Raw genomic sequence first — 42,660 nt, forward strand, 5'->3', positions numbered from 1 at the left:
CTTATGAGTGACGATAAAAATCAATTTGGCTGGAATTTCGATAACACTTATGCGCGATTGTCTGACGTCTTTTTTGAAAGAGTGAATCCGACGCCCGCTCGTACTCCTGTGATGGTGATGTTTAACGAGGCTCTAGCTCAAGATCTTGGCTTAAACGTTTCAGAACTAGCAAAGCAGGGTCAGAATTTTTTTGCGGGTAACAATCTTTTTAAAGGCTCAGAAGCCATCGCCCAAGCCTATGCTGGTCATCAATTCGGACACATCAATATGTTGGGTGACGGGCGTGCGAATCTTTTAGGTGAACATGTGACTCCCAAAGGCGAGCGTTTTGATATTCAGCTTAAAGGGGCGGGCCGAACGCGTTTTTCTCGACGTGGTGATGGTCTTGCCGCTTTAGGCCCGATGCTTCGCGAGTATATTATCAGCGAAGCGATGTTCGCCTTAGGCATTCCCACGACGCGAAGTCTTGCGGTGGTAACAACCGGAGAACAAGTCATCAGAGAAACACCCTTACCGGGGGCGGTGCTAACCCGGGTTGCTAGCAGCCACCTGCGTGTTGGAACATTCGAATATGCAGCGGGTTTTGATCAAGGTAAAAACTTAAGCGAACTCGCAGATTACACTCTTCGTCGTCACTATCCTGATTTGGTGTCGCATCCTGAACCTTACGTCGCTCTTTTGAAGGCGGTCATCGAACGTCAGGCGTCGTTGATCGTTAAATGGATGCAAGTAGGTTTTGTCCACGGCGTGATGAACACGGACAACATGACTATTTCTGGTGAGACGATCGACTACGGTCCTTGTGCATTCATGGATCGCTTTTCACTTTCTACGGTTTTTAGTTCCATCGATGTTCAAGGAAGATATTCCTATGGACAACAGCCCTCGATCGGGCAATGGAATTTAGCGCGCTTCGCAGAAACCTTGCTTCCACTCTTTAGCGCTTCTCAAGAGGAGGCGATTGCGAAAGCCGAAGAAGCCCTCGACACTTACGCCGAGCACTTGCAGCGTCACTGGGTGACGGGCATGCGCGGTAAACTAGGAATCGTGCAAGCAGGAGAGGACGATATGCCTCTCTTTAATTCGCTTTTAGAACTTATGGAGAAGAATCAGGCCGACTACACGAATACTTTCCGGGCTCTCGCGAACGGGAAGATGTTGGATGAACCGCTCTTTAAAAGTTCCGAATTCTTAGAGTGGCACAAAGCTTGGCAAGCGCGAAATCCTGACTTGGACTTAATGCTTAAGCATAATCCAGCAGTCATCCCTCGTAATCATATGGTCGAGAAAGCTCTAGCGGCCGCCGTCGAAAAAAATGACTACTCCGTTGTGAACCGTTTGCTCGAGGTTGTTCGAAATCCTTTCGTCGAACCTAAGGATGGTGCAGAGTTTTTGAGTCCCGCTGATGATGAAGATTATCAAACTTTTTGCGGGACTTAATTGTGTCTTTCAATGATGTTTTAGGCTGGGTGGCCTCGCTTGTTCTGATCGCTACGATTGTGAATCAGATACGCAAACAGATCCGTGATCGGACTTCGGAAGGAGTTTCGATTTATCTTTTTGCAGGGCAGATTTTCTCAAGCCTGGGTCTGACTGTTTATTCTTATAATTTGGGGAATTGGGTTTTTACGGTTTTGAATTTCGTTTTGCTCTTAACAAATATCACCGGATTTTATTTTACTAAGAAGTTTAAGGATGAGGAGAAGGGGTAGTTTCTTCTTTTTTTCATTTCGATATTTTTTCTGAAGACTGATGAGTTTGGCTTGTTTCTCGCTTCGCTTGAAACTCGCTTTTGATTTTGGCTTCTTGTTCGCTTTGCTCACAAGTCGCATCTTGGTGCTTCGATCGTGGAGGGGATTGGGCTCGGGCCATCGTGGCCCTCGGTCCTTTGGACCGCCTTCGGCGCCTTCGAGGACGCATCCTGCGTCGTCGATGAACCCCTGTGGTCGGCGCGCGCTGCTTGCCGCGAGCTTTGGTGATCTTTTTTTTGCGCCAACCTTTTGAGTTCAAAGCCCCTTGGGAGAACCAAGACTGTGAGTAAAAATAAAAAACCCGAATCTTTCGATTCGGGTTTTTTATTTTTAGTTACAAAATTTGGCGTTCCCAATGGGAACGCCAAAGGGCCCCGTCGCGAAGCGATGGGTCTAACATAACTTTTCGAGTTCAGGCGAAATATAAATGAAGCAAGAGTAGTGAGAAAAGTTGGCGTGGGAACCCGAATTGGAAACGACCATGGTTTCCTCCGCCCAACGCAGTAGAGCTAGTGAATATCATTGAGTTTCCATTCGTGCAATCGCACCGCTCTGAGAGCTTCCTGCGGCAAAAGTACCTAAATGAACGCCTATCTCCAGCTGAAATCGGAGCTCAATGTTTTTCCTCCAAGCGCACGATCTTAGCTTGGCTTGAGCATTATAAAATTCCAGTTCGTCCTGAGGATATGCCCGAGAGAAGAGGATTGCGATTCGGAGAAAGACGAGAAAAAGGACGGATTATCAGAGATGAAAGAGAGCAAAGAGTGATCGCAAAAATGCACAAATTGCGATCTCGAGGATACAGCTATCCCCAAATAGTCGAGGTTCTGAACTCGATGGGGGTCAGGCCCAAATCAGGGAAAAAGTGGTACCTGAAGATAGTTTTTGAGGTCATAAATTCAAAAATCTCAAAATTATCCAAAATTTAAATTCCAACGATTACGAATACTTAACTAAATAAGCAGTGAGGAATTGAGAATGTGCATCAAAAAAGAGTTTGATTTTGCCGAAATACACGCTATCCTAAGGGTAAGTTGAAAACGAATGCACATTATCAACTACTCACTCAAGAAAGGAGGCAAATGAGAGCAGAGTTAGAAATTGTAGCTACGGTTACCAGTCTTGGCCGACATCAATAACCGCAGCCGCATAAATCCCCCAAAGAGGATTCACAAATAAATGTAACACAGCTTTGAGAGTTTGGCCAGTGTTCTGTCCAAACCCTTCTTTGGAGATAAATGAAACCAGTTTTAACAATCTTTAAAGAAGGAGATTTTTTTATGAGACAGATTTACGAGGTTCCCAAAGAGGAAATCTCAAAGGTTCTAAGCGCAATTGGAAGATCTCAGATGGCACATCGACTTGCGATTTATAAAGCAGTCGGTGGAAAGCTAAAACCGTCATTTAATTATGTGATGGATCATCTAGAAAAAATGGGAGCAATCATTGAAGTCGAGCGTGACTTTTATGCGCTCCATCCGGTCTTCCGTGAAATGGATGATGAGGCAGGATTAAAAGCCTGCTTTCCGATGAAGGTGAAAAAATTAAAGTCAGACAAGGCGGAGGCTGTATGGATCAGAAGTCATTGATCGCATCGCTTTCGATCCCTTGCCCTGAGTGCGGCTACTTGCTGCATACAGAGGATGCCGTTCGAAAACACATTCAAAGCGAACTCGAAAAATCCTCTAAGGACCTGCAAGTGAAAATGCAAACTCAGGAGAAGCTATTTAAGGAGAAGCAAGCCGAACTTGATAAACAAAAGGCTGATATTGATTCCTTAGTAGAAAAGCAACTGAAGGCTAAGCTTCAGTTAGTCCAGCAAACGGCATCTAAAGAAGCAAAAGAAAAGATCAGTCTTGAGCTTGAGGATCTGAAAAATCAGATCAATGAAAAGCAAGAGGCGCTTCAGAAGGCTCAGGCATCAGAGCTTGAGTTGCGAAAGGCTGCTCGTGAAGTTCAGGAGAAGGAGAAGAATCTTGAACTTGAAGTGCAGCGCCGAGTGCAAGACCAAGTTGATTCAGAAAAGCAGGCAATGCATGAATCGATGGGTCAGGAATTTCAGCTTAAGCTTCTTGAAAAAGAAAAGCAGATCCGAGATATGCAGGTGAAGCTGGAAGAGGCTAAGCGTGCTTCTCTTCAGGGCTCTCAGCAAAACCAAGGGGAAGCTGTTGAAGATGATATCGAAAGCCAGCTGAAGGCTCGATACCCTACGGACACCTTCGATCCAGTTCCGAAGGGAGCAGAAGGTGCAGACCTCGTTCATTCAGTGCGCAACTCCTCGGGCCAAGTGGTTGGCACGACAGTTATCGAGCTGAAAAATACGAGAACCTTTCCTGGGGACTGTATTCAGAAGCTTGCGCGTGACCAGCGTGTACTTGGTGCTGACGCGGCAATCCTGATTACGAAAACTCTACCAAAAGATGCGCCTCCAATTAGTATCATCGATGGCGTTTTCGTTGTTTCGCTATCATTAGCGGTTCCATTCATTTCGATCATCAGAAAGTCGATTGAAGAATTGTCGTACGCTCGTGCGACGACTCAGGGGCAAGACGAGAAAATGAAGTTGATCTACTCGTATCTTACGGGTCCGGCTTTTAAGCAAAAGATCACTTCGATCGTGAATGCTTTTGAGACCTTGATGGAGCAACATGAAGGCGAAAAGAAGTACTTCAAGAAAATGTGGGCTTCTCGCGAAAAGATGTTGGAGCAAGTAATTGATTCGGCAACTGGGATGTACGGCGACATCGAAGGTATCGCTGGGCGTATTTTGCCTGAGGTAAAAGCTCTTGCTCTGCCAGAGGTGAAAGAAGTTGAAACAGTTTTGATTGATGGGAGGGGCGATCAGTGATCGCCTTCCAGGTGGTATATGAGATTTAATAATTGTGAGTACGTTAAAATAAACAAAATCGCCGACCTCAGAGCTGGATATCAACTGCGAGACCGCGTTGACCCAGATCCAAAGGGAAAGATTAAGTTTATTCAAGTTGGAGATGCGAATCGCGAGACACATCAAATTGATCTTGCGAAGAGCGATCTTATTACCATCGACAAGGCCATCGAATACGGAAAATACGAACTGCACGGACATGAAGTACTTTTCTTATCGAAAGGTAGTAAGCCAGGGGCATTTACTGTCCCTGGCGTTTCGGACTGGGTTAGTCGAAGTTGTCATGTGATTCCGATGTCGCATTTCTTGATTTTAGAATCTGACAAATCACGAACCTACCCGCCGTACCTTGTGTGGGCTCTGAACCAAAAGTTCATGGAGCCAGCAATCAAGGCAAGCATGAAAGGTTCGGGAATTCCGTTTATCGCTAAGAGTGACTTTATGGATATTAAAATACCGATCCCAAGCATTGAGGTGCAAAAGAAAATCGCCGAATTGAGTGCCCTTCGTACAAACGAGTTAATCCTGGCTAAGAAGCGCGATGGTTTAATGAATCAGCTTCTCGAAGCTCTTCTTTTTGGGCAGCTCGAAGGCGACGCGGCCGACGCGGCCGACGCCAGCGTCGCGAAGCAAAAGTTATTGGATGAATACGAAAAATATAAAGACATTTCCCCTGAGGATTTTCAAAAAGAATTGAGGAAGCTATGAGCAATACAAAATCATTAGACCAAGACGCCGAATTGAAGAAAAAACTTTGGTCGGCATGTGACACGTTCAGAAACGTGATGGATTCAAATCAATATAAGGACTACATCCTCGCATTTCTTTTCATCAAGTATATTTCTGACATATACGAAGAAAAAGTCACTGAACTTCGAAAGAAGTTTAAGAACGATGAGGATATGGTCAAGCGTCGTCTTGAGCGTGAAAGGTTTGTTCTCCATGACAAAGCTACATTCGCGTGGATTTTCGAGAACCGAAATAAAGATAATATTGGCGCTATTATTAATTCGGTACTTCATGAAATCGAAGAACTGAATAAAGTTAAACTGAACAATGTTTTTCGTGGAATAGATTTTAACAGCGAGCAAAATCTTGGTAAGCCAAAGGACAAATTGGATCGCTTACGCCATCTGATTAATGACTTTAAAGACCTCGATCTGAAACCCTATCTGCACAACGCTGATGTTATTGGTAATGCATACGAGTATTTGATTGAAAAATTCGCGGCTGATGCCGGGAAAAAGGGTGGAGAATTTTATACTCCTCCGGAAGTCGCTACTCTTCTTGCAAAGCTTGTAGAGGCGAAACCTGGAAACACGATTTACGATCCCACCTGCGGTTCAGGATCGTTGTTGATTAAAGCGGCTAAGGAAGTTGGGAGCAACGACTTCTTCATTTATGGTCAAGAAGTGAACGGAGCTACTTGGTCCTTAGCTCGAATGAATATGTTTCTACACGGAATTGAGCAGTCTGATATTCAGTGGGGCGATACCATAAAATCACCAGCATTTATCGAAAAGGATTCGATAAAAAAGTTTGATATCGTTATTGCAAATCCACCTTTCAGTAAAGACAAGTGGTGGGGCGCGCCGACAGAAAAGGGTAAGGAAACAGAGAAGAAAGCCGAAAACGATGACTACAAACGTTTTTGGCGTGGTGTTCCGCCCACCTCAAGGGGCGACTGGGCGTTTATAAGTCATATGATTGAAAGTCTTTTGCCAGGTGGTACTTGTGGAGTGGTTGTGCCGCATGGGGTTCTATTTCGAGGTGATGCCGAGGGAAGAATACGTAAAGCCGTAATCGAGGAAAATCTTATTCATGCCGTTGTTGGCCTGCCGCCAAACTTATTTTATGGCGCGGGAATTTCGGCAGCCCTGTTAATTTTCAAAAAAAATCGCAAGCAAAAAGACATTCTCTTCATTGACTCCAGTAAGCATTTTCTTGAGGGGAAAAAGCAGAATAAGCTTCGTGACGAAGATATCGGACGAATTTTTGAGACATTTAAAAAGCGAAAAACAATTGATAAATTCTCTTACCTCGCCTCGCTCGACGAAGTTCAGAAGAATGATTTCAATTTAAACATTGGCCTCTATATTGATGGGTCAGAGGAAATCGCCAGCATAGATATTCGCGCTGTACAGAATGATATTGAGGCAATCGAGTCTGAGCTCAGCCAAGTACGTGCAAAGATGAAAAAATATCTTAAGGAACTTGAGATATGAAAATGCAAACGCAAATGAAACGTTTAGATGAACTGGCTACTGTTGAAAGAGGTAAATTTTCAGCTCGCCCTAGGAATGATCCAAAATACTATGGGGGGGACATTCCTTTTGTTCAAACTGGAGATATCGTTACTAGTGGCGGGATATTAAAATCATACACTCAGACATTGAATGCTGAGGGACTTAAGGTAAGTAAAATATTTCCCAAGGGATCTATTTTGGTCACAATTGCAGCAAACATAGGGAATTCGGCGCTTACAACGTTTGATACGGCTTGCCCTGACAGTGTTGTCGGGCTTCGGCCAAAAGCGGGAATCGATTCAAAGTGGTTAAACTATGCAATTCAATCACGACGAGAAGAGCTAGACGCAAAAGCAACAAAAGGCGCGCAAAAAAATATCAACTTGGAAGTTCTAAGGCCTTTGCTTATCCCAACCCCCAATGCTGAAGAACAGAAGTATATCGGTGAATGTCTGTTCAGCTGGGACAAGTCAATTGAACTCGAAACAGCTCTTTTGGAACAATATAAATTGGAGTTGGACGGGTTTATTGAGAATCTTATTGGAACTGAAAACATGACAAGCTTGAAGGAGATATGCCAAGAGATACGAGACGGCACGCATGCTTCACACATCGATGTCGCTCAAGGCATTCCACTTCTAAGCGCAAAGGATATCGTTGATCGAAAGATCATGATTCCGACTGACGCTCGAAAAATCAATTCGGCAGATTTCGATCAAATTCATAAGAAATTTGTTCTTTCCAATGGCGATTTGTTACTTACGATTGTTGGAACAATTGGTCGCGTAGCTGTCGTATCGAATTATGATCGGAGTTATACATTTCAACGAAGCGTGGCATATTTGAGATTTAAGAAAGACTTCTCATCCGAGTTTTACTCCTATGTATTCGAGTCTCGATATTTTCAGAAAGAGTTGAAGCGTAGGGCAACTCAGTCAGCGCAGCCAGGAGTGTATTTGGGTAGTCTGTCTGAAATCTTGGTGCCTTCGCCAAGCAAAGAGAACCAGGAAAGGATTACGAGATTTCTTAGCACTCTTGATCAGTCCATCCGTCTCACCCGAGAAAAGATCCGATTGCTAAAGCTTCAAAAGCAGGGACTAATGCAGAAGCTTTTTGGAGACCTTCAATGACAACTAGACGAGCCATTTTCCGCGAAGACGAAAGCTCGCAATTGCCAGCGCTTCAACTCCTACAAAATATGGGTTGGATTTATTTAACTCCGGAAGAGGCATTGGCGGAGAGGAAAGGAAATCCTAGAAGCGTCATTTTAGAGGGAATCTTAGAAGAAAGACTTAGAAGTCGTGAATTGAATACTATTCTAGTAAGTGGAGAAGAGTATGAGTTTGGCGACGCAAATATAGCAAATGCGATTCACGAAATTAAACGTGTGCCTTTCGAAGGCTTACAGACCACGGCCGAGAAAATTTTCGATCTAATTACTCTAGGAAAAAGCTGTACTGTAACGATTAATAATGATCGTAAGAGTTACGATCTGAAATATATTGATTGGTCGAACGTGGCGAACAACGTTTACCATGTTACGGAAGAATTCATTGTCGAATCTCACACTGGAAATGGCACTAAAAAGATTCCTGATCTTGTACTCTTTATTAATGGCATTCCTATTGTAATTATCGAATGTAAAAGGAGTGATTATAAAGATCCCGTAGAGGAAGCAGTTTCACAACATATCCGCAATCAAGAAACTTCCAACATTCCAAATCTTTACGTCTATTCACAACTCTTACTTGCAGTTAGCCCATTTAACGTTCGCGAGAAAAATCGATTTTGCCTGTATGCTACTACAGGTACACCTCGGGTTTATTGGTACCCATGGATCGAAGATGAATCTAAGTTGCTGGCAAAGGAACTTGAAATTCTAGTACATAAGCCATTGTCGACCAAAGAAAAGGATCGATTATTTGGAGATCGCTTCAGAAACATCCGCGCCTACTTTGACGATTTGGAGAAGCACCCTCGCCAGGTAACAGATCAAGATAAAATGATTTTTAGTCTCTGTCGGAAGCAAAGAGTGCTCGAACTAGTTAAAAAGTTCATCTTATTCGACGGCGGCGTCAAAAAGATAGCCCGATACCAACAGTATTTTCTTGTTAATCAATCGGCAGAGAGAATTTGTAGCGTGAAGCCAGGAGAAAAGCGGCCCAACGGAGTTGGCTGGCATACACAAGGCAGCGGTAAGTCTCTCTCTATGGTGATGCTTGCAAAGACGCTTGCGATGGATGATCGAATCAAGGAACCGAAGATTGTATTAATCACGGATCGAATTGACCTTGATGACCAGATTTTCAGAACATTCCAAAATTGTGGAGTCGAAGTTCGACAAGCTTCAAGTGGACAGGACTTGATTGACTCGCTTAAAGATTCTAAGGCCGGTATCATTGCGACAACAATCTTCAAGTTCGATTCCGTAATTAATGCCAAAACTGATCCTTTTGAATCAACCGATATTATTCTGCTAGTGGACGAAGCCCATCGATCCCAATATGGAGAATCCAACTCGAAGGTTCACAAGGTTTTCCCAAATGCTTGCTTTATCGGTTATACCGGGACTCCATTAACAGAAAAAGAACGTCATACGATGGAGAAGTTTGGTCCGATAATTGGACGCCCTTACACCAACAGAGATGCTCTTCGGGATAACGCTGTTGTTCCTCTTCTCTATGAAGGAAGAATGGTCCCTCAGTCTGTTAATCAGGATCTCATTGACCGCTGGTTTGAAAGACTAACTAGTGGCTTGTCAGAGGCTGAAAAGGCAGATCTTAAGAAAAAATATAACCGACGTGATCAGCTTGCGAAGACTGACCAACGAATCTTTATGATAGCTGCTGACGTCTCGGAACATTTCTATAGGAACTGGAAAAACACCGATGGTGGACTTGGATTCAAGGGTCTCCTAGCTGTCGACTCGATTGCCTCGGCTATGAAATATCGAGACTACTTCAGAGAAATTGGTGAGGTTGAGGTTGAAGTCGTAATTTCTAAAACGAATGATCGCCGTGGTCATAGTGAAGTTGGTGAAGAGCAAACAGCATTGCAGAAATACGAAGAGTACATCAAGAAAAACTGGGGCGATCACAAAAAATTTGAACGAGACATAAAAAAGCGATTCGACAGTGATCAAGGACCTGACATCTTAATCGTCGTCTGGAAGTTACTTACGGGGTTCGACGTTCAAAGATCTACCGTTTTATACGTTGATAAAAATCTATCAGAACACACACTACTTCAGGCAACGGCTCGGGTAAATAGAACTTTTCCAAAGAAAGATTTTGGATACATTGTTGATTACCACGGGAACCTCGATAACTTCATAGATGCAATCAAACAATACGATGACCTTGCAGCTAAACTCACAGCAACAGAGGGTCCTACTGAAGAGGCTGAACTTAAGAGCGCAATTCATGATATTCAAGAGCGAATAAAACTACTTCCGCAACATTACGCCGACTTGATAGATTTGTTTGGCGGGGTGAAAAACAAAAGAGATGTCAAAGAGTATGAAAATGCTCTTTGGGAACCAGAAAAGAGAGAAGAGTTTTACGAAAAGCTTGGAACTTTCGGTCGAACGCTACATTTAGCGCTATCGTCGTTCGACTATTATTCTAAAGCTCCAATATCAGAAGTTGATAAATACAAAGAAGAACTCCGCTTCTTCAATTCTTTGAAGTTCGACCTAAAAATGATTTTTCAGGAACGAATCGATTACAGAGATTATGAGCCTAAGATTGAAAAGATATTGAACGATCATGTTATGGCTAAAGGAGTTGAAACAATTGTTGAGCCAGTTGCTATCTATGATTTGGAATTCGGTAAACAGTTCGAAGGCAAAGATGCAACAACGCAAGCTCTGACAATCCTGAACTCGACAAATAGATACATTTCCGAAAATCTCGAACGCGATAAAGCATTTTACGAGAGATTCTCTGCGCTGATTGAAGAAACTCTTGAGGACTACCGTAAGGGTCGCCTTTTAGAGAAGCAACTACTTGAGAAAGCGACTGACATCAAAGAAAAGGTTCTCACGCGAACAGGAGATGATACTCCCGAAGTTTTGAGGGGAAATGAATCTGCTATGGCTTTCTTTGGAATCTTGAAGTCGAACATGGGTGCAGACAAAGTAGAAGTCGACGTTTTGGCTAAGTGGGCTTCAGAGATTGATTCGATAGTTTCGAAAAATGTCGTCGTGGATTGGGTTCGTAACACGCATATCCAAAACAAGATAAAGAATCTTGTCGAAGACTATATTCTTGATGTTAAATCAAAACATAAATTATCTATTGATTTCGAGAAGATAGATAAAATTTTGGAGGAAGTGGTTAGGTCTGCGAAGTTAAATAGGAAAAAATGAAGCAACAGGAAGTTTACAGCATCAAGGATGGACAACACGAGATTTCTTTTGAGTTGAAGTTTTCGACTCGGAAGACGTTAGGGATTTGTGTAACTCCAAAATCAGAAATCCAAGTAACCGCACCGGAAGGACTCTCGGTAGAACGGGTTTTGCACTCTGTGAAACGCCGTATGCCATGGATAATTAAACAGCTTAAGGGTCTAGAGAAAGTCCGATTCGTGGATTCAGTTCCGGAATACGAATCCGGTCAAACAATTCGTTTTCTCGGCAGAGACTACATGTTGAAGGTCCTACAGGTAGAAGCTTTCGAAGAAGAAGGCGTTTCACTCGAGCATTCAATACTCAAACTTACCATTCACAATCGAACTCAGAAAGATCGAATCAACTTGATGGTCGAAGAATGGTATCGGAATGAAGCCTTACTATACCTAGGTAACAAGTTTGAAGCGCTATCACAGAAAGTCATAAAGTATGGACTGCCCAAGCCACAATACTACCTACGAAAAATGGAAAAGAGATGGGGAAGCTGTACACCTAATGGAGTCATCTACCTGAATCCAGAACTTATAAAGCTTCCGTCGCATTGTATCGAGTACGTAATCATGCACGAGCTTTGCCATTTAAAATATCCGGATCATTCCGCCGAGTATTACCACTTTCTAGAAACAGTCATGCCTGACTGGAAAATTCGTGAAAAGGATCTAAATTTATGATCGAGAAAAAAGTAAAAGAGTCGGAGGTTGGCTTCAGCGCTTGGGAATTAGTAATCGTCGTAGCGATCATCGGTGTTCTTTTAATGATTGCTGGTCCCAATTTTGTGAAGTTCCAAAGATCATTGAAGATGTCCGAAGAAAAAACACAGCTAGCGGCTGCCTATACTGCAATGCAAATTCAGAAGCTTGAAAAGGACCCAACGAAGGCCAATGAGATATTGAACCAGATGAGTTCCAAATATCCAGATTTCCGGGTGCCTGCAATCTTACCCGATGCCGATCCAAAACAATCAGCGTCGGACGTAAAAATTGGTATCTTAGAATATCGAATCGGTAAATTGGAAGAGACGATAAAAGATGCGTCAAGTAGCCAGCCGTCTTGGTGGATACTTCTCCTAGTAATTCCGGGGATTAGTGCGATGATGGGGAGACTTCTGAACCCATTGTTTGATTATCTTGGCGCCCACCTAAAATCCAAAGCGCAGGAAACCCTGGAGAAAAAGTAGTTTTTCCGTTTTTGGGCGTCGCTCGCGACGCCAGCGTCGCCTGCTTTCGGAAAACCTTTCCGACGTACGGAAAGGTACTTTCCTTGTGTGTTCTTCGCAGATTCGGCAACTGGGTAGCCAGGGCTCACCAGAAAGCTTTCGGCGTTTTCCTGTGAGACCCATAATTGTGTCGAAATGTAATGGCGTGTTTTAATGGAAAAATGAGATCCCTCGTTTTACCTATTTTAAACCCTGCTGTTGCAAATCAGCCATTTTCTGAATGGGCAGCTCCACCTATTGAGCAGTTCCTTAACTCTCTAGACGCCTCCGAACTTACAAAGTCCCACTATGCATCTCGCCTTCAACACAAAGAGGCGATTTTTTTCACCGATCCAAATGGTGATGCGTACGCGAGAGTGAACCTATCGGGCCAAAAGGAGGTTTGGCCCACTAACTCTGAAGAATTCCGGACTTGGTTAGGGTCACGATCTAACAAGGAGTTGGGTAAGTTTCCTACTGAGAGTGTAATGCGAGAGGTAGTTGCGCACGCGACCGGTAGAGCAAAGACTGACGGAATCCGAGAACTAGTTTTCAATCGAGTCGCTGGTCACGGGCGGAATATCTACATTGATATGGCAGATAAGCTTGGCCGTTTCATTGAAATAACTCCAAGTGGTTATGCCATGACTACCAGTTTGCCAAATGGAATCTGGTTCACGCGTTCTTCCAGTATGTTGCCTCTTCCTGCTCCTACACCGGGTGGAAGCATTAATGATCTTAGAAAGTATGTGAATCTGAAGGACGAAAAATCTTGGCAGATACTATTGTCTTGGATTCTTGGTAGCCTAAATCCTGAAGGACCTTTTCCTATTTTAATGATTAACGGTGGGCCTGGAACTGCAAAATCCACCTCCTCCGAATTTATTAAAAGGCTGATTGACCCTACAGGTGCCCCATTGCGAAACCTCACTAAAAATGAGCGCGACTTAATGATCCTCGGAAAGAATTCATGGATCATGGGATTTGATAACGTAAGCTATATCAAAGATGATGTAAGTGACATGTTTTGCCGGATTGCAACCGGCGGTGGCTTTTCTACCCGTAAGTTGTACACCGACGCAGGGGAAAAGATTTTTTTCATCAAGCGTCCCTGTCTCTTCAATGGGATTCCTGATTTTTTCTCTACACGATCAGATCTAATCGACAGATCTCTTCACGTAACGTTGAAACCAATCTTAGAGAAAGATCGAAAGCTTACGCGTGAGCTGGAAAGAGAGTTCCAAGCAGACCATGGCAAAATGCTCGGCGCGATTTGCCAGCTACTAAGTAAAATGCTCTTTGATTTGCCCTCACATTCATTACAGTCAAAGCCAAGAATGGCAGACTTTGCGCATTTCGTTTCTAGCGCGGAACCACATTTAGGGTGGAGCACTGGAACTGTTGTTGATCTGATGAGAGAAAATCGAGCCGATGCTGAAAGCGTTCTGATTGAGAATTGCGTTTACTCTAGTCTCATCATTGTACTTGCTTCAGAAAATTGGAGTGGATCTGCTTCCGAGCTCCTTGAGGAAATCGAGGATTCTCTTGGGGAGGATAGCCGAAGACTGAAAGGAGTGCCGCAGTCTGCATCAGCACTATCAAGTTCACTTAGGAGGTACGCGCCTGCATTTCGATCCGTTGGAGTTCACATTGACTGTGATGGCAAAACTTCGGGAGCAAACTCTCGTCGTTTCATATCTATCTCGTTAGACTCTTCAGCGGATATAGAAATGGTTAGGCAGGCACGTCAAGATTCTAGTCAGTACGCGCGCATGGAACTCAGAAAAAAGAAGCGAGCCGATCTTCGGGCAATTGCAAATAAGAAAAACAAGGAGCTTGTTCCGAATAGTACTGTGCTCAAGGATATTTTGATGAGTACTGCAAAAGTTGAATCTCAGACTTCCAAAGCTAATTCAGATGAGCGGAATTCGCCTGGGTCTCCGGAGTGTTTCGGACATGTACACGTGTTTGATCCCAGCTCTGAAAAGTGTGTTGAGTGTCCATATGAACATGCTTGCCTCAATGAAATCGAACGTGGAAATGCGAAAGATCCCCAACAGGCGGTTCTGCAATGAATTCGCTAAAAGGATATTTTGACCATTTGCATGAGCATAAGTTCCGGGGACAGGTGATCGTTACATTCAAAGATGGACAGATTTCTCTCCTCGAACAAAAGCAACAGTTCAAATCGATCCCGCAAGAGATTCTGAGTAGGAAGAACCGCCAAGAATCTCATGTCGTACCAGAAGGTCCGCATGAGTTCCCAAAGCAGTTCTCTAAAAAGATGTAACTCGTGTGAGGGGATTTTTCCCCTCACATCATTCTATCGAAAGGCAAATCGGTTCGACAGTAATTGCAAGGCGTGTATAGCTCGAAAAAAAGCGTCATGGTATAAAATGAAGTGCAAAAAGAATAGAACTCAGACGCAAAACCTTGAGGTATTGCAGGTGAATATTCCCGACAAAAAATATTTGTCGGCACAGATCAGAAATTTGATCAAGGGAATGAATTTTGATGTCGACGGAAGTGAAAACTAAAAAGAGGATCGCAATTTACACCCGCGTCAGCACACTGAACCAGGTTGTTGAAAATGGAAGTTTAGAGCAGCAGGAAAAAATTTGCCGTGACTATCTTAGATCTTTATCAGTGCGAGACGGAGTCGACTATGAAGTGGTGAAAGTATACACAGATGCTGGAATCAGTGGAGCTACTGCGGCTGCTCGACCGGCATATTTAGAAATGCTTTCTGACTGTGACAGAGGAAAGATAGACGGTATTACAACCTTTGAACTTACTCGGCTGTCTCGATCAGTAAACGATCTTGAAAAACTGACGAGTAGATGTCGGAAAAACAAAGTGGCCCTTCTGATAAAAGGGTTCGATATGGACCCAAATACGTTAATGGGCGAAATGCTCTTCCGGTTTTTAGCAGTACTTTCTGAATTCGAGAGAAAGCTCACTGCAAATAGAGTGAAAGAAAGTACGCGAAGTAGAATGCTTAACCTTGGCCACGTAAATGGCGGAAGAATACCTCTCGGATTCGATCGAGATCCCGAGCGAAAGGGTTGCTGGAAGGCGAACCCGGCGGAGTTAAGACAAGTCGAACATATAATGAACGTGTTTCTCGAAACAGGATCATTTAAGGCAACTTTAGTTGAAATCAAAAGACTCGGAATTACCAATAAGGATGGGAAGGATTTTAGATTTACTTCTCTGAAGACGCTTCTCACAAATTACAGGTATCTGGGAAAACAGCTCGTGACTTGCGGTCCCAACGACGAAGATAAAAAGTGGGCCTCTCTTCATCATGGCTGCGTAATCTCCGAAAATCTGTATCAGCAAGTCCAAGAGAAAATTGCTGAGATTGATGGTCGTAAAAATCTAAATCGTTTGAGTGCTAGAATATATCCTCTCACGGGTCTACTTCAGTATGAAGACGGCTCATTGTTTTGTGGCCAGAGTGGAACTTCAAGAAATGGGTCTAAGCATTTTTACTATTGGAATAAGAAGCACAAAGTGCGAGTGGAAGCTGACATCTTTGATAAAGCTATTTTGGATTTCCTAAAAGGCGTCCTAGTAAGCGACAAAGAATTAGAAAAGTTGGTCGGTACAATCAACGGTACTTGTAAAAGCAGAATGGAACTGATTACACAAAGAATCAGAGAGATTCGAAAGGATATTCAAGTTCTGTCTGATGAAGATGAGAAGATGTTAGCTGAATTGCGAAGTTTTAATAAATCTAACGGAGCGGCGAAAGCTCTTCAGTGGTTGGAACAGCAAACTTCCAAAAGCGAAGAGCAAAAAAAAGTTTTGGGCCTGGAACTGGAAGAGCTTCTGCGAGAAAAAGAACAGCTAGAGGCCTCGGGTGCGAACCTTGCTGGGGTTCGTGGGGTTTTAGCAAAGTTCTGTGAACTGGTTTCCAAAGCCGACCCTGTTCGACAACGAGAGTTCTATCGCCAAATTTTCAAGAAGATCGAATTTTCGAAATACAACAAAGTCAAAATTGAGTGGTTCTTGCCTGGAGGTCCCCAAAGGGGAGGAGATTATTCTTTCACCGAGGAAACAGAGGTTGCTTCCGGTTTAAATTGGCGTTCCCAAGGGGATTTGAACCCCTGTATCCTCCGTGAAAGGGAGGTGTCCTAGGCCCCTAGACGATGGGAACGTGTAGAGAAAAAACAGAAAATGGTGGCTCGCGATGGATTCGAACCATCGACCCCTTCATTAAAAGTGAAGTGCTCTACCAGCTGAGCTAGCGAACCACTGTCCGTTTAGGAAGTGCTAATTTGTAGTAAGGCGGGGGCAAAGTCAATACGATTTCTTGCTGTTTTTTAAAAATTTTTGCGATTTTTTTATAAAAAAAAGGGCTTTGCTTAAGGCATAAGCAAAGCCCTTCGTGAATTCGCTAACTGTGCTTAATTATTGAACAAAGGTTTGACCCACAATGTCTGCTCGCGGCCCGGGCCGACGGAAATTACATCGATCGGAGTTCCCAATTGTGAGCCTAAGTAGTCAATGTAGTTTGTTGTTGGACGCGGAAGATCTGAAAGTGTTTTTACTTTCGTTAAATCTTCTTTCCAACCAGGGATCCACTCGATCACCGGTTCTACTTTTTCCAATTCGTACGGAGATGTTGGAAGTTCGGTGATTGTTTCGCCATTTAATTTGTAAGCTGTGCACACACCGATGCGATCGTGGCCTGTTAATACATCTAACTTCATCATCGCTAGGTTCGTAATACCATTCACGCGGATCGCGTATTTCAAGGCGACTAGATCCAACCAACCACAACGGCGTGCACGGCCTGTTGTCGAGCCGAATTCGTGGCCGTCGGCTTGGATTTTTTTGCCGATTTCGTCGTGAAGTTCTGTTGGGAATGGGCCGCTTCCTACGCGAGTCGCATAAGCTTTGAAAACACCGATCACTTTTTGAATGCTCATCGGGCTGATGCCTGCGCTGGCGCAAGCATTCGAAGCCAATGTCGAAGAGCTTGTCACGAACGGATACGTTCCGTGCATCACATCCAACATCGTACCTTGAGCGCCTTCGAACAAAACGCGCTTTCCGGCTTTCAAGTTTTTGTTGATGAAGAGTGAAGAATCTTTGCAACGATACGGAGCTAAATCTTCTGCTACTTTTTGAAGGTCCGCCATGATGTCTTCCAACTTGAAAGTCGGCGCCTTGTAGTAGTTTTCCAGCATGAAGTTTTTCTCGCGCAATGCCAGTTCTACTTTTGCTTTTAAAGTTTCGCGATCGAAAATATCACCGAACAAAACAGCGCGGCGAGAAGCGCGGTCTTCGTAAGCGGGGCCAATGCCTTTTCCCGTTGTGCCGATTTTGCTATCGCTCAATGCCGCTTCACGAGCCGCATCTAAAGCTTTGTGGTACGGAAGAATGATTGTTGCTGTATCAGAGATCAACAATTGCTTTGGATTTTGCAAATAGCCTGTTGCTTTTAGTTTGTTGATTTCATCGCGGATAGAGAAAACATCGATCACAACACCCGGAGCAATCACGCATGTTGTTTCGGGACGAAGAATTCCGCTGGGTACCAAGTGAAGAACTGTTTTCTGACCGTTGACCACGAGTGTGTGGCCTGCGTTGGCGCCGCCTTGATAGCGAACGACCATGTCTGCTTTTTCAGCGAAGACATCAATAAGTTTACCTTTACCTTCATCGCCCCATTGGGCTCCGACAACAACAACACCTGACATTGCAATTCCCTTCGAAGGTACCAGTCCCCTGGTACCTTCGAACTTTCTCGCAAGAGATTCTCTCAGGCAAGTTTTTATTCTCCTTTAAATGGAGCGGCTCCGTACCAAGGGGCTCTTGGCGGGAGGGTGTCAGAAGTCGATCCGTCGATAAAAAACGCCATAAGCTTATTAGCTGCCACCTGGGAGGCTTTAAAGAACGCATCCTCGGTATTGGCTCCAATATGCGGCGTGAGAATCACGTTCGGATACGTGAGAAGTTTTGAGTTTCGGGACAACGGTTCTTTTTCAAAGACATCCAGTCCGACGGAGCGCAGCCAACCTTTTTCAATGGCTTCGCACAGGTCGTTTTCATTGATCACGGAACCGCGCGACGTGTTGATTAAAGTCAAACCGCGATGAATATATTCAAAGTGCGAACGGTTGAGCATATGCTCTGTTTCCAGGGTCTTTGGCACGTGAAAGCTTAAGATATCAGCAGTTTTTAAAACCTCTTCATAACTTAAACGGGGAATTTTCAAGCGTTCAAAAACTTCGTCCTCCTGATAAGGATCAAAAGCGACAACGTTCATGCCGAATGCTTGTGCTAGTTCGGCGACGCGGGAACCGATTCGTCCCAAACCTACGATGCCGTAGGTGCGACCAGAAAGCTCAATGCCTGTCACCAGATCGCGCTTCCATTCGCCGGCTTTCACCATCTTGTGCGACTGCGGAATGTTGTTCACACAATTTAGAACTAGTCCCCATGTTAGTTGGGCTGCGGATTCAATATTTGCGGAAGGGGTGTGCATCACTGTCACGCCCCACTTTTGAGTGGCATCTAAATCGATGTGATCAAAGCCACTGGTGCAGGTGATGATAAGCTGCAACTGACGGGCTTTTTTTAAAAGCTCTTCATTCACTGTTGTGCGACTGCGAATGATCAACGCATTGGCGCTCACCAGGTGTTCCAGCGGCAGATGCTGAGGGTTATCACTGCGCACCACTTCAAACTGGCTATGTTGTTGCAAGTACAAAAAACTATCTTGCGCGAAGCGGTCGGTGATCAGAATTTTTTTCTTCATGGATTGTCCCTTAACCACGCGCGCGCTTCATCGGTGATATTTGAAATGTGCTCTAAAGATATAAAATCAGGATCAAAGAAACGCAGGGTGTGTCCCAAGCACTCAATCAAGCGCACTTGTTCTTCATCTTGAATGTAACCCATGTGGCCGACGCGAATGATTTTACCCTTTGCTTGATCTTGGCCACCCATGATTGTAATGGCGTGAGTTTCCTCTAGGTGCAGGCGGATTTTTTGTCCGTCCATTCCTGCAGGCACCGTCAAAGCAGTGACTGAATCACTCGGAGATTTTGCATAAAGTCCGAAACCTAATTTCAAACCGAATTTGCGAGTGAACTCAGCTCGGCGATGAATGATACGGAAAAGTTCTTGTAGGCCTTGTTTTTCAATCAAGCCCAGGACCGTGTCTAAGGCACGAATGATCGCCACGTTTGAAGAGTAAAAAGTTTCTCCACTGCCATTCGCTTTCTTTTCTTTGCGCAAATCAAAATAATAGCGAGGGCATTTTGCTTGATCGACAAACTTCCAAGCTTTTTGTGACAAAGCTAAGAAGGTCATTCCTGTGGGTAACATAAAAGCTTTTTGCGAACCGGCGACTAAGCCATCAATACCCCAAGCGTCCATAGGCAGGGGATAAGCACCCAAAGCGGTGATGGCGTCGACCAAAAGTAAAGTCTCAGAATATTTTTTTACAACAGATGCCAGCTCCTGAATGGGATGCGCCACCGCCGTGGAAGTTTCACAGGCCTGGCAAAGAACCGCGCGCGTGTCAGGATTTTTCTTCAGCAACTCTTCAACTTCAGAAACTTTGACGGTTTCGCCCCAAGGAACATTGACGATGGTGACTTCGGCGCCAAAAGTTTTTGCCATATCGGCCCAGCGCTCACCGAATTTTCCAGAAACAATCGCGATCACTTTATCGCCTGGAGAAAGCACGTTCACTAAAAGTGCTTCCATGCCGCCAGAACCTGTGGACGTCAAAAGATAAACATCTTGTTCAGTTTGAAAAACGCTTTTAATTCCCTTTAAAACACGCTTCAAAATGGCGTCAAATTCAGGGGTGCGGTGATGAATCATCGGAAGTGCCAATACTTTGCGCACCTCAGGATGAAGATTCACGGGACCCGGCGCCAGCAAACTGTAATTGTCATTGAGAGATGTCATTTTTCTTCCTTGATATCTTCAGTATTTTATACTCAACTGGTCCCGTGGACGCAATCTTTAAAGGCCTTCTCATTCTGACTGTCAGCTTCTCGGTTTTACTCTCGGGATGCGCTTACCGCATGGGCGCTGCGAGTCGCAGTATTCCAGGTGGGTACAAGCAGATTTCAGTGCCCATTTTCAAAAATAGGACCCAAGAAACTGGCATTGAAGTCGGCTTCACAAATGCGTTGATTTTAGAGTTTCAACGTTCGCGCATTGCTCGTATTGTGGACAACTCTTTGTCAGAAGTGGCAGTGATCGGGCAGATCGATAATATTCAATACATTCCCGGAGCAAAACGTGTCGCCGGCGAGCAATCTTCGGCCTATCTTCCCAACGGAACTGTCATCGCGACGGAGTACCGGATTCTTCTTACAGTAACTGTCAAAGTGGTGCGACAAGCTGATGGAACAGAGCTTTGGAGTGGAAGTTTCAGCGGAGAGCGTACTTATGCAGCACCTCAGGTGACGCTCGCAGGCGTGAACTCGGTAAATCCTCTTTACAATCTTTCTGCACGCAGGCAGAACATTGACGTCATGGCGAACGACATCATGGCCGAAGCCCATGATCGTATTACAGAAAATTTTTAAGCACCGGGGAAAAGGTCTTTACGACTTTTTTTGAGAAAAACGATGGCACTGATTGATGCGCAGAAATTCTATAAAGACCTCGAAAAAGGTCAACTTGCGCCAATGTACTTTCTTTTCGGTGAAGAGCCTTATCTCCTGAATCAAAGTGTTGAAAGATTTAAATACGCGGTCCTGACGGAAGGGGCGGTGGATTTTAACTACAGCCTTTTTTACGCCAGTGATGCTGATGTGGTTGCGATTCGCGATGCAGTAGAAACCCTGCCGATGATGGCAGCTCGTCGTTTGGTCATCTTGAAAGAAGCGCAAGAGCTCACGGACAAAGAGTGGGCTGAATTTGACAGCCTGATCGAGTCTCCGGTGGAAAGCACGGTGTTTGTAATTCTGGCTTCCAGAGTCGACAAACGTAAGAAACAAATCCGTCAGTTGCTTGAAAAAGCGGACTGCGTGGAGTTTAAAAAGCCTTACGAAAATCAGATTCCATCTTGGATCAATTACATCGCGCAAACTTTGGGCCTTACGATCAGCAACGACGCCATTCACTTATTGCACAAGCTCGTAGGTCATCATCTGACAGAGATTGAAGCGGAACTGAAGAAGTTAGGCGATTTCGTCGGCGGCCAACGTCGCATCGAAATGCAAGATGTGGCGCAAGCCGTGTCTCGCTCGAAAGAAGAAAATGTTTTTGATTTTACGAAAGCCATCGGTCAAAACGATCGCGTAAAGGCTTTAGAGCACTTGGTTCATCTTTTGGATCAAGGGCAGAATGAGATCGGCATTGTCTCTTTGGTGGCCCGTCACGTGCGTGTGCTTTTGACATTAAAGCGCGGCATGGATGAAGGCCTTCATGGGGCGAAGCTCGCTCACTATGCGCAGATTCCGCCTTATTTCCTGGAAAGCTATTTGGATCAGGCCCGACTTTGGACTGCGAAAAAGCTAGAACAAACACTGGTGGTTCTGTCTGAGACAGATAAGGCCCTTAAGTCCTCACCATTGTCTAGCCACATCTGGCTTGAAAACATGGTCCTAAAAACCTGCGGGACGTCTCAAAACTTCGCTCTAAACTAGAGTTTTCCGTCCCAGATGCCGATAAGGTCTCTGATGGACAAATCATTTGAAGATAAAGGTTATTTCCGCCGTCAGTATCCAAGACGGGCTATGAAGCGCAAAATCGGTGTGCTTTGTGACGGATCCTATTTCGTCTGTGAATCAGGCGAGATCGGTGAAGGGGGAATGTCTATTGTCTCGGATTATGTTCTGACGGAAGGGCACTCACTCGTTGTGAGTTTTCAAGTTCCGGCCGGTGAATTTGTGTTCTTGAGAGCGGTGGTGCGATCGACACAAAAAAAACAGGGTGACGAAAGAGTCACCCATGGTCTTAGCTTCAATGAAATCGAATTTTCTATCAAAAGACAGATTCGTTCTTTCGTGTCGGCACGAACTGATATCGCGCCGGGCACTACTTAAAACTTCAATTCAGATTACTTAGTAGCAGAAACGCGTGTAGAAAGACGGCTGATTTTACGAGAAGCCGTTTCTTTTTTGATCACGCCAGATTTAGCAGCTTTCATTACTTGAGCAGTGAACTTCTTCAACAACTCAGGAAGAGCTTTGATGTCTTTAGCTTGGATTGCTTTTACCAAGTTTTTTTCAACAGTTTTTACAGTGCTCTTACGAGCGTTGTTAACAGCAGTTTTACGAACAGTTTGACGAGCTCTTTTTGCTGCAGACTTATGATTTGCCAAGGGATATCCTCCAAAGTAATCTTTTTAAAACGAGAACCAAAGGGATTAACATAGGGTGTCTGATAACGCAAGCGGATTAAAAGAAGATCGCAAAAAGGTCCTCAAAAGGGCTTTTTCTATGGCGACGGGGACCTTAACTAGCCGCATCTTGGGGCTTTTAAGGGATATGGCGCTGGGGGCTCTTTTTGATCGCATGGTCACTGATGCGTGGACCGCGGCTTTCCGTTTGCCCAATCTTTTCCGCCGTCTTTTTGGGGAAGGCTCACTTTCCGTCAGCTTTATTCCCGTGTTTATGCAAGCGCAAGGGGAGGATGCCTCAGGCATTCGTGCCCGAAATTTAATCAATGGTCTTTATACGTTTTTTCTGATCGCTTTTGGAGTTCTTGCCCTGTGGGGAATTCTTCGCACCGAAGATGTCTTTCAACTTTTAGTGACCGATGTGTACGCCCAAAATTTAACAAAGTGGGAGATGACCTTGCGCATGGGCCGCATCATGTTCGGCTTCGTTTTCTTCGTCTGCCTTTACGCTTACTTTATGGGGATTTTAAATGCATTGGGGAGTTTCGGGGTGCCAGCGCTGGCAGCCGCACTTTTAAATATTTCGATGCTGGTGTTTACGTTTATGCCCGCAGCTTGGTTTCCGCAAAAAGGGGACGGATTGGCTTGGGGAGTCCTCGTGGGCGGTCTTTTGCAAGCGGCACTTCTTTGGTGGGCTTTAAAATCGCGAGGCTATCTGCCGCGTTGGCAAATCTCTTTTTGGGGTTCTGATTTGGCGAAAGTTCTGCGCAATATGATTCCGGGATTGGCCGGGATGGGACTTGCGCAGTTTTCTACTCTGGTGAATCTGCATTTTGCAAGTTCGTTAAGTGAGGGATCTATTTCTTATATCTATTGGGCGGACCGTCTTTTAGAGCTACCTCTATCTTTGATTTCTGTCAGTTTGGGGGCCGCGGTTTTGCCGACGTTAAGTGAATTTGCCGCGCGCAAAGACACGAAGCTTTTTAAAGAAGCTTCTCAAGAAAGTTTCTTGATGAATTTGTTTTTGGCGTGGCCAGCATCATTAGGTCTTTTCTTTTTAGCTCAACCCATCGTGGAAGTCCTTTTTTATCGCGGGCAGTTTTCCGTGAGCGATGTTTTGGCAACGACGACGGTGCTAAAAGTTTATGCGATCAGTTTGTTGGTGGTCTCATGCAGCCGAGTTCTGATGCCGCTTTACTATGCCACTAAGAATGCCTGGTATCCCGCTGCGGTTTCCATTTTGAGTTTAGCAGTGCACATCGCCTTAGCGCCATGGTTGATGCAAGCTCATGGACTGCAAGGCCTTGTGGTCGCAAGTCTTTTGGGAGCTTCAATAAACATGCTCTTACTTTTAACGGGTCTTCCTTTTTGGAAGCTTTCGTTTCATTGGGATGTGGTCCTTCAATCCATCGTGAAGATGACAGCAGCGGGAGTAGGACTTGTATTCGTACTGAAGATGTATTCTTTGGTAGCGCTACAAATGGAAAAAGGCCCGCAGATGCTGGCCCTTTTTGTTGCGATTCTTGCAGCAGCGGCGATTTATTTTGCGATCGCCGCGCTTTTAAAAAGTCCTGAATTTTCTAAAATCCGTCCGTTGTTCCGACGCGGGCTCTAGTCTCTTCATCAAAGGGAATAGTTTCTTTTGCTGAAGCCGTTTTGGCTTTTGTCTTTGGTTTGAATGAAACCACATTGTGCTTCGTTGCTGCGGCAGGTTTGCCAGCCGGAGGCGCGCTGAAAGTGGTCTCTTGTGCACCACCATTAACGACATGGCTTAATTCCACAGTCAGATTTTGTGACGTGATAGCGAGATTGTTGATTTCGCCACTCGTTGCGGCGATTTCTTCCGCCGAAGCCGCGTTGGCTTGAGCGGCTTGATCCAACTGATTCATCGCTTTATTGATCTGCTGAATGCCAGCAGTTTGCTCCGAACTTGCTGTGGCAATTTCGTTGTTCAAATCGGACACTTTTTTTACGGAGTTTACGATGGTCGTGAGTACTTCGCCTGATTGGTTCGCAATGCGACTGCCGTCTTCAACTTGCACGACAGATTGTTTAATTAAAACTTCGACGTCTTTCGCCGCGACGGCACTTCGTTGAGCTAGGGCACGAACGGCTTCGGCAACAACCGCAAAACCTTTTCCTTGTTCACCTGCACGGGCGGCTTCAACCGACGCATTCAGTGCCAGTAAGTTAGTCTGGAATGCGATGTCATCGATAACAGAAATGATTTCTTCGATCTTTTTTGAAGAAGATGAAATCGTTGCCATGGCTTGGATCAAGTTGCCAATTTCGGTCTGACCTTTTTCAGCGGCTTCTCTTGAAGTCAGTGAAAGGGCCGCCGCTTGTTTTGCATTATCGGAATTCATTTGCACCATAGAAGAAAGTTCTTCAAGCGATGCGACTGTTTCTTCCAATGAAGCCGCAGCTTCCGTTGAAGATTGAGACAACGTATTTCCAGCTTCGTTCAGCTGCTCTACCGCAGAGGTGACTTGGCCACCGGCGACGGAAAGGCGGGAAGCGACAGAAGAGACAGAATTTGAAACGCGAGCGGCGATAACCAAAAGGATGCCGAAGATAGCAAACGTCGCCATCAATGTGACAACCATCGTCCACTGAGTGACAGAGGCTTTAGTCTGGTCCGCCGTGATGCTTTCTTGTTTTGCACGTTCATTGTAAAGGGCGACAGTTTCACGGTTGAAAGCGCCAATAGGTAAACCCAATTTGTAGAACTCACCCAAAAGCATTTTGTGAGCCTTGTCGAGATTGTTAGGATCTTTCGTTTCAATCAACTCAACGATTTTTTCCATCGTCGATACCATCTGGGGATAATAGTCTTTAACGGCCGTGAATTTCTTCTCTTCTTCGGGCATGAACGAAGAGTCTTGGTATTTTTTAAAGCCGTCATTGAACTGTACAATGGCATCCCGTGTTTGTTTAAGTTCGTCAGCAAAAATTTCGGGCTGTTGCAAAGTCGTTACGGCGGCAAATGCATGATAGCCATAGTTCGCGCGTGCCAGACGCATTTGTGCAAGGATTTGGAGGTTGGGTATGACGTTATGGTGAGTGCTCTCTAAAAGGGTGTTTAAGCGATTGGCTCCATTGAAGGAAATAGCTCCCAGGATGGCGAAACCAATAACGGGAAGTACCGCTGCGAATAATAATTTACCTTTGATGCCACGAAACCAAGCTGAAAAATTCATTTGATAAGCTCCTTAATTTATCGGAGCCAATATTTTCGGCGGTTCCTAGAAAAGCTCAAGACCGGGGCAAAAAAATATCTCGGGTTGCCCCGAGATATTTACGAGTATTCCATCGGATGGAGAGTGGAGGCCGAACTAAAATCCGTCAACAGAAGAGACTTTACCTCTTTCGTCGTCTTCAAATGGGATGACGGAAGCGGCAGTCGAGGTGACGTTTTTGTTTATCTTAGGAGCTTGTTTAGTTTCTTTTAAAGGGACTGACTTTGATGAGGATTTACTTGGCGCTTCGGACGTCGGTGACGCCGAAAAAGCTTTACCTAAGATGACTTCATTTAATTCCACCGTTAATTTTTGCGATGTGGTTGCAAGATTGTTGATCTCGCCACTGGTTGCCGCGATCTCTTCTGCGGACGCCGCATTGGATTGTGACGCTTGATCCAGTTGATTCATCGCTTTGCTGATCTGCTGAATTCCTGTTGTCTGCTCCGCGCTGGCCGTCGCTATTTCGGTATTTAGATCAGATACTTTTTTGATGGAAGATACGATATTCGTAAGAACCGCACCGCTCTTATCAGCGATTTCACTTCCAGTTTCGATTTGCGATACAGAGTCTTTGATCAAACTCGAGATGTCTTTGGCAGAAGCAGCACTTCTTTGCGCCAACGTGCGCACGGCTTCGGCAACAACCGCAAAGCCTTTACCTTGTTCACCAGCGCGCGCGGCTTCCACGGCGGCATTTAGTGCAAGAAGATTGGTTTGGAACGCGATATCGTCAATCACGTGAATGATCTCTTCGATTTTTTTCGAAGACTGAGAAATCTGAGTCATTGACTGGATCAGGTTTTGAATCTCTTTTTCACCGTTTTCAGCAGATTCTCTTGAACTTGCTGAAAGGGCGGCGGCTTGTTTTGCGTTGTCGGAGTTCATTTGAACCATGGAAGTCATTTCTTCCAGGGAGGCAACAGTCTCTTCCAGCGACGCCGCAGCTTCCGTTGATGATTGGGATAAACTATTTCCGGCTTCATTCAATTGTTCAACCGAGGTTGCAACTTGAGTGGCTGCGGAAGTCAAGCGATCGGCGATGGATGAAACAGTATTCGTGATGCGTGAAGAAATCCAGATCATCAGACCAAAGATACCCAATCCGGTAAGAACCGAGATAGTCAGCAAGAAATTAAAAACCTCATTGCGAGTGTCTTTTGCAAGTTTATTGTCTTTTTCTGCGAGATTACGATAGAGGGTTTCGGCCTTGTCATTGAAGTCACGAACAATTGTGTTTAGATCTCCAAATTTACCGTTAAGAAGCTTTTTGGCTTCCAGTACTTTTTCAGGATCACCGGTTCTTAGTAATGCAATGATTTCTTCCATAACGGCTACAAGTTTAGGAACGTGAACTTTAGCGGCCTCATGAACAACTTCTTCACCCGGGGCGAAACGTGCTTCCGTGTATCTTTTATAACCGGATTTAAATTCGTCGACCCCTTCTTGGGCAGAATCAAGTTGCTTATTTCGTACTGATACATCGTTCATAGCATCAATAGCCGCCCAAGTGCGATAGCCGAACTTATTACGGGCTTGGCGCATTTCCCCAATGTATTCATAATTGGGAATAATCAATGTGTGAGCATCTTCAAGAAGAAGGTTGGTTTTATCTAGGCCATTCAGTGCAACTGTGAAGATCACCGCCGATCCAATCATCGGTACGAAAGCGGCCAGAAGAAGGCGACCTCGTATCCCACTAAACCAAGCGGCAAGTTTGTTTTGACCCATTGTTTGTCTCCCATCAATTGTTAGCGTTCCTTAATAATTTGACAGAATTTTGATCGGATTCTCAAGGGGGAGGGCGAGTCCAGTTTTACTGTTTCTTGATAACTTGGGATCAGAAAATAAAAAACCCCTCGACGAAGCGAGGGGTTTGTAAATTTACTTTTATTGAGAAGTATTAAAAACCTTCAGTGTTTCCGACCTTAGCCCGTTCATCTTCGTCGAAGGGAATCGTAGCTTGAGACTCTGATTTTTTTGCGGTGGCGATGGGTTTTGTGGATTTAAAAGGAATGACTTTACCGGACGTCTTCATTCTCATTGCGCCTTTGACCTTTGCCTCCGCAGGGGCGGCTGCCGGATTTGCATCCCCCCCTAAGATAACTGTGTTCAACTCGATAGTTAGATTCTGATTTGTTGCTGCCAGGTTGTTGATCTCACCACTTGTCGCCGCGATTTCTTCGGCGGAAGCCGCATTTGATTGAGCCGCTTGGTCTAACTGATTCATCGCTTTGCTGATCTGTTGAATTCCAGTCGTCTGTTCAGAACTTGCTGCCGCGATCTCGTTATTCAAGTCTGAAACTTTTTTCACTGAACTCACGATGTTGGTAAGAACCGCACCGCTCTTATCAGCAATGTCGCTTCCGTGTTCGATTTGTGAAACGGAGTCTTTGATTAAAACCGTGATATCCTTGGCGGCCGCCGCACTTCTTTGTGCTAATGTGCGAACCGCTTCTGCGACGACGGCGAAACCTTTACCTTGTTCACCTGCACGGGCCGCCTCGACCGCCGCATTCAAAGCCAACAGGTTTGTCTGAAAGGCGATGTCATCGATAACTGAAATAATCTCTTCGATTTTTTTAGAAGATTTAGAGATTTCAGTCATTGACTCAATCAATGTTTGAATTTCTCGTTCACCAGACTCCGCAGCTTCTTTTGATGACGCAGAAAGAGCCGCAGCTTGTTTCGCGTTGTCGGAATTCATTTGTACCATAGAAGTCATCTCTTCCAGGGCCGCCACAGTTTCTTCTAAAGAAGCAGCAGCTTCCGTAGAGGACTGGGACAAACTGTTTCCGGCTTCGTTAAGCTGTTCGACGGCGGAAGCCACTTGACCTCCAGCGCCGCTTAAGCGACCTGCAATAGAAGCCACAGAGTTCGCAATTCTTGCGGCCAACCAAAGCAGAAGACAGAAAATAGCGATAGAAGAAATCAAAGTGATCGCTATAAGCATTTTGTCTGCTCGAGCTAAAGTCTCTGTCGCCAAAGCTGTTTCTTTCTTTACGCGCTCGCGATAGTAAGCCAATGATTCGGAAGTCACTTTATTGATCGTCGTACCGTAGTCCCAAACCGGACCTTGCATAAGGGCTAAGGCTTTGTCGTTGGCGCCTTCATCCAGATGCTGCATGACTTTTTCAAGCGTCGCAAAATATTCAGAGCGAATAGGGCGGGAAGGTGCCCAAATCTTTTCTGCCTCCGGAGTAAACGGGAAGGACTCATAGAAATCAATGGCCTTTTTCAGGTTGGCAATTGCTTCTTTCGCAATAGTTATGTGAACTTCACGCTTCTTCGGGTCCTGCTGAGCCATAGCCGCATAAGTCTGATAACCGAAAGCATTACGTGCCTGGCGCATGTCGCCCAGACCCTGAATACTCGGGATGATATCTTCATTCGCGGATTGAATGCCTTTCCCCAAGTCACTCATCCCAGAGTGAGAGATAAAATAAATAGTTGTAAAACCGATCAGCGGAAGGACAGCTGCGAAAAGCAATTTTCCGCGGATACCTTGGAGCCATGACTTCAAAGACATACAAAATTTCCTTTAAAAATATCCTTTAAAAATAGATGATGTCCCATTGTTTCGGAATCTTTCGGTTGTTAATAAAGGGTTAAAAAGAAATGTAAGTTCAAAAGCGAGAGGCCCAAAAAAACAAAGGCCGCTTCCCAGTGGAAACGGCCTTTTAAATATATGAATGTGAAAAGACTCTTATTTAACTTCAGCTAAAGAGTTGTAGCTGTCGCTGATTTTTTGCTGTCTTTCGACCTCTTTACTCCAGCGTTTCACTTCACCTTGGTAGCCTTTTTGTTTCGCTTGCCATTCTTTTTCTTCGCTTGCTAATGAACGAAGACGTTGGTTCACCTGATCGTTTTGTTCTTTCAGGTTGCCTGCACGCGAATGCCAGATTTTCTTTTCTTCCTGAAGCTGATTCATTTGCATTTGATAATCAGACACGTTCATTTCGCGTTTCTTCTGATTCTCTTTGATCTTTGCAATCATCGCTTCCAGCTCTGCAATCTTTTGATTTTCTTGAGCCGTCTTGTTTTTTTCTTCATTCATCAAAGCCTGAAGTTCTTTTTCTTGGCCGCTGATTTTGGTCATCGCCTGGTTGTTTTCTTCGACTTGTTGAAGAACTTGTTTTTGTTGTCCTTCAACTTGGGATTTCGCTTTACCCACTTCCTGAATATTGCCTTCAACGGTTTTCAGATTCTTTTCGTATTCCGTTAAATTGGCCTTCGAGTTATTCAAGTTGGCTTTGATGCGATCCAAACCTTCTTTAGCGGTTGTCTGCGCAAATGCGGCAGTACTTAGACTCATCAAAACGCCAACTGTTAAAATTGATTTAGAGAATTTCATCTTGAAAATCCTTTCCTTATTGTTCAGACAAACCAGCTACGCCGCCGTTAGAGCCATTCTCTTGCGGGCAGACATTTTTCAAAGAAGAGCGATAGTGACCCACTTCGTCTTCCCAGATTTCACCTTTGAATTTCCAGTTCAAACTTTTTTCTTTTTGAACTTTCAATTCAGGACGTTCTTTTTCGTTCACATCTCCACCAGCCATTTGGTAACGAAGATGTTCACCGGCACCAGAATACAATTCGTATTGCAAGACTTCGTTTTGATCCAAAACTTTGTTCAAACCTGCCAGCATTTCATTGAAACGACCGGCAAGAGCTTGAGAAGCTTGGGCACGAAGAACTGATTTTTCTTTTTCAATACGCGCAATCCCTTGTGATCTCAAATTCTTGATCGACACACGCGCTTTTTTAGCGATGTGGTATTGGATGCGGTAGCTCAAAAGTTTTTTCTCGGCTTCTTGAACGCTGGCGATAGCGCTTTCAGAAGGAGAGTCGCCTTTGATACCTTTTTTCGCGGAGGCCAAGTCTTTATTCGCTTCATTTTGTTTTGCGATCAACTCGCGCTCCATTTTAATCAGCGTCAAAGCAATCTTATTGAAGCGAACGATTTCATCTTCATAAGCATTGATCTGTTTTTGTACGCTCATGTAAGCCGGGTGACGAGCCAATTCAACGATGAAAGAGCGGGGAAGACCATCCACCTCTTTAAGATCTGAGTTTTTGATCCAGTTTTTCACCGTATCATAATACGTCAAAGAGTCTTTGTGAGCTTTTTGGTAGTCTTCTAATTTCTTTTTCCAAGGAGCATACTTCTTGTTCATCTCATTGAGCACTTGCACACCGTCACCGTATTGGCAAAGATTCAAGTAACCTACGGTACGAACAACGTAAGACTCTGGAGAAAACGCATTCTTAAAGAAGTCTGTGTGCAACGAGAACATATTCCCAGCGGCACCTTCATAGTCTTCACCCAAGATTTGCGTCCAAGCGCTTTCAACCATCGCTTGCAACCACAGTGGGTTGGACTTATCGACTTTCAAGTAAGATTGGAACGCGTCCTTATAGTCACCTTTTTGGAACTGGATGCGCGCCAAAGTCAATGCCGCTACCGAACGAAGCTGCAAAGTTTTGTTGCCATCCGTTGCGGCCATTAGTTTTTCCAACTGAATAGTCGCATCGTCCACTTTACCTTGACGGTAGTTAAATAACGCCGTCAAAAGAAGTGAATCAGGATAAAGAGGAGACTTTTCCGAAATATACATCAGAGCATCTTCAACTAAGCCCAACTGGCCTTTGTCAGAGTAATGCTTCGCACGGGTCAATTGGTACTCTTCATTCTTCGTTACATCGATTTCGTATTTGATCACCAAAGGGTCAATCAAAGCGATGTCGGAAGTTTCAAGCACGTTGATATGCTTAACCAAAGCTTCCGTGGCTTTTTGTTGCCACATCTTGTCTTTAGTCTCTTGCGCCAATTGAATCATGTACTGACGGAATTCAGAATTTAAACCCATGCCTTTGGCGGTCATTGCATAGTTATAAAGAGCCTGAATACGATGTTCAGGATCTTCCATCAACTCGGCAAAAAGGCCCATGGCAAGCTCGTACTTCTTTTGAATTTCCAAGAAGATCAAAGCTTGCAACAGTTTGTAGTCGTTAGGCTGCATGTCATCCATTTTTGCCAATTGAACCAAAGGATCTTTGGTGACCGGCTCCATCACGGGATTCAAGATTTTTATATCTGGAATCTTGTTAAAGGCTTCCGCGGAAGTGACCGCTTTCGGAGCGCTCACCACTTCGTTGTATGGAGCCAATTGGATTTGCATGACATTTAAAGATTCACGACGACGAGTTTCCTTTAGTTCCAAATCGCGGGAGGCCGGGAGGCGCAGCGGGCTTAACACCGATGCTTGAACCTCGCGCTCTTCACCCAGGTCTAAAAGAGGAATGTTTTTAACTTTAAAAACTTCCACTTTTCCTTTAACGACTTTCTTTTGATAAACATCAAAAGTGGGAACAAGGCTTGATTTTACTTTGAGAGTGCTTGCTGGAGCACGGCCTGATTTTTTCACAGTCAATGCGGGGTCTGCAAAAGCAGTCCCACACATCAGGCTCACAGCAATCGAAATTTTTAAAGGCTTAAACATAAATCCCCCACCCATGGAGAAAATTAATGCCAATACGTGATACCCACCATTAAAGACGTATCGTTCACCACTTTAGACCCCATATCGCGGTCCGGTGCGATCGTGCTGTATTTCATGCGCTCTTCGTTTGTGAACTTATTGATGAAGTCCGCACGAATCGCGAAGTGCTCCGAGAAGAAAATCTGCTGATTGATACCGATTTGGTAAGTCATGCCGTTTTTCTTTTCATCGCCTTCTTCTTTTTTGATGAGGTAATCTGTTGTGCCTACACCCAAAGAAATACCCATATCGAAATAAATGATGGCTTTATCAACGAAGCTCATTTTTGCGTAGAGTGGAACATAGGTCACAGACAACATCGTTGATGAATCAATGAAGTTGTAGTTCGGAGAAGTTAAGTTGTCTTCTTTGAACTGCTTTGTACTGTCGTTGTCTTCCATGTTCACTTTTTGGTAGCTTACATCAACGCCCCAACGTTCGTTGAAGAAGTAACCCAATTGAGCTCCGGTGATCGAACCTTTACCGAACGGGTCATTGATAGGGACACCGCCAGCCAAAGTCAGATAGAATCTGTCGGCTTTCGTGTAACGACGGTTTTGTACGACACTGAAGTCGTCGTCTTTTGCCGCCCAGTATTTTTGTTCTAGTTTTTTAATGTCCAGTTTGTCGCTGCCTCTTTGGTCTGCGTTCGTAGCTGGTTTCGTGTCAGCGCCTTGCTGTGCGAATGCTTGCGATGCAGCCAAGATGATCATTAAAAGTGTTTTCTTCAACATGTATTACCCCCGCCTTAGTTTGTACTCTTGAATAAGAATGGATATGTCACTAGCACGCGAGTTCCCCCCTGTGGATTCGGAAACTTCCATGCGGCAACCCTATTCAATATACATCCCTCAACGGTTGCGTTCTTAAGTGTTGTGTCTCCAATAAGTTGTTGTTCGACGGCACCTGATGGGCCGATTGTAAACTTCACTGCGACCTTACCGAATAAATCCGGATTGGCACTTAATTGTCTTTCATAGCAATAAAGGATCTGACCGAGTTTTGATTTGATGTATTGAGCGATCACTTCACGGTCCAGACCGCCAGTGATTTCGCCTTCTTCTTCAATCAAACCTACACCGGCACTGCCTGTGCTTCCAGCGGCCAAGCCACCCATACCTGTCGCGTTTTTACCGCCACCTTTACCTGCGGTAGAAATCACAACTCCCGTACCAGTACCTTCCTGACCCCAGTCACGACCGGATCTTTCCATGCCACCAACAGCCGCCAGTGCACGACCGGAAGCGCCGTTACCAGCTTTTACACCGTTAGCAAACACGACGTTGCCGCTCTTCGCAGCTTGAGCGGAAACTTTTCCGATCAACTGAGAAATACGACCGCCAGTCAAAGATTTCATCATTTTTGAAACTTTGCTTTGGCTGCCATTTGTAGGCATTTCAACTTTAGGTGTTGCTGCTGCTGGAGCAGACTCTTTAACAACGACTTGTTGTTTTGGAGCCTCTGCTCTTTTACGTTTAGGTTTTAATTCCGTTTTAACGATAATTTTTTGTGCCACTTTAGGAGGAGCTGCTGCCGTTTCAACAGTTTGTTGCTTCGGAGCAAAGATTCCTACGCTCACAAGGAAAAACGCCGCACCTAGCACGATATAAAGGCCGCGCTTAGATTCTTCGTCTACCAATTGACTTGCCGTGATGTGGCCCATTTTCGCAGCATCTTCTAAAGACACTGTTCTTTGGCTGATCTCGAGTTCTCCCACAGTTTGTTTGTGCCATTCTTGTGAAGGCACGCAAGCAATCACTGGCGCGTTGATACCAACGGCGGGCTTGAACTTCTTTTTCATTGAAAGAACTTTAGTCTCAACAACTTTACCGGCCTGGCGGACGATATAAAGTTGGAACTGCTTAGCCGCTTCACGTTGTTCTTGGCCTGCTTTTTCTAGACGCAGATATAGATCTGTTTCTTTTCTTACAGGTGTGAACTTCAATTCGCAGTCTTCAAGTTGCAGACTTTGTTCTTTATCTAAAGACAGAGCAGGGGAGTTCGCACTCGCCGCGCTCGTCATAAGATCCATATTGACATACCACCACTGGTTGTCACGGTACTCAAAGACACCTTGAATGCCTTTGGTGCCGGGAGCGATAGAAATCACATCCGCCAAGCGGGATGAACCGAAGGTGTGAGTTGAATTATTTGAGCGCAGCTTCCAAGTTTTTGCCGTCCCATCTTTCAGGGACTGACGTACAATCAACGTGAGCATGTGACACCTCTGAATTAGTTATTCAAATAGAGAGCGGATTCACGGATGCGGCCATCCATATCTTTTTGCACATCGTAAAGAGGCATGAATTTGATACCTCTTTTTTGCACAAGATAGGCCCCATCAGGGTTACGAATCGTTCCCTTAAGGTTCATCTCACCGAAATTGACTTCCTGGACTTTACGGACTGTTCTTTGTTTGGCAAAGGCAGTCGCTGTTCCCAAGAGAATGAAAGCGATCATCGCTGTGATGATAGTTTTCACTTGTACCCTCCATACTACAAGTCTCCCGAGATAACGTGCTGACCGACTTTGTTTTGTGTTTTCAAATATTGTATTTTCTTACCTAACCAGTCTCTCATATCCATTTTCTGACTGGCTTTAAAAGCTCTTTCATAAGAATCCAGCGCAAGTGTTGGACTCTGTTTGTAGGTCTCGAAGATATGTGCTTGTTGCAACAAGAAGTCTGCGTTGTCCTTTTTAAAGCTCAACAAATCTTTCAAAGTGCTGAGAGCTTTATCGACTTCGCCCTTCTGAGCGTAAGACTCACTCATCAAGGTTCCCACATTTAAAGTATACAACTGTTCTTTATTCAGAGAAGAGAATTTTTCAATTGCTCTAGTAAAATCTCCCTCTGAGAAAGCCTTCACTCCGGCGAAAGTTTGCATTTCTGTTGAAGGCATTTGCATGTCTAAAACTTTTTCGAAAAACGGCATTGCTTCATTCAAGCCATCGGCCTTGTAGATCAAGCGTGCTTTTTGGTATACGAACGGAGAAACTTCCGGTTGTACTTTCATGGCCGCTTCAATCATCCACAGAGCTTTGCTTTCAAAACCCTTACCTTCGGCACCCAAGCTTGCATAGAACAAACCAAGAGCGCGTGTGTCCTTGTTCTTCGCAAGTTCCAAACCGAGTCTTTCGACCATTTCGTACTGTCTAGAAGAATAACAATTTCCTGCAACTTCGAGCGGATTCAAATTCTGCAATTGAGCCGTCATGATTGCGGAGCGATTGCAATTTTTCGCTTTGGAAGTCTCATAACGAGACACTTTTCCGATCGTCATATCCATCGAAGCCGGAAGGAAAGCAGTCATCTTGTTCGCCTCTGGATACTGCGCCATCGGACTTACTGTTTGATCGACACGCAAACTTGCGTAAGAGCGTTCGCTTTCGGCAGTTTGGCCTTTCGATGCAGCTAAAACTTTCAACTTCGCTTCGTTCTCGTTTTTCTTTTCCTGTATCGGAGCTGTCAACTTCGCAATTTCCGCACGAAGAGCTTCCTGATCGGCAGGGGAAAGAGACGCCGGAAGTGGCATCGTTGTTAAGCTATCAATGAAGTTTGCGTAACAACGGTCAATACCGCGCATGGCTTCTAGCTGTTGATAAGGATCTTTCGACATTTTCAAAGTCGTGAAGTAAGCCGTGTGAGCTTTATCTAACTTTTCTGTCTTCATTGAAAGAACCAGCGCAAATTTTTCTTCGCGGGCTTTCACACTCTGAGATACTAATTCTTTTTCAAGAACGCGAGCCTGGATCAGACGAGCTTCCGCACGCACTTCGGCAGGAACGTCACGACCGTTGGCTTTCATAGACAGCTCAAAAGCCGCTGTCGTCTTACCTGAATCCAGAAGAGCTTTGGCGCGATCAATCATGATTTCAGTAGTATAAGGCTCAATACCTTTTGCCATGATTTGGTTTTGCAACTTATCGTATTCAGATCCGCGGTTTTCACCTTTATAGGAATCTAAAAGTTTACCGTAAATACGGCTTAATGTTTTATTGTCAGCCGCGGCCAAGATGCCATTGTAAGCGGCACGGGCCTCTTTCATCTTCTTTTCTAGAAGATAAATGTCAGCGGCAAGTTCTAGGTGAGTGTTACGACCTTTTTTATCAAGGTCTGCTATCTTCACCAAAGTTTCTGCTGATTTTGAAATCTGACCAACGTCCGCGTAAGCTTTCGCCGCTTCTTTCAATGCATCTAAGTTCCGCTTGTCGTTCGGATATTTATCCACGAACTTCAACGAAAGGTCTGCGGCTTCAAAGATTTTACCTTCAGAGTAAAGAAGGCTCAGTGCCTGCCACAAAGCATCTTGAGACAGTTTCGAAGATTCATGTTCTTTCGCGAACGCAATCAACTTTTGAGAAGCTTGATCTTTGTTGCCGGTTTTAGCGAACTCTTGAATCTCAGTGAAGTGAGCCTCTTCCATGATTTTATTCATGTTCTTCTTGCGATCTTCATCCGCAGTCGAAGTCATCACTTGCTTCGAGAAATTTTTGATTCCCGCGTAGTCTTTGCGGATGTTCAACATATCCAAGATCAAGTCTTCGGATTTCTTTTTAATATCCGCATTGTCTTTAAGCTGAGCCAAAGGCTTCAACCATTTTTCGGCTTCTGGGTAATTGCTTTCTTCGTAAGCGATGTGACCCATTTTGAATTTTACTAAAGTCGCGAACTTACCGGTAGGGTGCTTCGCCAAATAATTGGCAGCCAATTCTTTACGTTCTGCCTCTTTCAAAGGATCTTTACCCTTTTCGATAGACTTTTCTTTCGCGTAAAGAGTTGCGTAGTTCGCGTCATGGCGCATAGTTTCGTCAGTGGCTTTATCGCCCACCATTTTGTACTGAGTACTTGCTTCGTCAAATCTGTTTAATTGGAACAGAAGTTCGGCGTAAGCAAAGCGAGTTTTTAAATCTGGTTTTGTCGGATCTTCGTTATCCAACATCAATTTGAATAGACGAAGAGTCAAATCCGAGAACTCGGCGTTTTGTTTGTTCTTAAGCCAGATTTCCCACCATTTTTTTGCCATTTCCAAACTTGTCGTGCGGAAAGACGTGTCGCAGGATTCTTTGGCTACGTCGGCTTTTTGCAGGTTTCTCCAAGTTGAATCGCGGCGGCAAAGGTCGCTGGCCATTTGCATGTGGTCGATCACAAGATCCCGTTTTTTAAGATCTTCGTTGGCATCCACCAAGAAAAGGTGCGCACGCACGACCTCAGGTCCTGAAGGACGCTTGTCGATATATTCGCCCAAGAACGTGTTCATCTCTTTTTGACGGCTGTGCGATTCATAAAGTTTCGCTAGATCAATCATCGATTGACCCATTTCATCTTCCGTCGTGATGTCTTCAAAGAAAGAATAAAGTTTATTAGCAGGGTATGAGTCACCAATGAAAACAGTCAAATCGCGAAGAGCTTCGCGACGCAGATTGTGTCTGTTTGTTGGAACCTCACCGTCTTGAAGAGGAGGATTTGTTCTGACAACCTCAACAAGTTTTTTAATACCGTTTTCGCTGTCACGAAGATTGTAGTAAGTCCAAGCGGCCTTATACATACCGTAAGAGTAAACGCGGCTGTTTGGGAATTTCTCCACTTTAAGGAAGTGTTCAAGAGCTTCTCTGAATTTCCCTTGGTCATAAAGAAGCTCGCCGACAGCCAATGTACCGTCAGCAATCAATGGAGATTTTGGGAAGCGAGTCAAAAGCTTCTCGTAAAGAAGTTGTGACTGCTTGTATTGGGCCACTTGCTGATTTGCAAAGGCGTTATTGAAAAGGACGGCATCCATTTGCTTAAAACCTGGGAAGTCCAATTCAATTTTTGTATAGATTTTAATGGCTCTTTTGACCGCCTCAGAACCTTTTTCATTGGCTACTGGGAACGGAGAAAGTTTTGCTAGGGGAGTGTCTTGGTGTAAGTCAAAGAAGCGGCCGGATTTTGAACGGCGCATGTAAAGCTCTGCCAGGCGATACCATAGGTCCGCCTCGTCTCTAGAGCCTTTTTTCTTTTTGATAATACTTTGCAGTGACTCAATAGCCTTGTTTTCAGAGCGGGTGATCATCACCTCGCTGCTGAAAGCTTTTTTCTCGTTTTCTGTTTCGTTCGAACTATTCAGACGCACTTCCGGCAAAAGGCCTTTGGCGTTTTTATCCGCAGCGAAGCAGTACATTGAGAACAGATGAAATGCTAGAAGTAGAACCACTGTGCGCATCATAAACTTACTCTCCAACTAAGGTGACAAGTTTCAACTGAGGAAAGCCGGCCATGGAAGCCGTGTACATAACCTTGCGCAATGTCGCATAAGGAAGTTCCCTATCGGCTTGCAGAAGGATACGACCTTCTTTAATGAAAGCTTTGTCTTTTTCAGACTCAGATTTCGCCAAACGGTCCAACTCTTGGAAAAGAGGTTTGATAAAGTTAGTGTCTTTATCTTCAAGATCTTGAGGCAGGAAATCCGCGTTTTTTACGTCTGCGATTTTTGTTTGATCAATCTTCAATGCTTCTTTGGATAAAGACAGCTTGATAGCTTCGGTCGGATTCACCATAGAAGCCGATTGAGGTAAACGCAGACCATTTTCGGGAATTATCTGTACTTCCGATGTTGAATATGTCTGCAATAAGAACACGAGCATGATTGTAAACATGTCGGTCATTGAAGTGATATTCAAAGTGAACGTCGAATTTTTCTTTGTCGGTAATTCGAATCTACGACGGCGTGACATGTTTTAGCCCTCCATCATGTTGGCGAAAACGATTTCTGGAAACATGTAATGTGTTTCCACGTTCTTACCTTGCTTGGTGTCGAACACAGGGAATTTCACATTCGTATCGCGCGCCTGACGAGCAGCATCCATTACTTTCACCACTTCGTCATAAGGAACTTTTCCATCGGGATGTAATTCAAGTTTGAAGATGTCTGGATGTGCCTTCTTAACTGCGACCAACTTGGTGTGAAGCATGTCGTAGTCGTAAGCGCCATTCTTCAATGGAATTGTTTCCACTTTATCCTGGCCTTTTACAGTCACGACGATGTTGATGCCTGTTGTTTCAACTTCGATTGAAATATTCGTTGGTGTCGGTTGTTGTTCTTGACGTTGAATGGCTTCATTCACGACTTGCGGAAGTTCTGATTCAATCACCATCATTTGCACGAAGGCCGATGAAACCAGAAGTACCGGTACAAGTTTTACCATCACGGCAAGAAGCGGAGCTAAGTCGAGCTCAAACTCACCATTGTGATCAATTTTAATCTTACGAATGCGTCTGCTCATAAATTATCCCATCCTTGAAAAAGGTCCACCGCGCCGGGAAAGGTTTCCGTTAGGAAACCTTTGTGCCTGGGCTAGGAGGAGTAGCCATCGGTGCTGCAACGTGATCCGGGAACACGTTTTGGCGAGTCAGGTTCGGGATGTGAGCGCTTGTAAGTAGCTCAGTCAGCTTAGAGCACTTCTCTGACATTTGCTCGATCAATTGGTTTTGACGGGCTGTCAAGAAAGAGAAGAACACCATCGCTGGGATTGCCACCGCAAGACCCAAAGCTGTTGTATACATCGATACCGAGATACCGTGTGCTAACAAAGCTTGTTTTTGTGCCGGGTCAGCTGTTGCTACCGCTTGGAACGAAAGGATCAGACCGTGGATCGTACCCAATAGACCAAGAAGTGTCGCTACGTTGGCTAACATCGAAAGATAGTGCAGACGTTTTGTGTAGAGCGGAATATTTTCGCTCAACGCAATGTCATGCGCTTGGAAAATAGTGTCGTCGTCACGATCGGCTTTCTCGATGATAGTTTTGAATGCTTTTGCCAGAGGTTTACCTTCAAGTTGAGCACAAAGAAGTAAAGCTTCATCAAGTTTTTTAGCCAGGATCATGTTCTGGATTTTACCCATGAATTCTTCAACGTTCATGCCGTACTCTTTATAAAGAGCGCGTGCGCGTTCCGCTACAAGAACTAAAGAACCGATACCAACTACTAGAATACACCAGCCGACAAAGCCGGAATCATTCATGAACTTTAAGAATGCCATCATTTGTTTCCTCCTTGGAAACGCCACCGCGTGTCCATTTTGTTAACTGCGCCATGCCCTGATCTTGCACTTGGAGGAAACGAACTGCATAATGCAAACCAGATTTTACGTTAAGTCTTTGCTTTGAAAAGTTCTTACGAACAATCTCACAAAGAGCATTGAATGTCTGAGGGTTGTTCTCAGAGACTCTAAAATTAATCATGATTTTCTGACCGAGTTGAAGCAAAGGATCATTCAAAAGAACCAAGGCTCCGTTTTCGCTCACACTTAATGTGTTGCCGTCAAAAAATGTATGGTCATTGTGAGCGTAAACTGGAGTCACCAAGTCTACGCGTGGGAACTTACGCTCTTTGAATGCGCCGGAAAGGTGATCTTTCGTCTCGATCAGGCGGCAAAGGCGGTCTTTGGAAAACTCTTGAAGGTCACCCACCAGAGTCCAATTTTCCATGTGCGGAGCCCAGACGTAGTTGTAATCAAAGAGCTCGCCATTTTGGATCATCGTGATCAGGGATTTATATTCGTAGGGACCATATTTCATTTCCCCACGAAGAATGTACCACTGAACTGTATTCGTTGCTGTTTGTACCCCACCCATACAAATAACCCCTTACAGTTTGATCGACTTCGGATAGTAGTCGATCTGAATGTTGGCGTTGGCGCCCGGAACTGAAGTTCCGTGGAAAGTGATTGTTAGATCACTGGCGTTGTACGTCCAACCATTGTTAACATCATTGCTCACTGCCACACCATCGACAGTCACTTTGATTGTATCTACTTGTGGTTCACGGCTTAACTTGAACACTGCTGACAACTGGATGATAGAGTCTGAGATCAACTCGAGCGTATCACCGAAGTTTGAGCACAATGAACCTTTTACTCCGCCAGTAAGATCCGCAAGTTGTGGCAAGCGAGTTGAGATCTTACGTTGGAAGCCGTCTGTTGAAAGCTGAGTTTTACAAGCGGAATCTGGAACTGAAATCACGTTCACAGAATAGTTCTTACCGTTTGTCGCGGCGTTCGTGAAGCTATCCAAGAAGTCAACATAGCTTTGAACTGTGTAGTTCTTAGAAGCATCTTCGAAAGCGGACTGTGAAGAGCCCGAGAAGTCCTCTTCGTCACTCACGATGATCACGGCTAAGAAAGCCTCTTCACGGCGGAAGTTCGAGTTGAAAGGCTCCAGCAAGGCTTGCTTAAAGCTTTCAAACGCTCTTTCGTCACCATTACCAAGCGTTCCTTGCTTGATATTCGTAGAGAACACGTTGCTGAGGTTTGCGGTTTGTTTGTCCATAACAAACACGCCCGAAGATGTCGTTACATAGGTGTTCGGAGCCGTTTCAAGTTTCGCACCGTCCCTGATGCGAGCTTTAACGCTTGAAGAATCAAATTGTTTTTCCCAAGCATCCGTCGTTGTCACCGCCATGTGGAAGTCATAGTTGTATTGGTTAAAACGATTGATGAACGATTGGAAATTCGAAGCAAGGTTGTTTTGAGATGTTTCCATAGAGCCGGAGTTATCGATAACCCAAAGGATGTCGATCTTTTTCGGAATGAACACAGCTTGCTGCTTGTAATCTGCACCGTCTTTCAACAATGAGAAAGAGTCAGTGCCTTTACTACAGCTAGCCAACATTGCCACAGCTGAAGCCATCATAATTGCTTTGCGTGCGACTTGATTATACATACGGTTATGCCCTCCTGAGCCCCACCATTGCTTCGTTGAATCCAGTTTCGTTCAAAAAGACTGGAAACTGAAATTTGACATAACTCGGTGATTTTGTTTTTTATTTTTTTGGCCGTCTAGTCCTGAGACGCTGTAAGTAGTTGGAATAATTGGTGTCACAAAATTCATGTAAAGAAAAAATATTTTTCTGGCGTAAAACCTTTGGACAGTTTGCGAGGGATTCCCAATTTAGCTGCGCGGTAAGTAGGCGATTTTTTGGGAATTGTAGGTGAAGTGGAGAACTTGTTGACGGGCGCGAGAGTCGCGCGGAGCGCGGGTTCGGGGAGATGTGTGTTTCGGGTGGTGGTTGAGTGAGTGAGTGAGTGAG

36 protein-coding genes, 2 tRNA genes and 1 pseudogene are annotated in these 42,660 nt (G+C 44.7%); 19 read left to right on the forward strand and 20 right to left on the reverse strand.

Annotation, left to right across the window (positions count from 1 at the left end; genetic code table 11):
* Positions 1-3 precede the first annotated feature (3 nt).
* The 15 genes and pseudogenes from AZI87_RS17085 to AZI87_RS18445 all read left to right on the forward strand — a co-directional run.
* The gene (locus AZI87_RS17085; protein WP_063209492.1) at positions 4-1,440 is read left to right on the forward strand and encodes a protein adenylyltransferase SelO; all 1,437 of its coding nucleotides are present in this window, start codon (positions 4-6) and stop codon (positions 1,438-1,440) included.
* 2 nt (positions 1,441-1,442) lie between these two features.
* The gene (locus AZI87_RS17090; RefSeq protein ID WP_063209494.1) at positions 1,443-1,712 is read left to right on the forward strand and encodes a hypothetical protein; all 270 of its coding nucleotides are present in this window, start codon (positions 1,443-1,445) and stop codon (positions 1,710-1,712) included.
* Positions 1,713-2,437: 725 nt separating this feature from the next.
* Positions 2,438-2,680, forward strand: coding sequence for a recombinase family protein (locus tag AZI87_RS18440; RefSeq protein ID WP_367613509.1), 243 nt, complete (start codon positions 2,438-2,440; stop codon positions 2,678-2,680).
* Between the two features lie 309 nt (positions 2,681-2,989).
* Positions 2,990-3,340 (forward strand): hypothetical protein, encoded by a 351-nt coding sequence (locus AZI87_RS17100; protein WP_063209498.1) that lies wholly within the window; start codon positions 2,990-2,992, stop codon positions 3,338-3,340.
* Positions 3,322-4,599, forward strand: coding sequence for a DUF2130 domain-containing protein (locus tag AZI87_RS17105; RefSeq protein WP_063209500.1), 1,278 nt, complete (start codon positions 3,322-3,324; stop codon positions 4,597-4,599). The genes AZI87_RS17100 and AZI87_RS17105 overlap by 19 nt, the downstream gene beginning before the upstream one ends.
* Positions 4,600-4,617: 18 nt before the next feature.
* On the forward strand, positions 4,618-5,346 hold the full coding sequence (locus tag AZI87_RS17110; RefSeq protein WP_063209502.1) for a restriction endonuclease subunit S: 729 nt from the start codon (positions 4,618-4,620) through the stop codon (positions 5,344-5,346).
* The gene (locus AZI87_RS17115; RefSeq protein WP_063209504.1) at positions 5,343-6,863 is read left to right on the forward strand and encodes a type I restriction-modification system subunit M; all 1,521 of its coding nucleotides are present in this window, start codon (positions 5,343-5,345) and stop codon (positions 6,861-6,863) included. The genes AZI87_RS17110 and AZI87_RS17115 overlap by 4 nt, the downstream gene beginning before the upstream one ends.
* Positions 6,860-8,014, forward strand: coding sequence for a restriction endonuclease subunit S (locus AZI87_RS17120; protein ID WP_063209506.1), 1,155 nt, complete (start codon positions 6,860-6,862; stop codon positions 8,012-8,014). The genes AZI87_RS17115 and AZI87_RS17120 overlap by 4 nt, the downstream gene beginning before the upstream one ends.
* A complete protein-coding gene (locus AZI87_RS17125) occupies positions 8,011-11,253 on the forward strand; it encodes a type I restriction endonuclease subunit R (RefSeq protein WP_063209508.1) in 3,243 nt (1,080 codons plus the stop codon). The genes AZI87_RS17120 and AZI87_RS17125 overlap by 4 nt, the downstream gene beginning before the upstream one ends.
* Positions 11,250-11,966 carry a M48 family metallopeptidase gene (locus tag AZI87_RS17130; RefSeq protein ID WP_063209509.1) on the forward strand — a complete coding sequence of 239 codons (717 nt, stop codon included), beginning with the start codon at positions 11,250-11,252 and terminating at the stop codon, positions 11,964-11,966. Before AZI87_RS17125 ends, AZI87_RS17130 begins: the two co-directional genes overlap by 4 nt.
* Complete coding sequence (locus AZI87_RS17135; protein WP_063209512.1) at positions 11,963-12,472, forward strand: type II secretion system protein; 510 nt, start codon at positions 11,963-11,965, stop codon at positions 12,470-12,472. The genes AZI87_RS17130 and AZI87_RS17135 overlap by 4 nt, the downstream gene beginning before the upstream one ends.
* 200 nt (positions 12,473-12,672) lie before the next feature.
* Positions 12,673-14,565: a hypothetical protein gene (locus AZI87_RS17140; protein ID WP_155722608.1), complete on the forward strand. Its 1,893-nt coding sequence runs from the start codon at positions 12,673-12,675 to the stop codon at positions 14,563-14,565.
* Complete coding sequence (locus AZI87_RS17145; protein ID WP_063209516.1) at positions 14,562-14,780, forward strand: hypothetical protein; 219 nt, start codon at positions 14,562-14,564, stop codon at positions 14,778-14,780. Before AZI87_RS17140 ends, AZI87_RS17145 begins: the two co-directional genes overlap by 4 nt.
* Positions 14,781-14,886: 106 nt before the next feature.
* A complete protein-coding gene (locus tag AZI87_RS18180; protein WP_155722609.1) occupies positions 14,887-15,027 on the forward strand; it encodes a hypothetical protein in 141 nt (46 codons plus the stop codon).
* Positions 15,005-15,841, forward strand: a pseudogene (locus tag AZI87_RS18445) (recombinase family protein); the annotation flags it as partial. The gene AZI87_RS18180 and the pseudogene AZI87_RS18445, both read left to right, overlap by 23 nt.
* Before the next feature lie 735 nt (positions 15,842-16,576).
* Here the strand turns inward: AZI87_RS18445 and AZI87_RS17150 are convergent.
* The 5 genes from AZI87_RS17150 to AZI87_RS17170 form a co-directional block, all read right to left on the reverse strand.
* Positions 16,577-16,652 (reverse strand) — tRNA-Glu (locus tag AZI87_RS17150).
* A gap of 21 nt (positions 16,653-16,673) precedes the next feature.
* Positions 16,674-16,749, reverse strand: a tRNA-Lys gene (locus AZI87_RS17155).
* 153 nt (positions 16,750-16,902) lie between these two features.
* Complete coding sequence (locus AZI87_RS17160; protein WP_063209518.1) at positions 16,903-18,201, reverse strand: adenylosuccinate synthase; 1,299 nt, start codon at positions 18,199-18,201, stop codon at positions 16,903-16,905.
* Positions 18,202-18,275: 74 nt separating this feature from the next.
* Positions 18,276-19,262 (reverse strand): D-2-hydroxyacid dehydrogenase, encoded by a 987-nt coding sequence (locus AZI87_RS17165; protein ID WP_063209520.1) that lies wholly within the window; start codon positions 19,260-19,262, stop codon positions 18,276-18,278.
* Positions 19,259-20,425, reverse strand: a complete 1,167-nt coding sequence (locus AZI87_RS17170; protein WP_063209522.1) for a pyridoxal-phosphate-dependent aminotransferase family protein — start codon at positions 20,423-20,425, stop codon at positions 19,259-19,261. Before AZI87_RS17170 ends, AZI87_RS17165 begins: the two co-directional genes overlap by 4 nt.
* On the opposite strand from AZI87_RS17170, the gene AZI87_RS17175 reads away from it, so the two are divergent.
* From AZI87_RS17175 to AZI87_RS17185, 3 genes are read left to right on the forward strand one after another with little or no spacing between them, the layout of a single operon-like run.
* Positions 20,419-21,054 carry an LptE family protein gene (locus AZI87_RS17175; RefSeq protein ID WP_253696961.1) on the forward strand — a complete coding sequence of 212 codons (636 nt, stop codon included), beginning with the start codon at positions 20,419-20,421 and terminating at the stop codon, positions 21,052-21,054. The two genes, AZI87_RS17170 and AZI87_RS17175, sit on opposite strands and share 7 nt — an antisense overlap.
* 42 nt (positions 21,055-21,096) lie before the next feature.
* On the forward strand, positions 21,097-22,119 hold the full coding sequence (holA, locus tag AZI87_RS17180; RefSeq protein ID WP_063209526.1) for a DNA polymerase III subunit delta: 1,023 nt from the start codon (positions 21,097-21,099) through the stop codon (positions 22,117-22,119).
* A gap of 33 nt (positions 22,120-22,152) precedes the next feature.
* Entirely contained in the window at positions 22,153-22,518 is a 366-nt protein-coding gene (locus AZI87_RS17185; RefSeq protein ID WP_063209528.1) for a PilZ domain-containing protein, read from the forward strand.
* 14 nt (positions 22,519-22,532) lie between these two features.
* Here the strand turns inward: AZI87_RS17185 and rpsT are convergent, their stop codons facing one another.
* Positions 22,533-22,796, reverse strand: coding sequence for a 30S ribosomal protein S20 (gene rpsT / locus AZI87_RS17190; RefSeq protein ID WP_063209530.1), 264 nt, complete (start codon positions 22,794-22,796; stop codon positions 22,533-22,535).
* Between the two features lie 118 nt (positions 22,797-22,914).
* Here rpsT and murJ point away from each other — a divergent pair, with 118 nt between their 5' ends.
* Positions 22,915-24,429: a murein biosynthesis integral membrane protein MurJ gene (gene murJ, locus AZI87_RS17195; protein WP_253696963.1), complete on the forward strand. Its 1,515-nt coding sequence runs from the start codon at positions 22,915-22,917 to the stop codon at positions 24,427-24,429.
* Here murJ and AZI87_RS17200 read toward each other — a convergent pair.
* The 14 genes from AZI87_RS17200 to AZI87_RS17265 form a co-directional block, all read right to left on the reverse strand.
* Positions 24,395-26,014, reverse strand: a complete 1,620-nt coding sequence (locus AZI87_RS17200; RefSeq protein ID WP_063209533.1) for a methyl-accepting chemotaxis protein — start codon at positions 26,012-26,014, stop codon at positions 24,395-24,397. The genes murJ and AZI87_RS17200 overlap by 35 nt on opposite strands.
* 135 nt (positions 26,015-26,149) lie before the next feature.
* On the reverse strand, positions 26,150-27,784 hold the full coding sequence (locus AZI87_RS17205; RefSeq protein WP_063209535.1) for a methyl-accepting chemotaxis protein: 1,635 nt from the start codon (positions 27,782-27,784) through the stop codon (positions 26,150-26,152).
* Positions 27,785-27,956: 172 nt separating this feature from the next.
* On the reverse strand, positions 27,957-29,582 hold the full coding sequence (locus AZI87_RS17210) for a HAMP domain-containing methyl-accepting chemotaxis protein (protein WP_063209537.1): 1,626 nt from the start codon (positions 29,580-29,582) through the stop codon (positions 27,957-27,959).
* Between the two features lie 177 nt (positions 29,583-29,759).
* A complete protein-coding gene (locus AZI87_RS17215) occupies positions 29,760-30,407 on the reverse strand; it encodes a hypothetical protein (protein ID WP_063209539.1) in 648 nt (215 codons plus the stop codon).
* A 16-nt stretch (positions 30,408-30,423) separates the two neighbouring features.
* Positions 30,424-32,556 carry a tetratricopeptide repeat protein gene (locus tag AZI87_RS17220; protein WP_063209540.1) on the reverse strand — a complete coding sequence of 711 codons (2,133 nt, stop codon included), beginning with the start codon at positions 32,554-32,556 and terminating at the stop codon, positions 30,424-30,426.
* A 23-nt stretch (positions 32,557-32,579) separates the two neighbouring features.
* Entirely contained in the window at positions 32,580-33,329 is a 750-nt protein-coding gene (locus AZI87_RS17225; protein WP_063209542.1) for an outer membrane beta-barrel domain-containing protein, read from the reverse strand.
* Positions 33,330-33,343: 14 nt separating this feature from the next.
* A complete protein-coding gene (locus tag AZI87_RS17230; protein WP_063209543.1) occupies positions 33,344-34,813 on the reverse strand; it encodes an AgmX/PglI C-terminal domain-containing protein in 1,470 nt (489 codons plus the stop codon).
* Between the two features lie 14 nt (positions 34,814-34,827).
* Positions 34,828-35,076 carry a hypothetical protein gene (locus AZI87_RS17235; protein WP_063209545.1) on the reverse strand — a complete coding sequence of 83 codons (249 nt, stop codon included), beginning with the start codon at positions 35,074-35,076 and terminating at the stop codon, positions 34,828-34,830.
* A 14-nt stretch (positions 35,077-35,090) separates the two neighbouring features.
* Entirely contained in the window at positions 35,091-38,798 is a 3,708-nt protein-coding gene (locus tag AZI87_RS17240) for a tetratricopeptide repeat protein (RefSeq protein ID WP_063209547.1), read from the reverse strand.
* A 4-nt stretch (positions 38,799-38,802) separates the two neighbouring features.
* Positions 38,803-39,306: an ExbD/TolR family protein gene (locus AZI87_RS17245; RefSeq protein ID WP_063209549.1), complete on the reverse strand. Its 504-nt coding sequence runs from the start codon at positions 39,304-39,306 to the stop codon at positions 38,803-38,805.
* A gap of 3 nt (positions 39,307-39,309) precedes the next feature.
* A complete protein-coding gene (locus tag AZI87_RS17250) occupies positions 39,310-39,855 on the reverse strand; it encodes an ExbD/TolR family protein (protein WP_063209551.1) in 546 nt (181 codons plus the stop codon).
* A 49-nt stretch (positions 39,856-39,904) separates the two neighbouring features.
* Positions 39,905-40,615, reverse strand: coding sequence for a MotA/TolQ/ExbB proton channel family protein (locus AZI87_RS17255; RefSeq protein ID WP_063209553.1), 711 nt, complete (start codon positions 40,613-40,615; stop codon positions 39,905-39,907).
* Positions 40,587-41,207: a PilZ domain-containing protein gene (locus AZI87_RS17260; protein WP_063209555.1), complete on the reverse strand. Its 621-nt coding sequence runs from the start codon at positions 41,205-41,207 to the stop codon at positions 40,587-40,589. Before AZI87_RS17260 ends, AZI87_RS17255 begins: the two co-directional genes overlap by 29 nt.
* 12 nt (positions 41,208-41,219) lie before the next feature.
* Positions 41,220-42,293: a hypothetical protein gene (locus AZI87_RS17265; protein ID WP_063209557.1), complete on the reverse strand. Its 1,074-nt coding sequence runs from the start codon at positions 42,291-42,293 to the stop codon at positions 41,220-41,222.
* Positions 42,294-42,660: the final 367 nt, after the last annotated feature.

It is taken from the genome of Bdellovibrio bacteriovorus (assembly GCF_001592745.1).
GTDB classification, from domain to species: Bacteria; Bdellovibrionota; Bdellovibrionia; order Bdellovibrionales; family Bdellovibrionaceae; genus Bdellovibrio; species Bdellovibrio bacteriovorus_B.

What these genes read in the sequence shown, in the direction of transcription:
- AZI87_RS17105 (WP_063209500.1), top strand. Translation starts at nt 3,322, where the DNA reads ATGGATCAGAAGTCATTGATCGCATCGCTTTCGATCCCTTGCCCTGAG.
- AZI87_RS17245 (WP_063209549.1), bottom strand. Translation starts at nt 39,306, where the DNA reads ATGTCACGCCGTCGTAGATTCGAATTACCGACAAAGAAAAATTCGACG.
- AZI87_RS17215 (WP_063209539.1), bottom strand. Translation starts at nt 30,407, where the DNA reads ATGAAATTCTCTAAATCAATTTTAACAGTTGGCGTTTTGATGAGTCTA.
- AZI87_RS17160 (WP_063209518.1), bottom strand. Translation starts at nt 18,201, where the DNA reads ATGTCAGGTGTTGTTGTTGTCGGAGCCCAATGGGGCGATGAAGGTAAA.
- AZI87_RS17240 (WP_063209547.1), bottom strand. Translation starts at nt 38,798, where the DNA reads ATGATGCGCACAGTGGTTCTACTTCTAGCATTTCATCTGTTCTCAATG.
- AZI87_RS17110 (WP_063209502.1), top strand. Translation starts at nt 4,618, where the DNA reads ATGAGATTTAATAATTGTGAGTACGTTAAAATAAACAAAATCGCCGAC.
- AZI87_RS17130 (WP_063209509.1), top strand. Translation starts at nt 11,250, where the DNA reads ATGAAGCAACAGGAAGTTTACAGCATCAAGGATGGACAACACGAGATT.
- AZI87_RS17100 (WP_063209498.1), top strand. Translation starts at nt 2,990, where the DNA reads ATGAAACCAGTTTTAACAATCTTTAAAGAAGGAGATTTTTTTATGAGA.
- AZI87_RS17175 (WP_253696961.1), top strand. Translation starts at nt 20,419, where the DNA reads ATGTCATTTTTCTTCCTTGATATCTTCAGTATTTTATACTCAACTGGT.
- holA (WP_063209526.1), top strand. Translation starts at nt 21,097, where the DNA reads ATGGCACTGATTGATGCGCAGAAATTCTATAAAGACCTCGAAAAAGGT.
- AZI87_RS17135 (WP_063209512.1), top strand. Translation starts at nt 11,963, where the DNA reads ATGATCGAGAAAAAAGTAAAAGAGTCGGAGGTTGGCTTCAGCGCTTGG.
- AZI87_RS17200 (WP_063209533.1), bottom strand. Translation starts at nt 26,014, where the DNA reads ATGAATTTTTCAGCTTGGTTTCGTGGCATCAAAGGTAAATTATTATTC.
- AZI87_RS18180 (WP_155722609.1), top strand. Translation starts at nt 14,887, where the DNA reads ATGAAGTGCAAAAAGAATAGAACTCAGACGCAAAACCTTGAGGTATTG.
- AZI87_RS17145 (WP_063209516.1), top strand. Translation starts at nt 14,562, where the DNA reads ATGAATTCGCTAAAAGGATATTTTGACCATTTGCATGAGCATAAGTTC.
- AZI87_RS17250 (WP_063209551.1), bottom strand. Translation starts at nt 39,855, where the DNA reads ATGAGCAGACGCATTCGTAAGATTAAAATTGATCACAATGGTGAGTTT.
- AZI87_RS17185 (WP_063209528.1), top strand. Translation starts at nt 22,153, where the DNA reads ATGGACAAATCATTTGAAGATAAAGGTTATTTCCGCCGTCAGTATCCA.
- AZI87_RS17225 (WP_063209542.1), bottom strand. Translation starts at nt 33,329, where the DNA reads ATGTTGAAGAAAACACTTTTAATGATCATCTTGGCTGCATCGCAAGCA.
- AZI87_RS17140 (WP_155722608.1), top strand. Translation starts at nt 12,673, where the DNA reads ATGAGATCCCTCGTTTTACCTATTTTAAACCCTGCTGTTGCAAATCAG.
- AZI87_RS17120 (WP_063209506.1), top strand. Translation starts at nt 6,860, where the DNA reads ATGAAAATGCAAACGCAAATGAAACGTTTAGATGAACTGGCTACTGTT.
- AZI87_RS17255 (WP_063209553.1), bottom strand. Translation starts at nt 40,615, where the DNA reads ATGATGGCATTCTTAAAGTTCATGAATGATTCCGGCTTTGTCGGCTGG.
- AZI87_RS17085 (WP_063209492.1), top strand. Translation starts at nt 4, where the DNA reads ATGAGTGACGATAAAAATCAATTTGGCTGGAATTTCGATAACACTTAT.
- AZI87_RS17125 (WP_063209508.1), top strand. Translation starts at nt 8,011, where the DNA reads ATGACAACTAGACGAGCCATTTTCCGCGAAGACGAAAGCTCGCAATTG.
- AZI87_RS18440 (WP_367613509.1), top strand. Translation starts at nt 2,438, where the DNA reads ATGCCCGAGAGAAGAGGATTGCGATTCGGAGAAAGACGAGAAAAAGGA.
- AZI87_RS17170 (WP_063209522.1), bottom strand. Translation starts at nt 20,425, where the DNA reads ATGACATCTCTCAATGACAATTACAGTTTGCTGGCGCCGGGTCCCGTG.
- murJ (WP_253696963.1), top strand. Translation starts at nt 22,915, where the DNA reads ATGGCGACGGGGACCTTAACTAGCCGCATCTTGGGGCTTTTAAGGGAT.
- AZI87_RS17210 (WP_063209537.1), bottom strand. Translation starts at nt 29,582, where the DNA reads ATGTCTTTGAAGTCATGGCTCCAAGGTATCCGCGGAAAATTGCTTTTC.
- AZI87_RS17220 (WP_063209540.1), bottom strand. Translation starts at nt 32,556, where the DNA reads ATGTTTAAGCCTTTAAAAATTTCGATTGCTGTGAGCCTGATGTGTGGG.
- AZI87_RS17205 (WP_063209535.1), bottom strand. Translation starts at nt 27,784, where the DNA reads ATGGGTCAAAACAAACTTGCCGCTTGGTTTAGTGGGATACGAGGTCGC.
- AZI87_RS17115 (WP_063209504.1), top strand. Translation starts at nt 5,343, where the DNA reads ATGAGCAATACAAAATCATTAGACCAAGACGCCGAATTGAAGAAAAAA.
- AZI87_RS17230 (WP_063209543.1), bottom strand. Translation starts at nt 34,813, where the DNA reads ATGCTCACGTTGATTGTACGTCAGTCCCTGAAAGATGGGACGGCAAAA.
- AZI87_RS17260 (WP_063209555.1), bottom strand. Translation starts at nt 41,207, where the DNA reads ATGGGTGGGGTACAAACAGCAACGAATACAGTTCAGTGGTACATTCTT.
- AZI87_RS17165 (WP_063209520.1), bottom strand. Translation starts at nt 19,262, where the DNA reads ATGAAGAAAAAAATTCTGATCACCGACCGCTTCGCGCAAGATAGTTTT.
- AZI87_RS17265 (WP_063209557.1), bottom strand. Translation starts at nt 42,293, where the DNA reads ATGTATAATCAAGTCGCACGCAAAGCAATTATGATGGCTTCAGCTGTG.